Source organism: uncultured Anaerofustis sp. (assembly GCF_938029165.1).
In the GTDB taxonomy this organism is placed as follows: Bacteria; Bacillota; Clostridia; order Eubacteriales; family Anaerofustaceae; genus Anaerofustis.
Genome location: NZ_CALHFB010000050.1, coordinates 1 through 57,671, shown reverse-complemented (window position 1 = coordinate 57,671; position 57,671 = coordinate 1). Strand labels below are relative to the sequence as shown.

Sequence of the window (57,671 nt, the reverse complement as noted above, 5' to 3'; positions counted from 1 at the left end):
GGGGGATTTGCATCCGGGAGATATCGTAACCACCGCATGTGCCATGTCTGATAAAGAACCTATAATCGTTACGGATGTAGGTCAGCACCAGATGTGGGCGGCGCAGTATTTAAAAAATGTGAAGCCTATTAAATTCTTAACCAGCGGAGGGCTTGGAACTATGGGATACAGCTACGGAGCTGCTATTGGTGCTGCAGTCGGTTCTCCCGATAAAAGAGTCATTCAATTTGTTGGAGACGGCTCATTCCATATGTGTTTAAATGAAGCATGTACCGCAGTTAGTCAAAATCTACCAATTATAACTATTATAATGAATAATGGTGTCCTCGGTATGGTTTATCAGTGGCAGACTGTCTTTTATGAAAAAAGATATTCTCAAACTGTTTTAAATAGAAAAACAGATTTTGTTAAATTAGCCGAAGCCTTTGGATTAACAGGATTTAGAGCTGAGACTTTGGAAGAATTCGAAGATATATATGAAAAGGCACTTAAAGTAAACGGTCCGGTTTGGATCGATTGCAGGATTGAAGAACTTGAAAGAGTTCTGCCTATGATACCTAACGGCGGAACTGTAGATGATATGATAATTAATTAAATAAAGGAGAATTAAAATGGCTTATAGAAAAGAAGTTATAAGCATTTTGGTTGATAATCAATCAAATGTCTTAACAAGGATTGTCAGTTTGTTTGGAAGACGCGGTTTTAATATCGATTCTCTTACAGTATCTACCACAAATGATAAAGACATATCAAGGATAACTATTGTCTTTAACGGTACAGACCAATCACTATATCAGATTATGACTCAGACAAAAAAACTGGAAGTCGTAAAAGATATATTTACTCTTGATTCAAGCAATTCTTTATACAGAGAATTACTGCTTGTTAAAATCAAAACGGATAAGACAGAAAGGACTTCTCTTAAAGAAATAGTCGATATTTACAGAGGTAAGATTATAGATTTATGTAAAGACAGCATGATCATAGAACTTACCGGAGCACCTGAAAAGCTGGACGGCTTTATGAATATGATAGACTGCTACGACGTCGTAGAGGTCTGCAGGACGGGTATTACAGGTATTGCAAGAGGACTAGAACCTGTAAGATAAAATAGCTAATTAATAAAATTAATTATAAATTATACATACAAAAGGAGATATATTTAAAATGATTAAAAAGTATTATGATCAAGATTGTAATTTAGGTTTATTAGACGGAAAGACAGTAGCTATCATCGGATATGGTAGCCAAGGACATGCTCACGCTCAAAACTTACATGAAAGCGGTGTTAATGTAGTAGTAGGTTTAAGACCGGGTTCAGCAAGTGTAAAAAAAGCTGAAGAAGCAGGACTTAAAGTTATGGATATCGAAGCTGCCGCTGAAGCTGGGGATTTGGTAATGATGCTTGTTCCTGACGAATTAGCTGCTGATATTTATAAAACTCAAGTTGCAAAACATATGAAAGAGGGCAACGTATTGATGTTTGCTCATGGTTTTAATATCCATTATAACCAAATCGTACCGGCAAAAGACATCGATGTTATCATGGTTGCGCCTAAAGGACCTGGACATACGGTTAGAAGTCAGTATGTTGAAGGCAGAGGCGTTCCAAGTTTGATAGCTGTATATCAAGATGCTTCAGGTAAAGCTAAAGATTATGCACTTGCTTATGCCGCTGGTATCGGAGCAGGCAGAGCTGGTATCTTGGAAACATCATTTAAAGAAGAAACAGAAACCGACTTATTCGGTGAACAAGCAGTACTTTGCGGCGGTGTAACAGAACTTATGAAAGCAGGTTTTGATACTCTTGTTGAAGCGGGTTATGAACCTGAAATGGCATATTTTGAATGTATCCATGAAATGAAACTTATCGTTGACCTTATAAACAGCGGCGGATTTGAAATGATGAGATATTCTATTTCAAATACAGCTGAATACGGTGATTACAGAACAGGCACAAGACTAATCACTGAAGATACAAGAAAAGAAATGAAGAAAGTTCTTCATGAAATCCAAGACGGTACATTCGCAAGTGAATTCATTCAAGAATTCAAATCAGGCGGAAAAGCTAAATTCTTAGCAACAAGAAGAAAAGAAACAGAACATTTATTATGTAAAGTTGGTGCTGAACTTAGAAAAATGATGAGCTGGTTAAAAAAATAGGAGATACATATAATGGGCTTAAGAAGTGAAAATGTTACTAAAGGTGTAGAAAAGGCTCCCGCAAGAAGTCTTTTCTATGCTATGGGATATACGAAAGAAGAGCTAAACAGACCTCTCATAGGTGTTGTTAATGCTAAAAGTGAAATTGTCCCAGGTCATATGCACTTGGATAAAGTTGCCGAAGCCGTAAAAGCGGGAATAAGAATGGCGGGAGGAACTCCTATAGAAGTTCCTTCAATCGGAGTTTGTGACGGTATAGCCATGGGACATGACGGTATGAAATATTCTCTTCCTAGCCGTGAACTTATTGCAGACAGCGTTGAAACGATGGCTATTGCTCATTGTTTCGACGGATTGGTATTGGTTCCCAACTGTGATAAAATCGTTCCCGGAATGATTATGGCTGCTGTCAGACTTAATATTCCTACGGTGGTTTGTTCAGGCGGACCTATGATGTCCGGCCTTGTAAAAGGAGAGGAAACTTCTCTTTCAAAGATGTTTGAAGCCGTTGGGGCTAGGAAAGCCGATATCATCGGTGACGCGGAACTTCTTGAATATGAAGAAAACACATGTCCCGGATGCGGTTCTTGCTCCGGTATGTATACCGCAAATTCAATGAATTGTCTTTCGGAAGCTGTCGGTATAGCTCTTCCCGGTAACGGTACTATTCCTGCCGTAGAAAGCGGAAGGATAAGACTTGCCAAAGAAGCCGGAATGTCAATAATGAATTTGGTTGAAAAAGATATCAAAGCAAGAGATATAATCAATGAAAAGTCTATCAGGAATGCACTTGCATGCGATATGGCTCTCGGATGTTCATCAAACAGTGTCCTTCATTTATTAGCTATTGCAAATGAAGCCGGTGTTGAACTCAACCTTGAAATATTCAACGAATTCAGTTCAAAGGTTCCAAACCTATGTCATTTAGCTCCCGCAGGCGGCACTCATATGCATGACTTGAACAGAGCCGGCGGGCTTAGAGCAGTTTTAAATGAGCTTGATAAAAAGGGACTTATCGATACTTCTCTCATTACCGCAAACGGTAAGACGGTAGGGGAAAATATCAAGGGGCATGAGATAAAAGATGACAATCTGATAAAACCTGTAAGCTGTCCTTACAGTGAGACCGGCGGTATTGCGATCCTTTGGGGTAACATAGCTAAAGACGGATGTGTTGTAAAAAGAAGTGCGGTCGATGAAAGTATGCTTAAACATACAGGACCTGCAAGAGTGTTCAACAGCGAAGAAGATGCGATAGACGCTATTTACAACGGTAAAATAGTTGACGGAGATGTAGTCGTTATCCGCTACGAAGGACCGAAAGGCGGTCCGGGTATGAGAGAAATGCTAAATCCTACTTCCGCACTTGCGGGAATGGGGCTTGATAAAACAGTCGCTCTTATTACCGACGGAAGATTTTCCGGTGCATCAAGAGGTGCTTCAATAGGTCACGTTGCTCCCGAAGCATATGACGGAGGGAATATCGGACTAATCGAAGAAGGCGATATCATCGAAATAGATATCCCTGATTCAAAAATCAATGCAAAAATTACCGATGAAGAATTTGAAAACAGAAGAAAATCTTATGTCTGTCCTAAAGAGCCTGTTAAAGACGGCTGGTTAGCCAGATATCAAAGAAATGTTTCATCTGCAGCCAAAGGTGCGGTAATGAAATAAAACAGTTTAAAAGACCACTCAGGTGGTCTTTTTTGTTATTTAAAGAAATAATAAATAAAAATAATAATTATTATGGAAAATATGGACTTTCGAATTTTGTAATGCTATATTATATTAAAAGACAACTTTAGAGGGAAACAATGAAATTTTTAGACAAAATATTCAGCAGAATAGTTATTTTCGGACTTTTATTATTATTTCAGGCATTTATGTTGTTTTACATAGTATTTGCTCTCGGTGAAAGTGTAAATGAAGTTTACGGAATACTTTTATTTGCAAGTATACTAACGGTGGCTTATGTAAATACAAGGAACATGAACCCTGCATATAAACTCGGCTGGGCGATAGTTATAATGGGTTTTCCGTTCTTTGGCATACTCTTCTATTTAGCCGTTGGAAATAAAAAACCCACAAGAAAACTGAAGAAAAAATTGAGCAGAGCCAGCGAATTTGCTCATAGAATGCTTCCTCAGGATGCGGATACGATAGAAGAAATCATAAAAGAAGATCCTCTCGTTGCGGGAAGTGCGATGTATATCTCCAATTACGGTCCTTATCCTATGTGTAAGAATACAAAAACAAAGTTTTATCCTGTAGGAGAAGACGCCTTTGTCGACATGATAGAGGAGCTTAAAAAAGCTGAAAAATATATATTTATCGAGTATTTCATAGTTCACGAAGGAAAAATGTGGGATACTATTTTAGATATTTTGGAAGAAAAAGTAAAAGAAGGTGTGGATGTAAGGTTTATCTACGATGATGTAGGTTCTCTTACCGTACTTCCAAGCAAGTATCATAGAGTACTTGAGAAGAAAGGCATTAAGACTATCGTATTCAATCCTTTCGTACCTTTTTTATCTTTAGTAATGAATAATCGTGACCATAGAAAAATAACCGTCATAGACGGTAAAGTAGGTTTCACCGGAGGCATCAATTTATCCGATGAATATATCAATGAAGTGGAAAGATTTGGTCATTGGAAAGATAATGCTATTAAGCTGGAAGGTGAAGGGGTCTGGAACCTTACGATTATGTTCCTTGAAATGTGGAACGGGTTAAGACCTACGGATAATGAGCTTGCATATGAAAAGTTCAAACCGGATTACAGCTTTGCGGCGGATTATAAAGATGAAGGTTATGTTCAGCCCTTTAGTGATTCTCCTTTGGATAATGAAGTACTATCAGAGAATGTATACATGAATATATTAAATTCCGCAAGGGATTATGTGTATATTTATACTCCTTACTTGATTATAGATAATGAAATGACTACAGCTCTTACTTTAGCCGCAAAAAGAGGAGTGGATGTAAGAATAGTTATTCCGGGGATACCGGACAAGAAGACAGCATTCGAGCTTACCAAGTCATTCTGCCCCGAACTTATAAATAACGGCGTAAAGATATATCATTATACACCGGGATTTCTTCACGGAAAATGTTTTGTCTCCGATGATAAAGTTGGTACCGTAGGAACCGCAAATATGGATTACAGGAGTTTATATCTTCATTTCGAGTGCGGAGTTTATCTTTATAAGACGAAGAGCATTATGGAAATAAAAAAAGATATGCTTGAAACATTTGAGAAGAGTGAAAGAAGATACAATAAAAAGAACAGACTTCCTATATTGTTCAAAATTTACAGAAGTCTGCTTAGACTATTTGCTCCGTTGATGTAGTACTATCAATGTTAACATCATATAGAAATTTATAGCAGATGGATAAAACTATCCATCTGTTTTTATTATAAATACAATTAGTATAAATCGTTCAATAATTAATGTTATTTGTTGAATTAAGTTATCAAATACAGTAAGTTTACAGAAAATTCTTGACACTTTTTGATATTTTGGTTACAATTAATTCAATATAGAAAATTATGGGGAGATATAAAATGACAAAGAAAATAATATCTATGATGCTTTGTTTGGGACTTATTTTAGGTCTTACCGCTTGCGGTTCAGGCGGAAGTTCAGACAAAGTATACAAAATCGGTGTACTTCAACTCGTTCAGCACGATGCTTTGGATAAGGCTAACGAAGGTTTTATGAAAGCATTGGAAGAAAAAGGCTACAAAGACGGTGAAAAAATCAAATTGGATTATCAAAATGCCGCAGGGGATCAATCAAACTGCCAAACTATTTCCGATAGTTTTATAAATGACAATAAAGATTTGATTTTAGCTATAGGTACTCCTGCCGCTCAGGCTGTAGCGAATAAAACAAAGGATATTCCTATTTTGGTTACTGCGGTTACAGACCCTGCGGATGCGGGACTTGTTAAATCAAATGAAAAACCTGAAACAAACGTATCGGGAACAAGCGATTTAACTCCTGTTAAAGAACAGATCAAGCTTTTGAAAGAAATATTACCAAAAGCTAAAAAAGTTGGTATTTTATATTCAACAAATGAATCTAACTCAATCCTACAGGCTAAACTTGCAAAAGAAGCTATAAAAGCGGAAGGCATGACTGCTGTTGATGCTACCGTATCAAGTTCAAATGAAATCCAACAGGTTACAGATGCTGTAGTAGATAAGGTGGATGCTCTTTATGTTCCTACAGATAACATGATTTCTGCGGGTATCGCAACTGTTTCTATGGTCGCAAATGAAAAGAAAGTTCCTATCATATGCGGTGAATCAGGTATGTTAAAGGGCGGAGCTCTCGCAACATATGGGATAGATTACTACAATCTTGGATACAAAACAGGTCTTCAGGCTGTAGATATCTTGGAAGGAAAGACAAAAGTAAGCGATATGCCAATAGGTTACCTTGCCCAAGAAGATTTGGAAATGGCTGTAAACGAAGATGCTGCTAAAACTTTAGGTATTACTATTCCTGACAGTGTAATGAGTAAAGTAAAGAAATAATAAAAGTAAATAATTAAGTATTCGTATTTCTGCTCTTTAAAAGGGTAGAAATACATGTTTTTATAATATTATAGGATTTAAAACGTAAATATTAAGTAACTATACTAGGGGGAGAAATAATATGTTAAAGAAAATATTATCTGTTATGCTTTGTTTTGGCATGATGATAGGACTTGCAAGCTGCGGAAGTTCTTCGTCGGGCTCTGATAAAGCGTATAAAATAGGTGTCATTCAATTGATTCAGCATGATTCATTGGATGCATCTTATAAAGGCTTTGTTGCCGCGTTAAAAGAAAATGGATATGAAGACGGAGATAAAATAAAAATTGATTTTCAAAATGCTGCCGGAGATCAATCTAACTGTCAAACTATTTCCGACGGATTTGTTAATGACGGCAAAGATTTGATTTTGGCTATCGGTACACCTGCCGCTCAGGCTGCAGCAAGCAAAACAAAAGATATTCCTATCTTGATAACTGCCGTTACAGACCCTGCAGACGCGGGACTTGTTAAGTCAAATGAAAAACCTGAAACGAATGTATCGGGTACGAGTGATTTGACTCCTGTAAAGGATCAGTTGGAAGTATTAAAAGAGTTTTCACCAAAGGCTAAAAAAGTAGGTCTTTTATATTCATCGAATGAAGCAAACTCTGTTTTGCAGGCTAAAATAGCTAAAAAAGAAGCTAAGAAATTGGGTCTTACACTCGTTGAGGGTACAGTATCAAGTTCAAATGAAATCCAGCAGGTAACTTCTTCAATCGTAGATAAAGTAGATGCGATATATATTCCTACAGACAATACATTCGCAGCTGGTATGGCTACCGTTGCACTCGTTACGAATGAAGCAAAGGTTCCGGTTTACTGCGGAGCACAGGCTATGGCTACTGACGGCGGACTTGCTTGTTATGGTATAGACTATTATGACCTTGGTTATAAAACAGGTCTTCAGGCTATTAAAGTTTTGGAAGGCAAAGCTAAAGTCAACGATATGCCTATCGAATATTTAAGCGGAGATGATTTAAAACTTGTTGTTAATGATGATACTCTTAAGACTTTGGATATGAAAGTTCCTGATAAGCTAAAAGATAAACTCGTTAAATAAAAAAACACCCATATGGGTGTTTTTTATTTAATATTTAATTATAATTTAGATGTCAAAGCATTTCATATTTGAGCCTATTTCAAAATGGTACTTTACTATACCCAGGTCAAGTTTTGAGTAAAATCCCTTTAGAGCCCGAACGGATACTTTGCCTTCATTGATATCGAATATAAATTTTTGCTGATTGGTTGCTGTAGGCGCTAAAAGAGCGGCTTCTACACCTTCTTTAAACCATTTTGGCATATCATTATCATTCTTGACAACTTCTTTTATTGATTTTGATTTACGGCTTACTCCATTTGTTTTACCGTAACCTAACGCGATAGTGCAGTATATTTTTTCATCTTTTTTAATCTTATAAGGTATCTTGCTTTTTTTGTAAGTAAGTGCTACCCAACATGTATTCAGTCCCAGAGTTTGAGCTTTTAAAACTATTTCTTCTCCGTAATAACCGCACTTTTCTTCTATGCCTTTTTCTTTTTTACCTATAAGTACTATATAATTATTTGCATTTTCAAATTTCCCGTAGTGTGCCATAAAAGTATCAAAAGCCTTTGGTTCATCTAAGAATAATTTTATATTAAGTCCCGATTTTTTATTGCACTCCTCAATTATATCAATGAGTTTTTCTTTTATTTCTCCCTCGATTTTTTTATTTTCATAACTTCTTACAGAATGTCTTTGTTTTATAGCCTCCTGTAAATCCATAATAAATTCCTCCTTTATAATATTTGTTTACTCTTCATTTTCATTTGGATATCCATATTTTGAAGCACTTTGTATGACTTCATAAACTTCATCCGTCAGATTTTTTATTTCATTCCATATTGTTTTGTTTGTACTTATATAATAAAAATTCATTGTTCCTTTTTTATACATGGAAATAATATTTGCTTCTTTTAAAATTTTTAAATGATGTGATACTGCGGGACGTGAAAGATAAGTTTTCTTTGTTATTTCCCCGACCCTCATACCTATATTATCACTTTCCAAAAGTGCTACTATGATACTTTGTCTCGTCTCATCTCCTAAAGATACAAAGGCATTTTTACAATTCTTAAATTTATTTGATAAGCTTAATCTTTGTTTTTTACAGTCATTCATTTTTAACTCCTTTGTTTAACAGTTTAAACTATTATACTATATATTATTTACAAAAATACATCGGTAAAGAATTTCAATACCATTGTTTTTATATTTTTCATTTTTTTATTATAACTAAAATATTTCACAAACACTTTAATACGTTTTATAACCTTATAAAAAAGTATTTTTTTATTGAAAAGTTTTATATTTAATAGTAGAATAGAACTAATAGTGAAAATAATAAATTATTGTTTCTTTCTATAAAAAATAAATATATTTATAAGTAATAATATAATCAGGGGGTAGAGAATGGAACTTTTCATGGGTATACTGAGGAACCTTCCCGATGCCATCAGTTTAGGTATTTTATGGGGAATAATGTGTCTTGGAGTATACATAACATTTAAAATATTAGATATAGCGGATTTGACCGTTGACGGAACATTTGCACTGGGAGGATGTATAACCGCTACATTGGTCGTATCGGGAGTAAACCCTATTCTGAGTTTGATTGCTGCAACTTTGGCAGGTATGATAGCAGGTTATGTCACGGGTTTCTTACATACAAAACTTAAGATACCCGCAATCTTGGCAGGTATCCTTACAATGCTTTCGCTTTATTCCATAAACTTAAAAGTTTTAGCAGGAAAATCAAATTTGGCTATGCCTCAAATCGGAGGAGGAAATGTACAGACTGTTATCGATATGATAACTAATCTAACAGGACTTTCAAACCGAAGTGCCACATTAGTTTTTGGTATTATAATCGCAGTTATATGTATGGTAGTTCTTTATTGGTTCTTTGGAACGGAAATAGGTTCTGCAATCAGGGCTACTGGTAATAACGAGGATATGGTCAGGGCTCTCGGCGTCAATACCGATACCATGAAAATTATAGGACTTGTGATTTCAAACGGGCTAGTTTCTCTTTCAGGAGCAATGGTAGCACAGTCTCAGCGATACGGAGACGTCGGTATGGGGACAGGTACTATAGTAATAGGTCTTGCTTCTATTATCATCGGAGAAGTTATTTTAACTCACGCACATTCTTTTAAGACAAAACTATTCAGTGTAGTTTTGGGAAGTATCATATACAGAGTCATCATTGCCGTAGTACTAAGACTTGGTATGAACCCTAACGATTTAAAACTGTTAACGGCTATTATTGTTGCACTCGCTCTTTCTCTTCCTATTATTAAATCAAAACTAAATATGAGAAAGAAAATAAAAATAAATAAAGAAATAAACGGCGGGGAGGTGTAGAAAATGCTTAAATTACAGAATATAAATAAGACATTCAACGAAGGTACCATAAATGAAAAGAAAGCATTGATAGATATAAATCTACACTTGAACCCTCAGGATTTTGTAACTGTTATCGGCGGTAACGGTGCAGGGAAATCTACAATGCTCAATATGGTAGCGGGCGTATATCCCGTTGACAGCGGTAAAATAACTCTTGCTGATCATTTAATTACAAACCTCGATGAACATAAAAGAGCAAGATGGATAGGAAGAGTATTTCAGGATCCTATGAGAGGGACTGCTTCCGATATGATGATAGAAGAAAATCTCGCCATGGCGAACAGAAGAGGGGATAAGAGAGGTTTTGCCTGGGGAATCAAGAATGAAGAGAGAGAAGAGTATAAAGAGCTTCTTAAAACTCTCGATCTCGGTCTGGAGGACAGATTAAGCGATAAAGTAGGGCTTTTGTCGGGCGGACAAAGACAGGCGTTAACACTTCTTATGGCTACTTTAAAGAAACCGGAGTTACTACTTTTGGATGAACATACTGCTGCTCTTGACCCTAAGACCGCAGCTAAAGTCCTTAAGATAACAGATAAGATAATTGAAAAAGATAATCTTACAGCACTTATGGTTACTCACAACATGAGAGACGCCATCAAATACGGAAACAGACTTATAATGATGTATGAAGGTCATATAATATACGATGTCAGCGGAGATGAAAAGAAAAATCTTGAAGTAAAAGATTTACTTGAAAAATTTGAAATGTGTTCGGGCGGAGAATTCGCCAACGACAGGATGTTATTATCTTAAACTTTGGAGTGCAGATTTACTGCACTCTTTTTTATTTATATGGTATAGTTGCTTGAATTGATTTTATATTATAATGTGTTTATATACCTAAATTTAGATGATTATTTTTTAATAAAAGAAAAAAATAAATAAAAAAAGAAAATAGGAAAAAACAGTCAAAGTTTCTGAAAGCGTTTATATGAAGCATAATGAAAGATAAGGAAAGTTTTTGATATTATGGAAAAGAAAATTTGTATCCTAAATGCACTTCACATTTTATATAAATTGTGGTAGAATAATTGTAAATAAAAAAAGCGTACGAGGTGATTAAAATGGTTAAAATTATCGGTGGTGCAGAAGGCACAGGAAAAACAAAAAAACTTATAGACTTAGCTAACAATGAAAACAAAGAAACGAAAGGGCTTCAAGTCTATATTGATTCAACTTTAAACCACTCAAGAGAAGTTATGACTCAAATCAGATTTATCAATACTTCTGAATTTCACATTGCTTCTTCTGAAATGTTCTTCGGATTTTTATGCGGACTTATCGCAGGAAACTACGATATAACAAAAATATACATAGACGATATACTATCTATTATAAATGCAAAACATTTGGAAACTGCAATAGCTTTTCTGGATCAGCTTGAAGCATTTACTAAAGAATATGAATGTGATATTACACTAACTCTTGGCGCAAGAGATGAAGATGAACTTAATCTTCTTAAAAAATACGAATATCAAGAAGCGTAAAATTGTATACTAAATTTTCTACTAAATTAAAGGAGAAGTATTCTTCCAAGGTTTATAAAATACCAATTAGTATCGATACCACCTGTCCCGTAAGAGACGGGAGCATATCTAAAGGCGGATGTATATTTTGTGGTGAAAAAGGTGCAGGCTATGAAAACGGCGACTGCAAAGAATCAATAACCAAACAAATAAACGATAATTTAGATATTTTTGTTAATAAATATAAGGCTGAAAAGTTTATATTATATTTTCAAAATTTTACTAATACATATATAAAGCTTTCTACTTTTAAAAATAACATAATAGAAGCTGTAAATGCAGTTGATAATGCTGTAGCCATTTCGATTTCTACCAGACCTGACTGCATCGACAGCGATTATCTTGACTTTTTAAAAGAAGTAGAAAATAAGTATCATCTTGATATAATCATCGAACTCGGATTACAGTCAGTAAATAATGAAACACTGAAAAAATTAAATAGAGGTCATACTCTGGCAGATTATTTAAAAGCTGCTCTTCTTATAAAAAGTTATGATTTTGAAATTTGTACGCATATAATTGCTTCCATTCCATACGACCGTGATGAGGATTTGGTGGAAGCGGCAAAAATACTCAGTATTTTAAATACGAACAGCGTAAAAATTCATTCTTTATATATTGAAAAAAATACAATTTTGGGTAAAATGTATGAAGAAGGAAAAATCGAAATGTTAAAACTTGATGATTTTGTAAGGAGAGTAGTTTTATTCTTGGAGAATTTAAGTGAAGAAGTTGCAGTCGAAAGACTGGTTTCGAGAGTTCCGAAGGAAGAAGATGTTTTATTTCTAAATTGGGATAGATCCCACTGGGTAATTCAGGATATGATAATCGATGAAATGAAAAAACAAAATACTTATCAGGGTAAGAAGTATAATGAGTACCAAAAAGGACTTCTTGATAAGTTTAAATAAAAGGAGCATGATAAGGTGCTTGATAACAGCGTAAATTGGGAAGATTTTTTATACCCATACAAGCAGGCAGTAGATGAGCTTACTTTAAAGTTTAAGACAATACGAGACCAAAAATTAAAAACCGGACAGTACTCGGAGATAGAAGAAGTACACGGAAGAGTAAAAAAAGTAAGCAGTATACTGGAAAAATTAGATAAAAATGATTATAATATTGAAGATATCGAAACCAAGATAACAGACCTTGCCGGAATTAGGATAGTATGTCAGTTTGAAGAAGATATAAATAAAGTTGCCAGCCATATTGCAGGCAGGAATGATATGAATATCATAATCAAAAAGGACTACCTTTCCAATCCGAAGGAAAGCGGATACCGTTCGGTTCATCTTGTAATAGAATATCAAGTCCATACTGCATTTGGTGTCAAGGATATCTTATGTGAAATTCAAATCAGGACACTGGCAATCAATTTTTGGGCTACTATAGAACATTCCCTAAATTATAAATATGAGGGGGATATACCAAAGGAAATTTCCGAAAGGCTTAAAGCAGCCGCTTTAAAGGTCAAAGATTTAGATCAGGAAATGAGTGCAATACGAGATGAAGTAATGCATGCACAAAAATTATTCAGGGCAAAGAAAAATGCCACACTTATGACAAGTCAATATATATCTCTTCTAAATAAGATGGGATATTTGGAATTAGGGAATAAATATGTTAAAATATTTACAAAGTTATCGGAAAAAGATGACACCCTACAGCTTATGCTTTTGGAAAAAGAACTGGAAGCAAAAGTTAAAAATTTAGTAAAAAAAGAAAACAAAGGAGAACAATAATGGCTTTAATCTCAAGTAAAGAAATTTTACAAAAAGCAAAAGAAGGAAAATATGCAGTAGGTGCTTTTAATGTCAACAATATGGAAATTATCCAAGGTATCGTTGAAGCAGCTGAACAAGAAAATGCGCCTGTAATCTTACAAGTATCAGCAGGAGCAAGAAAATACGCTAAATCAGTTTATTTAACATCTTTAGTAGATGCTGCTATCAAAGATACGGGAGTAGATGTTGTACTTCATCTTGACCATGGTGACAGTTTTGAACTTTGTAAATCTTGTATTGATGACGGATTTACATCAGTTATGATCGATGCTAGTAAATATGACCTTGAAAAAAATATCGAAATCACAAAACAAGTAGTGGAATATGCTCACGACCACGGTGTTACAGTAGAAGCTGAACTCGGTAAATTAGCGGGTGTTGAAGATGCGGTTAAAGTTGCTGCTAAAGATGCTACTTACACAGATCCCGAAGAAGCTGCCGAATTCGTAGAAAAAACAGGTGTTGACTCACTTGCTATAGCTATCGGTACTTCTCATGGTGCTTATAAATTCTCAGGTGAACCTAGTCTTGACTATGCAAGACTTGAAAAAGTTTGCGAACTTATTCCAAACTTCCCAATAGTACTTCACGGTGCTTCATCTGTACCTCAGGAATTTGTTGAACTTAACAATAAATATGGTGCAAAAATACCTGGAGCTCAAGGTGTACCTGAAGAAATGTTAGCAAAGGCTGCTAAATTAGGTGTTGCTAAAATCAACGTAGATACAGATATACGTTTAGCAATGACAGCTGCTATCAGAAAAGTATTCGTAGAAGAACCTGAAGTATTTGACCCAAGAGGATATTTAAAACCTGCAAGAACTGCTGTTAAGGATATGGTTGCTCATAAAATGCAAGTATTTGGATGTGCAGGTAAAGGCGGACTTAAATAGTTTTATATAATAAAAAATAAAAGACCACATTTAAGTGGTCTTTTTTATTTGTTTTAAAATTAATATTATATTCTTTGATCAATATAATATTTATTTACTCAACATATATAATCAATAATCTTTTATAAGAGATTGTTTAAAATATTTCGGATAGATTTATCTTATTATTATTAACTTTATTGTTTTTATTATTTACTTATATTTATTTTATTCTATTTTATCGTGTTTTTTTGTTAAAAAAGGTTTACTTTTTGTCACAAATTTGATAATATTAAATATATACAAATTTACTAGATTTTCGCTAAACACTAATGATAATTTTTACGCAAATCAACAAAATACATTACATATTATTATTTCTAGTGCACGTTACATAAAGTAAACTTTAAGTAACTATTGTCGAAAATCACAATTAAAGGAAGGAAATTAAATTATGAAAAAAACATTGGGTAAAATATCCGGTATTGCAATGATATGTATAATGATTTTGACATCTTTTGCTCCGGTATCTTTTGCGGCTGATAAAGTAGAACCTGAACTTAAAACCTTTGGCGGAACGGAGTATTTCTTTGCTAACGGTGTAGCTATTACTATCGAAGCGAGAGAAGACGGAAGTGAAGGTGCTCTCATAAAATGGGACGGAGGAGAGAAGAATGTAGGTAAGAATGCCAATGTCCTTGGCGGTATGCATGATGATGCTACATCCGTTTCGACATCAATAACTATGAACGGCGGAACTGTAAGAAACGTTATCGGCGGTGGATTACATAAAAGTAATTGTTCAAGTACAAATGTAATTATTAACGACGGTGATATTGTATCGGTTCAAGGCGGCGGAGCAAGCTCTTTAACTAAGGACTGTGGATGTTCAAATTCTTCATGGTATAATGGTAATGCAAAGGACTCTCCTTGCCAAGTTGAAAATGCCAATGTTACAATTAACGGAGGAAGTGTATCCTCTTTAGTATTCGGAGGCGGTGAAGGCATAAGTTGCACAAAAAATTCTTCACTTACGATTAATGACGGTTCTCTTGGAAGTGCATGGGTAACAGCAGGCGGTTCTAACGGTTATACCGGTTCTGCTAAACTTTCTATTAAAGGCGGAGACTTAAATGTTGTTCAAAGTGTTAATAGAGGAAGTATGGACAGTGCAGAAATAGAAGTTACAGGGGGAACTATAAAAGACCTTTATCTAGGCGGTGAAACCGGAGACTCAAATGTAACGGGTTCTATTTCTAATATCAAGACTACTATTGACGGCGGTAAAATAGGCACATTATCTCCGGGTAAAAGCAATAATACCGAAATAGTTATGACAAATAATGAAAATGTAAATCTTGATTTTAAACAAGGTGAAATCACAAATGTCGATGAAAATATCAAAGTAGATGTTTGTACTCATGAAGGTAATATTGAATTTAAAGTAGAAAAAGCTGCTACTTGTACCGAAGATGGATTAAAAGTCGGAATATGTAAGATTTGCGGTGAAAGAGTAACTGAAAAAGTCATTCCCAAACTAGGGCATAAATGGAATAAGGGAGAAGTTATAAAAGAAGCTACATATACTGAACAGGGCGAAATAAAATATACTTGTCTTAATGACCCAACTCACACAAAGATCGAATATATTCCAATGCTTGTAAAACCTGATGATAAACCTGTAGTTGCTCCTGATAAAAATACAGGAAATGATAATAAAAATTCAGCTACAGATAACACAAAAGTTACATCAAATCCTAAGACAGGTGATAGCGGTATGCTTCCTTACATATTGATTTCTCTTGTAAGCCTTGGCGGTTTTGGATTTGTTTTAAAGAAAAAATTTATTTAATTTAATTAAAAGGCTGCTTAAATAGCAGTCTTTTTTTTATATTAATTTGTCAAAAAAAGTACACTTTTTGTAACATTATAATACAATTTGTAATTTGTCACATGGTGTAAGAAAAAACGCAAAAAAACATATTATTGTGTATAAATATGTAACATTTTCCTTGTATTTTATAATATCATAATTGTTACAAAAAGTGTAATTATTGTAACTAATATATGTATATGCATTTTAACTTGATATTAATGAAAGAGGTTGATCTATGGATAATAAAACAGTTGGATTTGGTTTATCATATGATGGATGGGATAAAAATTTAATGTATATAGATATTGGTGAAAATACCTGTAAAGGTAAAATTTTTAATTGTTATATGAAAAGTTATATTGAGTTTAATGGAGTAGAAGATTTAATACTTAAATTAAAAAAACTATATCAGGAATTAAGCTATAATATAAAAAGTAAGTATTATAATATGTCAGAAATCATAAATATGACAACACATTTGTCATATTTAATAAGGATCATGGTTTTTAATGATAACAATGAAATCAAGGGAATAATAAAGGACTATTCAGTAGGAATGGAATATGAATTTAAAAACGAAGAAGAATTAAAAAAATATATAAAATAAAAAACGCCTTATGGCGTTTTTTTTAAACTCTTTCGCTTACGATGCTAAATCCGCTTTCAATTAGAGTTTTTTCTATATCTTTGGCTTGACTGCTGTCTTTTGTTTCCATGGTTATTTTTATGAAGCAACTGTTGATAGGCATTTCAGGGTCTCCGTTATCGTATTGTACCTCTACAACATTTGCTCCGCATTTGCTTATTACGGAACTTACCGCTACGAGCTGTCCCGGCTTATCTGTAAGAGCTATTGTAAGAGATGTTTTTCTTCCGCTCATTACAAGACCTCTGTCTATTACTCTGTTTAAAATGTTAACATCTATATTTCCGCCGCTTACAATACATACGACGTTTTTATTTTTAAGAGGTATCTTATCAAACATTGCCGCCGCAACAGAAACTGCTCCTGCGCCCTCTGCTACGAGTTTTTGTTTCTCCATCAGCATAAGTATAGCCGCAGCTATTTCGTCTTCCGTAACGGTAATCACCTCGTCTACGTATTCTTTTACAAGTTCATATGTCAAATCTCCAGGTTCTTTGACTGCGATACCGTCTGCAAATGTATTTACCGTTTCGGTGGCAACCCTGTTATGTTCCTTCATTGATTTATACATGCTCGGTGCACCCGCTGCCTGAACTCCGTAAACTTTACATGTTGGTTTTAAGTGTTTGATTGCATATGCAACTCCGCTTATGAGTCCGCCGCCGCCTATCGGTACTACAACAGCATCTACATCGGATAGTTGATCCAATATTTCAAGACCTATCGTTCCTTGTCCCGCTATCACATCTTCGTCGTTAAAAGGATGAATGAAAGTGTATCCTTCTTCCTTTTGAAGTTCGATTGCTTTATCATATGCATCATCATAAGTATCACTTACCAGGCATACTTCCGCACCGTAGCTTTTTGTTGCTTCTACTTTACTTATAGGAGCGCCGTCGGGCATGCAGATAATGCATGGTATCTTATTTTTTTCGCTGGCTAATGCCACACCTTGTGCATGATTTCCCGCACTGCAGGCAATGATACCTTTCTTCTTTTCTTCGTCATTCAATTGACTTATTTTATAATACGCACCTCTGATTTTGAAACTACCGGTGGTTTGTAAATTTTCTGTTTTTAAATATATCTTATTTTTATTACTAAGAGGCGGAGCCGCAATCAAATCCGTCTTCCTTATTGCGTCTTTAAGTGTAAACGCTGCGTGATATACTTTGTCTAATGTTAACATATTGCCCTCCTTATGGTTGAAACTTATTAAATTTTATTATATTCCTATTTTCTGAATATTGCAAATAATTATTGTTAATTTTATTTGGGATAATTGAAAATAGGCTTTAGTAGTGATATACTTTTTATTAAATCCAAATATAAGGAGAAATAAAATGCAACATACATTAAAAGGTTTGAATGAAAAATTAGATTCACTTGCGGTATTTAGAAATATCCTAAATACCGATATCATAAAAAGCTTACGACGCCTACTCGATTTACTTTTAAAGGATGAGCTATCCGACGATAAGGCAGTATTCACTTATGGCGAATTCGTTTCATGTTTATATAAACATGATTTTGATTTTTCAAGATACATATATAATTTTATACTTAATGATGAAAACTTTTATGTTAAGGCAAAAGCCGCCGGAAGGGAAATTCCCGATTTAATCGAAAAATGTGTAGATGAGGAATTAAATATACTTGATGATCTAAGTAAGCTTACACCTCTTGAAATAAAGGAATATATGGATTATGACGGATTTCTTCCCGCGTGGGAAAATACTATGCTCAATCTAAAAGAAGAATATCAAAAGAAGATAAATTCTCTTTCCGTTACCGGTTATGGAATATATGCGAAGTATAATGCATTTGTTCTTAAAAATGATAAAATCGTTCCCGTTAAGTATCCGGACAGACAAAGTATTGATGATTTATATGGATATGAAAGAGAAAGAAATCTTATAATAAAGAACACGAAGGCTTTGCTTGACGGAAGCGGTGCAAGCAATATGCTTCTTTACGGAGATGCGGGGACAGGGAAGAGTTCAAGCGTAAAAGCTGTTTGCAACCATTATAAAAATGACGGTTTAAGACTTTTGGAGATAAAGAAAAATCAGCTTTATAAGATACCTAACATCGTAGATGAACTTTCCGCAAATCCTCTTAAGTTTGTAATCTTTATAGATGATTTGAGTTTTACCGGGAATGATGATAATTTTTCCGCATTAAAGGCAATCTTGGAGGGCGGTGTAGCTGCTCTGGGAAGTAATGTAGTTATATACGCAACAAGCAATAGGCGACATTTGGTCAAGGAAACCATGTCGGAAAGGACCGGGGATGAGCTTCATTTGAATGATACTCTTCAGGAAACCATGAGTCTGGCTGCAAGGTTTGGGCTTACGATAACGTTCCAAAAACCAAGCAAAGATGAATATTTAAATATAGTTAAAAATCTTGCAAAACAATACGAAGTGGAAATCGACGAAAAAGACTTATTTACAAAGGCAGAAGCATTTGCAATAAGAAACAACGGAAGAAGTGCAAGGACTGCGAAGCAATTTGTGGAACTTTTAAAAATAGGGATTTAAATTTAAATATAAAATATTTTTAATTTGCGATTAGTAGTATATAGTAGTATAATAAAAGTGAGATAATTATATAAATTTTGTATATTTTTGTATATATTTCGTAACATGAAATTATATTACATTTATAGCAAAGGTTTGTTGTGATTTAAATAATAATATATTATATTATGCCAAATTAATGATATTATTAATTATATCATACTTGTTACAAAATATATGCTTTTGGGTTAATCATAATGGATTTTTAAAATAAATTTAGAATAGTTATTTGTTGATTTATATAATATTATATTAATTGAAAAAGTGTCAAAATGTTACAATAATTGGGGAGGATATAATATGAAGAGAAAAATGTTATCCATTCTTATAAGTGCATTTATGTTTATGACAATATTTCCTGCTACTGCTTTTGCTAGTGGAGATACAGTAACAGATGCTAATAGCCTATGGATTACAAGTGAAACTACCAATGATGATATTATATCAGCATGGGGGGAAGATGCAGCAACGATTAAAGCAAATGAAGACGGTTCTTATACTGTAAAATTACTAAAGAATATTTCTTTGGCTAATAGTAAAACAGTAAGTTTCGGTAAGCAGTTCGGAGGGGATGCGGATCCGCTCATTGTTTTGGATTTAAACGGTAAAACAATTGAGGGAACGTCTATTCCTGTTGCAAATTATGCGAATTTGACGATAAAAGACAGTTCTGCTGATAAAACCGGAGGTATTTCTTATACCGGAAACGGATATTTTGTTGCCATAAATAATGTAGGTAATAAAATGACAATCGAAGGCGGCAATTTTTCATGTGCGGGTGCGGGAAGTGCCAGTTATAATGCTGCTAGTAAGTACAGCAGGCGGAGTAAAAACTGTCATTAACGGTGGTAATTTTACTTGCGATAGTGCAGGAGCGGTAAAAACATATGGTGAAACGGTAATTAACGGCGGTAATTTTGAAGGTAAGTATGGCGTTGTTGCCCAGGTAAATAGTGAGGGTAAGGTTGGAAGTATAACTTTCTCTGAAGATTCAACGGCTATCATCAATGCTGATCAGATAGCATTTGTATCAAGCGGAAATGCAGATTCCGCAGGTATCATCGATGTTAAAGGAGGTACATTTATATCATCTAAAGTTCTTGGAACTATTGGGGATGGTGTTGATAAATCTTCTGTCCTTAATGTAACAGGTGGTATTCATTCTGCTGATCCAGGTGAATTCGTACCTGATAGTGCATCTTTTGCTAAATTTACTTCATCCGATGGGACGGAAGTATGGGTATTAGGAAAAGACAAGATTAAAGAAACAGCTAAAAATGCTGATGAAGGTGATACAATAGTAATTTTATCCGGTGATATTGATTTATCCGAATTGGATAACGGTATTACAGTAAAGAATGAGGGCTTAGGAGATGTAGTTGTAAATGGTTCAAAAGTTGATTCTGGCAGTGAGATTTTAACACATGCTCATAAACTTGTAACAAAAGGTGCAAAGAAAGCAACTTGTACATCTGAAGGTTATACCGGAGATAAGGTTTGTAAAATATGCAATCAAACAATAAAAAAAGGAAAAGTGATCGCTAAAAAAGCACATGATTATAAAAATGGTAAATGTATTGTCTGCGGTACTGCAGATCCAAATTATAATTCAACCGGAAATTCAAGTAATGAAAATAATTTAACATCAAATGGTACGAATATAACTAAACCTAATTCTCCTGATACATCAGATAACAATAATGTAATTATTTGGAGTCTGTTAGCTGTTTGTAGCATAGTGGCAATGGGGATAACAATAATTTATTGCAAAAAAACAAGATACATAAAATAAACTTATGATAAAAAACTCTGAAGTATATATACTTCAGAGTTTTTTATTTACTGGTTAATCATGAATTATATAATCTACAGGGATATCAAAATCTTCTCTTGGCATTTTGGGGGTTATTTGCTCCTTATAACAAAGTCCGATTTTTTTGGCATCAAGATTTTTATTTGAGAAAAATTTATCATAATATCCTCCTCCGTAACCGACTCTGTAATTATCTTTATCAAATACAACTCCGGGAGTGATAATCACATCCAATAATTCGGGATTACAGATCCTTACATATTCTTTTTTAGGTTCTAAGATATTATAAAAACCGGTTTCAAGCTCATCGAAAGAATTAAGTTTAGAAATATGCATTGCTTTATTTTTATTGTCTATTATCGGAATATAGACATTTTTATTGTTTTTTATTAAATATTTTATAAATTTATGAGTGTCGACCTCATCTTTGAAACTCACAAAGCACATTATATTTTCTGCATTTATGATATCTTCGTTGGAAATTAATTTATTATAAATTTCGATATTTTTGTTATTTTTTGCGTCTGTATCGATATTATTAAGTATTTTTAAAATCTTATTTCTGAGTGTTACTTTATCCATTTGGTCCTCTAATATTTATAATTTTCTCTAAGAAGTTCTATTTCTTTTTTATAACCTTCCAGTTCGTTGGGTGTCTCGAGGAAAATAGGTAAATCTTTTATTGCAGGGTGATTAATAAAGTTTATAAGAGGTTCTGTCTTTAAAAATCCTTCTCCTATTTTTGCATGTCTGTCTTTATTTGTGTTAAAATCATTCATAGTATCATTTAGATGTACAGCTTTTAATTTATCAAGACCTATTACTTTATCAAATTTTGTAAGAACTCCGTCCAAATCATTTACTATATCATATCCTGCACAGTAAACATGGCATGTATCAAGACATACGCCCATTTTATCTTTTAAATTTACTCTGTTTAAAATTTCTCTTAACTCCTCAAATGTTTTTCCAATCTCGCTTCCTTTACCTGACATTGTTTCTAACAGTATGAAGGTGTCATCATCTTCCTTTATGCATTCATTTAATGTTTCCTGTATCCTTGATATACCTTCTTCCAAACTATCTGTGGTATGACTTCCGGGGTGAAAGTTATATAAATGTGAAGGTATTTTGTTCATTATATCAAGGTCTTTTCTGAATAGTTCTTTGGCAAATTCTCTTGTGTCTTTTTTTGCCGACGCCATATTAAGAGTATATGGTGCATGAGCAAGTATATCAGAAAAATTATTTTCTTCCATTATTTTTCTCAGCCCGTCAATATCTTTTTCACTTAGTTCTTTTGCTTTTCCGCCTCTTGGATTACGTGTAAAAAACTGAAATGTATTTGCTCCGATGCTTAGTGCGTCTTTTCCCGCTGCCTCATAACCTTTTGCTATGGACATGTGTGCTCCGATATTTAACATATATATTTCTCCTAACTGTTTTATATATTAAGTATAAGTAAAATTAATTAAAAATCAATGTTATATTAAGTATTTTGCTTTTTTAAACATATTTTATAAGTAAAAAATAATTTATTACCAAAATGTATTAATTGAATATTTGACGCTTTTTTGATATAATACTTAAACTATATACTAGGAGGTATACTATTTTGAAGTTACCAGAAGAAATTAAAAAGGTATGTAAAAATATCATTGAATATTATGACAATAATCCATCTGATTTACTGCAGATAGTTTTGAAAATACAAAGACAGATCCCCGGGAAATTTATAAATTTCGATATTGCAAAATACATAGCAGATGAAATGAAAATCCCACTAAGTAATGTCTCTGAAGTCGTTACTTATTTTGACGCATTGAGTACTAAAAAAAGAGGGAAATATATTCTTGGTCTTTGTAATGCGACATCTTGCAGTTTAAACGGCAAAGATGAGATAAAAGAAATTTTTGAAAGAGAACTTGGGATAAAAGAAGGTGAAACCACAGAGGACGGATTATTTACTCTCGAACTTGTGCCTTGTTTCGGTGCATGTGATATAGCTCCTGCGGTAAGAGTGAATGATAATGTGGTCGGAAGATTGAATGAAGAAAAAATAAAAGCTTTGTTATCTAAGCTGAGGGGGGCTAAATAATGGGAACGGTAAAATATATCACAAAAGACTATGGGACTTATGACGGTTTTAATATAGATGAATACATAAAAAGAGGCGGTTTTAAGGGACTTAAAAAAGCTATACTTCAAGGATATGTGAAAACCGTTCAAAATGTTTCAGACAGCGGACTTCAGGGCAGAGGCGGTGCAAATTATCCAACCGGAGTAAAACTTGCTCAGGCAAGAGAAGCTAAAGGGACAGGGGACAGATATATCTTATGTAATGCCGACGAAGGTGAGCCGGGAACATTTAAAGATAAATATCTTCTTCAAAACGGGATATATAAAGTCATAGAAGGTATAATAATCTCTGCATTTTGTGCGGGAGCAAGTAAGGGATATATATATGTAAGAGAAGAATATACTTTCATGCATAAAGACATCGAATTTGCAATCAAGCAGGTTTATGACAAAGGCTTTTTAGGTGAGGATATTTTATCAAGCGGGTTTGATTTTGACTTGTCTTTATTTTCAGGAGGCGGGTCTTATGTTTGCGGTGAAGGTTTTGCCATGTGCGAAAGTATTGAAGGAAAGAGCGGCAGACCAAGAAGTAAACCGCCTTACGTAAAGGAATGCGGTCTTCATAATAAACCTACTCTTGTTATAAATGTGGAAACCGTAAGTGTCATAGCAACTATGATGCAAAATGGTTTTAAAAGTGTGCTTAAATACGGAGTGGAAGACTGTCCGGGAACAAAAATGGTATGTGTAAGCGGAAAAGTCAAACATCCGGGAGTTTATGAAGTTGAGTTCGGAACCACCGTACAAAATATAATAAAAATCGCAGGCGGTATAAAAGGCGGTAAAAAAGCTAAATTTGTACAAATCGGAGGGGCAAGCGGAGTAATAGTACCATATGAAAAATTAAATATCCCTTATACTTATAACGGTATGAAGAAAGTAAAAGGAAATATCGGTTCGGGAGCAATCGTAGTAGCGGATGAAGATGACGGTGTAATAGATTATTTATCTGTCGTTGAAGATTTCTTCTTTCATGAATGCTGCGGTAAATGCGTTCCATGCAGGGAAGGTAACAGACAACTAAAGAAAATAATGGATAGATTTAAGATAAAACAAGGAACGTTAGCGGATCTTAAAAATTATGTAAGAATAGTAAATGCCCTTGACGCTTCTTTATGCGGCAGCGGCAAAACTCAAATAATTCCGTTTATCAGTGCGTATACGAATTTTTCTCAAGAATTCAAAAATGCACTTAAGAGGGAGGAATAAAAGTGATTAATTTAACTGTTGATAATATAAAAGTAGAAGTAAAGGAAGGGGCGACGATTTTAGACGCCGCAAAAAAAGCCAAAATTGAAATCCCTACACTTTGCTATTTAAAAGATCTTAACAGACCCGCATCATGCAGGATGTGCATGGTAGATGTGGGAGGTAAATTATTCTCCGCATGTGTAACTCATGCTGCGGAAGGTATGAATGTAAAGACGCATACAAAAAGGATTAGAAATATAAGAAAAACTATACTTGAACTTACTCTTGCCAATCATAACTGTGAATGTACGACTTGTGAAAAAAGCGGGAACTGCAAGCTTCAGACTATGGCAAATAAATATCTTACAGGTCCAAGTGAGTTTGAAACAGAGTTCGAAAAGGGGATAGATAACAGTTCAAGTGCTGTTACTAGGGATTTAAGTAAGTGTATAAAATGTAACAGATGTGTCAGCATGTGTAGAGATAAGGTCGGTGCGTCAGCAATTTCACTTATTAACAGAAGTGAAGAAACCACTGTTGCAACTCCTTTCAATATGCCTATCATTCACAGTGATTGTATCGGCTGCGGACAGTGCATAACGGTTTGCCCTACGGGTGCTTTGATTGAGAGAGGTACTACGGAAGAATTGTACGATTTACTTGGTGAAGATACATATTATAATATCTGCTTATTGTCTCACGGTGCATATGAAACGTTAGCTAAAGGTGTTGGTGCAGATAATGCGCTTATGAAGGCAAAGGTCGTAGATGTTTTAAATAAGCTGGGATTTTCTGAAGTAATAGACTATGAAGAGTATTTGATAAAGGAAATGAATGCCGTTGCATATTTGCTTAAAGAAAATATGCTTGAAGGAAAACCGTTGATTTATTCCTGCTCATCCGGCATACGTAGAGAAATCGAAGATGTTTATCCTGAGGCTGATAATCTTTTTGTTAATCTTTCTAAAATAAGAAAGGATATAAATACTAGGTTTAAAGAAGGCTATCTGGACAGGAATATCGACAAGGACGTTCATTTAACGAGAGTTGAAAACTGTACAGCTTTTCTCCCCGAAACCAATGAGACATCGGGTATTGATATTTCTATCACTACAAGACAGCTTGCAAAACTTATTAAAACAAGCGGTATTGATTTGAACAAGGCTGATAATAAACCACTTGATAACCTTGATTATACGGGGGTATTCAATCCATATTTCTTGAGCGTAAATACCGCATATGCTATTATAAGGCTTGGTGAAAGAGCGTCAATAAAAAATGATAAAGGAAATATTAAAGAATTTTCATTTGATTTATCCGACGGTAAGAAAATCAAATGTGCCGTTGTAAACGGACTTAAGGCTTCCAAAGAGGAAGTTAAAAGAATATTGGACGGTGAAAGTGAATACAATTTCCTTTGCGTCATTCCTTGCGAAGGAGGGTGTGAATTCGGAGGAGGAAGACCTGTTATAACAAAATAAGTTAAATAAAATATTAGGACTATTCATAAGTATTTATGAGTAGTCTTTTTTATTTAGGAGGAAAAATGTTAGTTCATATACTTAGAGAAAATGAAAATATAGAAGATTTATGTAAATTGTATTCAATAAGCAAGGAAAGAATTTTGAAAATAAATCGAATGAATGAAAATAGTAAAATCCAAGTGGGGCAGAAAATAATAATCCCCATCGATGATTTTTATTATTTTAAAAGAAAGGAAGAAAATTTGGAAGACATAGGGAAAAAATTCAATATTTCAAAGGAAGAAATTTATAAAAATAATATAAATCCTTTGTGTTTTAATGACGGGAGTATAAGGCTAAGGATAGATACGCATAAGAAGGATATTGAAGTGTATTCTCTTGTAGATTTAAATTTAAAGAGCAATGCTTTTATAGAACTGGATTTGGAAAGCCGATATGTAAATTCCGTGCTCGGGTATAACGGAATAGGGAATAAAGATGATCCTTTGTATGTAGAGGACTATTATTTAAGGAAGATTCATGATGTGGATAAAGTCTCTACCAGTCTGATTATTAATAGCATAAAATGTGATACTTATGAATTTTTGGCTGATTATATATGTAAGAATATAACTGAAAATATTTATTATGACGACGTTACTTTATATTATGATTTAGCGGGAATAGATTTAAATTTACTTTTTGACATATTGAACAGCAAAAATATAAAAACAAATATATTGCTGGATGAATATTTATTTTCCGGTATTTCAAATAATGAAGAAATAATAGAAATTATAAATAAAAATGCAAATAAAGTATTTGTTTTGCCAAATTTTATAAGTGATGTTTTATATACTTCAAAGGAAGAATATCTTTCATTTTTAAATAAAATCTCTGTTTTTGATAAAAATAAAGTCGTAGCGGGATTTAATTTGAATAATGCGAGAAATGAAGATATTTTGGAAATTATAGAAACGGTGAGGTATTTATATGATATGGACTTTAGACATTTATTACTTTATAGTTCTGGTAATAGATTTTTTGAAATGGAATATATTTTAAAACATTTTTTTGCAATAAATAAGTAGTTTAGTTAATTTATTTGATATTTTCCCGAAATGTATTATAATAGTATGGAATATGCAATATAATTTAAATAAAAGAATAATAATTTTGAAAATGATCTATGTTTAATGATCGATATTAATAATAAAAATAATAATCAATAAATGAACATAATACTGTAAGGAGATAAAATGGAAGGGTTAATATATAAAATAGAGAAATATACCACTCAGTGCGGTCCCGGATTTAGGACTGTAGTATATATGAAAGGTACACCTCTTGAGTATCCATGGTGCGAATTTCCCGAAGCACAGGAAAATGATATAGAGGTGCTTTTTGATAAAGAAAAATGTAAAATGTGCTATAAATGTACACAGGCATGTAATCAAAGGATAGTAGCAGAAGCTGAACATCAGGTATTTGAATGCACAAAGTGCGGTAAATGTGTAGAAGCATGTCCAAACGGAGCAAGAGAGCTGATAGGTGAATACATTACTCCGAAGGAGCTTGTTGACAGAATAATGCCTGAAATGGAGTATTATAAAACAAGCGGGGGAGGCGTTACATTCTCAGGCGGAGAGCCTTTGATGCAGGCTGATTTTTTACTTGAGGTGATTAAACTTTTAAAAGAAAATGATGTCAATGTTGCAATCGAAACAGATGGGTTTGTCGATTATAAAGTATTTGAAAAATTGATACCTTATACTGATTATTTCTTATATAATTTAGACTTGGTAAATGATGATGTACATAAGAGATTTACCGGTGTCAGTAATGAGCTTATCATAGAAAATTTAAAAAAGGTATCCTTCAGTATGTCGAAGGTGATTGTAAATGTAACATTCGTAAGTGAAGTAAACTGCAATATGGATGAACTTAAACTTATTGTATCCCTTCTTTCAAAACTTGAACTTGAGGGCATAATCATTAAGGGTTATAATAACACTAATGAACATATGTACAGTCTGCTTGGAAAAAACAGGGAATATAATTTTAAGGCTCCGAATAAAAAAACATTAGTGAATATATCAAATTTATTTAAAAGAATATGTGATGACGTGAAAATCCTTTCTTAAGGATTTTCTTTTATTAATAAAACATAAAATGATATAGTTTTCAAATTAGCATATGTTATATATCATATTTATGATATAATGTCGTATTAAATAGTATGAAAATTTTGAAAATATACTCTTGTATTTTTCTTTTTATCCTATATAATATTAGTTACAGGATTATGGAGAAAAAAAATATTTTTTTAACTATTGTGACTATATTAATTGTTTTTTGTTTTCTGATGAATAAGTCACCTTAACTATAAAAATATCCTTTTTTGCATAGTAGGGATATTAAAGGGTATATGACTGGATGTGGGACCTGATTTAAAAGTATTATTTTTATTTGATACATAAAGAATTTGAAAGTATTGATCTTTAATATTCTTACTTAATCTTTTTAATTTTTAAGGGGAGATTTAGACTTATGGCAAAAAGCGAAAATTATAAGATTTTTGAACGAAAATTAAAAGATGTAAATTCTAAAAAGAAAAGATTATCTCTTCTTGAACAATTGGATTCTTTAGATGAGGAAATTTTAAACGAAAGAGATAGGATTTCCAAAGAACTTTCATTTTTTGAAAGTGCATTAGATTCACTTGAAGATATGGATAAGAATATTATTGAATCTAATTATATAGAAAAAATCAGTATGGTTAAGATAGCCGAAGAAACTAATTATGCTACCAGTGTTTGTTCAAGAAAAAAAGTAAAAGCCGTTAAAAATCTTATGTACTTGATGACAGGTATTAAGGAAGACTAAAAAGAAGGGGATCCCCTTCTTTTTTTCGTACATTTAAATTCCTTTATCATTTTCTATATTCATCATTTCAAGTGCGACGCTGTCAAATACTTTAAGGGCAGGTCCCGAACCGTATCCTCCGTTTTCTATGAAAACAGTCATAGCATATTTGGGATTGTTATATGGGAAATATCCCGAGAACCATGCATGTGGAGATTCTTTTTCATGATTTTCTGCTGTTCCCGTTTTACCGGCAAGTCCTCCGTAACTGTCCAGTGAATTACTTTTTGCAGTACCGTCTACGCAAACCATTCTAAGTGCCTTTTGAAGATTTTTTATTGTACTTTCTTTTAGTTTTAAATCAAATATTTGATTTTGTTTTATATCGACTATATCATCACTCGTGTTTTTTACACTTTCGACGATATATGGCTGATAACCTATCCCTCCGTTTGCTACGGCACTCATTATAGTGTTTAACATTAAAGGTGTCGCCTGGACTTTTCCCTGTCCCAGAGCCAAGTTAAATGTATCTAAATTATTATAGATGTTATCGGGAACAAAGGAATAATAATCGTCATATTCTAAAATAAATTTTTTGTTTTTATTGGTTTTATCATTAATGCTTCCAAATCCGAGTTCTTTGGCATAATCGATTACTTTGTTTGAAATTATATTTCCTTTATCATCTTTGATGTTAAGTCTTTTTGCAAGTCTGTAAAAAACTTCATTACATGATTTACTTAAGCCTTCCAATGCGGTTATTTTCCCGTGACCTTCTCCTTCATGACAATATCTTGTAACTCCGTCGATTTTGATTTTTCCTGTACAGTTGAATTCTTCTTTTAAATCTACTGCGTTATTTTCAAGTGCCTGTGCCAAAGTAAGTATTTTAAACACGCTTCCCGGCTGATAAGATAGAACATTTTTATTTAGCGTTTCGTCACTTGATACCATGGTTAGTATCTCTCCGGTTTTAACATCGGTTACTACCACGCTTCCGCCTTTAAAGTTATTTTCCTTTAGGAACTTCTTTAAATATTCTTCTGTATATTTTTGAAGATGATAATCCACGGTTGTATTTACAGTATTCCCTTCATTTAAATGGTCATTAACCGCAGTATAATTTTCTTCGTTGATTATACTTCCCGTGGCGTCTATGCTTGAAATTATATTTATCGGCGTCCCTCCGTTTAGAAGTTCATTATAATATAACTCAAGACCGCTTAGTCCTTCTACCGCATCTTTTGTAGTCGTGTCTTCATTTATTCTTATGTTTCCTATAAAGGTTTTTCCAACATTAAAAGAAGTATTGTTTTGAAGACTTACATTCAGCTTTTTATTTGCGGAATTATCCGCAAAATTGATGCCGTTCCTGTCCAGTATCGCTCCTCTCGGATAATAAGTCTGTATTGTCTTTTCGTATTGCGATGCAAGTTTTTTTATGTTATCCTCGTCTTGAAACATGAATGCTTTTATCACAAAAGCTGTAAGTAATATAAATAGAAATATTATAAAAATAGATAACATTTTAATTCTTTTTTCTAAAGTATCTCTAAACATATTATAAGTATTGGTATAATGAGGAAAAATATACTATTTTTAGTGATTTTTCTGTAAAAAGTGTTATAATAATAAATTGAATATAACATTTAAAAGTAATGATTGGGAGTAACAAATGGAAGAGCAAAGGAAACTTCAATTAGCTACTGATTTTTATCAGTTGAGCGTAAGCAATGTATATTTCGAAAAAGGATTTAAAGACAGAAAAGCCGTATTTGATGTCTTTATCAGAAGAAATCCTTTTGAAGGAGGATATTCTGTTTTTGCGGGACTTGAGCAGGTAATAGAATATATCAATAATCTAAGATTTGAAGAAGATGATATAGCTTTACTTAGAGAAAATCATCCCGAACTTACAAACGGATTTTTAGATTATTTAAGAGAATTTAAATTCAGCGGTGAAATATATGCAATGGAAGAAGGCGAAATATTTTTTCCATCGGAACCTGTACTTAGAGTAAAGACAAACTTGATTGAAGCGCAGATAATCGAAACTGCGATACTCGCAATAATCAATCATCAAAGTCTTATAGCTACAAAAGCTTCTAGAATAGTTTCCGCCGCAGGTACTTATGCACCGGTGCTTGACTTCGGGCTTAGAAGAGCTCACGGAACGGAAGCCGGACTGTACGGTTCCAGAGCATGTATAATAGGCGGATGTGTAGGTACGAGTAACGTTGAGGCTGAATATAAGTGGGATACCGTATCAAAAGGTACTATTTCTCATGCTTTTATTATGGCCTTCGACAGTGAACTTGAAGCTTTCAGAGCATATGCAAAATATAATCCCGATAATTTGATACTCCTTGCTGATACCTATGATACTTTAGGCAGCGGGATAAAAAATGCTATAAAAGTATTTAATGAAGAAAGAGAAGCGGGGAGACTGAAAGGCAGTTACGGTATCCGTCTTGACAGCGGAGACCTTACCTATTTATCCGTAAAAGCTAGAGAGATGTTTGATGAGGCGGGATTTGAAAGTGCCGTTATAAGTGCTTCAAACGATCTTGACGAATTCATTATTTCCGACCTTAGAAATCAGGGGGCAAAAATAGGTATGTACGGAGTAGGTACCAAAATGATAACCGCTGACGGTACCAGTGCTTTAGGCGGAGTATATAAGCTTGCAGCAATAGAGAGAGACGGCAAATTATCTCCTAAAATAAAAGTTTCCAATGATCCAATAAAAATTACTAACCCGGGATATAAAAAAGTTTTAAGATTTTATGACAATCTTACGAATGTTGCCATAGCGGATTTAATAACATTAAATGATGAAGTAATCGACGATACAAAACCGCTTACAATATATCATCCTGTTCACACCTGGAAAAAGAGAACGATAGAAAATTTCCATGTAAAAGAATTGTTAAAACCTATATTTGTAGATGGAAAACAAGTATATTATTCACCTAAGCTTTCTGAAATCAGAGAAAACCACATGGTTGCCAGAAGTACATTTTGGCCTGAATTCTTAAGACTTATAAATCCAAGTGAATATCATGTAGATGTTTCTGATAAATTATTTGATATAAAGAAAGATTTACTTGCATCGGTACAAAAATAATTTAAGAGGAGAACGTTTTATGAGTGAGAAAAAAAATGTAGGCGTCGTATTCGGAGGTAAATCCGGAGAATATGATGTTTCCCTTTTATCTGCCTATAATGTAATAAAGGGCATAAACAAGGAAAAGTTCGATATTACTATGATAGGTATCACATTGGAAGGGAAATTTTATATTTATAAAGGTGATGTTGAGAAAATAAAGACTAACGAATGGATAAACGACAGTGAAAATTTAATAAGCGATTTTTCATTGTTTGACGGAGATATAATAAATAAAGTTGATATTATTTTCCCTGTTTTGCATGGACAAAACGGAGAAGACGGAAGGATACAAGGGCTTTTTGAAATGATGGATAAGCCTTATGTAGGCTGTGAAGTCCTCGCTTCTAGCGTATGTATGGATAAAGATATAGCAAAAAGGATATTCAGAAGCGTTGGTATTCCCGTCGTAGACGATGTTCTTGTTTTTAACACGGATATAGAAACAGATAAACTGCTTACGGATACTCTTGACAGATGTGAAGAAACCCTTCCTTATCCGATGTTTGTAAAGCCGGTTAACATGGGTTCAAGTGTTGGTATATCAAAGGCTAAAGATAGAGCCAGCCTTAAAGAAGCACTTCTAAAAGCAGTTAAATTTGATACTAAAATATTAGTTGAAAAAGGTATAAACGCAAGGGAAATCGAAGTTGCGGTACTGGGTAATTCTCATCCCGAAGCTTCTTATCCGGGAGAAATCGTATCGTGTAAAGAATTCTATGATTATGAAGCTAAATATCTTTCAGGGGACGGAAGCAGGATAGATATCCCCGCAAAAATAGATGATAAGATAATCGAAAAGATAAGGAATTATGCGGTAAAAGCATTTAAAGCAGTAGGTGCCGGCGGTTTATCAAGGGTTGATTTTTTCCTTGACAGAGATAGCGGAGATATTTATTTAAACGAGGCTAACACTCTTCCCGGTTTTACAAATATAAGTATGTATGCTAAAATGTGGGATTATATGGGCATTGGTTATTCGGATTTGATTGAAAGACTGATTGACTTAGGTTTTGAAAGATATGAAATAAAACATAGATTAACTATAAAAGAATAATATGGGAGAAAATAATGTTCGGGAAAATAACAAGAGAAAAAGAAATTATTAAATTAGTCGATGATGCGATAGATAAATGTATTGAACAAGGGCTGCTTGAAATAAAAAAAGAAGATGTGCCTGAAATCAGGGTCGAAGTACCAAGGGAAGAAAAGTTTGGGGATTTTAGTGTAAATACTGCTATGCAGCTTGCAAAAGCTGCCAGATGCAACCCAAGAATTATTGCCGAAAATATAATTAAAAATATTGATACGAAAAATTCTTATGTAAAAGATATTTCTATTGCAGGTGCCGGATTTATTAATTTTACTTTGGATAATAAATGGCTTTATGACGAGTTAAAGAAAGTTATTACTTTAAAAGATAAATATGGAAAAATCATAGAAGAAATTCCTAAACGAGTAAATGTTGAATATGTAAGTGCTAATCCTACCGGACCTCTTCATATAGGGAATGCCAGAGGCGGAGCTATAGGTGATGTAATAAGCAATATCCTTACGTGGGCAGGATGTGAAGTTACTAAGGAATTTTATTTGAATGATGCGGGAAATCAAATAATCAAATTCGGTCAGTCTTTGGAAGCCAGATATTTACAGGAGCTTGGTAAAGATGTCACATTCCCCGAAGACGGCTATAAAGGTGAAGATATCACAGAACTTGCAAAGGGTTATATCGAAGAAAACGGAGATAAGCTTTTAACTATAAGCGAAAAAGAAAGACAGTCCGAACTCGTGGAATATTCTCTTGATAAAAATGTTACGAACATGGTTAGTGATTTAAAGGATTACGGAATTGATTACGATGTATTCTTCAGCGAAAGAACTCTTCATAATTCGGGAGCGATAGATGACGTGATCTCTAATATGAAAAAAGACGGCAGTGTATACGAAAAAGAGGGAGCGTTATGGTTCAAAGGTACTGATTACGGACTTGAAAAAGACGAAGTACTTATAAGACAAAACGGAGTGCCTACTTACTATGCTGCGGATATAGCTTATCATTATGATAAATTAGTCAAGAGGAATTTTGATTATGCAATAAATGTTTGGGGAGCAGACCATCACGGTCACGTTGCAAGACTTAAAAAGGCAATGGTTGCACTGGGCGTAAGCGAAGACAGACTGGATGTGATTTTAATGCAGCTTGTACATTTGGTTAAGAACAATGAAGCTTTCAGAATGTCAAAGAGAAAGGGAAATATTTATACTCTTTCCGATTTGGTAGGCGAAGTTGGCAAAGATGCCGCAAGATTTGTATTTAATTATAATAAGCCTAATACTCATATGGATTTTGACCTCGACCTTGCAATAAAGAAATCCAGCGACAATCCTGTTTTCTATGTGCAGTATGCTCATGCAAGGATTTGCAGTATCATAAGAAATATTGGTAAGGAAGTTAAAACAGAAAACTTTGAACTTCTCGATAAAAAAGAAGAAATAAACTTGCTTAAACTAATTTCTAATTTCAGCGATGAAATCTTAAAAGCAAGCAAGGATCTAGATCCAAGTAAAATTACCAAATATGCAATGGATCTAGCGGGTTCGTTCCATTCTTTCTATAACGCACACAGAGTCATAGTAGATGATGAAAAATTAATGAATGCAAGACTTGCTCTCATTACCGGAGCAAGGGATGTCCTTAAAAATACTCTTGATATATTAGGTGTAAGTGCTCCCGAAAAAATGTAGGAGTAAAATATGATAGATAAAAGTATGGTCGATGTCATTGCTGACATCAAAAAAGAGGAAAATTTAAAATCGGATAGTGAAAAAGCTTTATATCATAAAAACTGCGGTGAGACTTTGATTGAGGCTTTAAAAATAAAGTATGAACTGGATATTGACGATAAGGTATTTAAAATGCTTGCTCCTTACGGATTTGGTATTCAGACCGGAAATACCTGCGGTGCTTTTGCCGGAGGAGTAGCCGCAATAGGACTTATGTTTACCGAAGATAAACCTTCCACAAATGAAAAGATGAAAGAAATAGTAAAAAAGTGGGTTGAAGTTTACACTGAAAAATTCGGTTCCATAAACTGTTCATACATAAGACCGAGATATATGGATCCGGTAAGAGGATGTCTTAAAGTTATGGAAGAAGCGGGAACGTTATTTGAAGGATTTATAAAAGATTATATATAAAAAAGACGCTTTTAGCGTCTTTTTATTTTACCAAATACCCAGTATATGCTGCATAATAAGACTTACTGCAGCTATTCCTACCCAGCAGCAGGCACCCATAAATATAGGCTTCGTTTCTGATTTTATTAGGTGTACTATATTTGTATTTATCCCTATAGCAGCCATAGCCATTATTATAAAGAATTTGCTTAGTTCTTTCAGAGGAGTTGTTATTACCGGAGATAGATTGAACACAGTGGTAACAACAGCTGCTAAAACGAAGTAAAGAATAAAAAATGGGAATATTTTTTTTAGACTTACATTTCCGCCTTCTGCTTTTTCTTCTTTTCTCGTTCTTATAAAAGCAAGTACTAAAGTGATAGGAATTATTGCAAGCGTTCTTGTTAGTTTCACTATCGTTGCCGCTTCCAAAGTATTGCTCATGTGTATCCCGTCCCATGCTGCGGCAGCCGCGGTTACCGATGATGTATCGTTTATTGCGGTACCTGCGAATAATCCGAACCCTTCGTTGGATAAGCCTAAAAATGACCCCAGTGCTGGGAATATCAAGGCAGCTATCACATTAAATAAAAATATTACTGATATAGCCTGGGCTATCTCTTCGTCGTTTGCATCTATTACAGGTGCCGTTGCAGCAATTGCAGAACCTCCGCATATGGAAGAACCCACACCTACCAAAGTAGATATTTTTGAAGGTATTTTCAGTAGTTTGCATATTACATATGAAATGACAAGTGAAGTTGTGATAGTTGCTATAATGATTGGAAGGGATTGTTTTCCTTTCATTAATATATCCGTTAAGTTCATGCCGAATCCAAGCAGTATAACCGCGTACTGAAGTATCTTCTTTGATGTGAAAGTTATTCCCGACTTATATGAAGATTTGTCTTTTATAACATAATTTATCACCATTCCCATAAGTATTGCAAATACAGGACCTCCCACTACGGGAACAAGTTTTCCCAAAAACCAGGCGGGAACAGCAATGATCAGACATAAAATTATTCCTTTGATGTTTTGTTTTATAAATGCCATATTTTCTCCTTTGATTATTTTTATATGATTTTTGATTTACTTTGATATTTTACCATTATTTATAAATAATTTAAAATTATAAATATTTATTTATATATAAAAATATGTTATGATATTTTAAAGGAGAATTATATAAAATGTTAGATTTTAGGATTGATACTTTTTTGGAAGTTTGCAAACAAATGAACATAACCAAGGCGGCTAAAAGTTTGAATATCACTCAGCCTGCGGCTACTCAGCATATTAAATTTTTGGAAAGCAGTTATAATATTAAACTATTTAACTATAAATCTAAAAAGCTTTCTTTAACGAAAGAAGGGGAAGTATTCCTAAATTATATAACAACTCTTAAGCATGATGATTTGAAATTAAGAAGTGAAATAGGTTTGATTGGTAATAAAAATTTACAATTAAACTTTGGTACAACTTTGACAATCGGCGAATATCTTATGCCGGATAAGATAAGGAAGTATTTAAAGGATAATGATAATGTAAATATGAAGGTCCTCGTTGCTAATACGAATGAACTTTTAAATTATATCAATAATGGAAATATTGATTTTGCGATTATCGAAGGTAATTTTCCGAAAAATGAGTTTGACTATATAAAAGTATCTGCTGAAAACTATATAGGAGTTTGCAGTAAAAAGAATAAAATATATAGTAAAAACTTATCTTTGGAGGATTTATTAAATCAAAGACTTATAATAAGAGAAACAGGTTCGGGGAGCAGAGAACTGATTGAAAAATATTTGGAAAACAGAAGTATAAGCATAAATGATTTTAGTAATACGATTGAAATAAATAATATCAAAGTAATAAAGGAATTAGTAAAAAGCGATTTAGGTATTACATTTTTGTATGAAGCCGCTGTTAAAAAGGAACTCAAGAATAATGAACTTGTTAAATTACATATCAAAGACTTTAAGATAGAACATGATTTTAATTTGATTTGGAGAAAAAACAGTAAATACAAAAATTATTATTATAAAATATTTGAAGATTTTATTAAATAGGTATAGAATATTAAAAAGGGCAATTGAAAAGGAGTAAAAAGTTTATGGAAAAATCAAGAGTTGATATTGCGGTAGATAAGTTTAAAAGCGGTTATAACTGTGCGCAGGCGGTAGTATGTACATATTGTGATTTGCTTGGGCTTGATGAAGAAACAGCCTTTGCTATGTCTGAAGCTTTCGGAACGGGTATTGCAAGGATGCAGGAAACATGTGGAAGTGTGTGCGGTATGATCATGCTTGCCGGACTTTTAAACAGCGATAAGAATTTAAAAGAACCTAAAACAAAAATCAAATCACTTACATTAGGTAAGGAATTGGCTGACAAGTTTAAAGAAATGAATACTACAGTTAGATGTAAGGAATTAAAAAGCGTAGGTATGGACAGACCTCCAATCAGAAGCTGTGACGGATGTGTTCATGACAGTGCCGAAATAATAGAAAAATATTTATTAAAGAAATATTTCGAATAGAATAAGGTAAAAAAGTCCATATAAAGGACTTTTTTTAATGAGATAAATAAGTAATAAAGGAAGTAAAAATCAGTATATAAGGTAATGCTGAATAAAAGTAGTATAGAATAATAAGTTAGTAATAAGGAGAAGTAATAATAAAGTAAGGAGGAACGATGAATGAGAGTAAAAGAGAAAGGAAAGTAATGTAAAAAATAATGAGGTAAAAGAAAGAATAATTAGGAGGTAGATAAAAAGAAAGTAAAGAGAAGATTAAAAATAAGACAAAAAGGAGTCAAAAAAGGATAAAAAATCAATCAAAACATAAATAACCCTATTTTTCGTACAAGAAGCATTTAGTAGGATAGTAGAATATTAAAGTAGTATAAAATAGGGGGAAGTATGAGATGAAGAAATCCGTAAGACTATTTGGTATTATAATATTTGTGTTAGTAATATTATCTTTTCGAGGAGGCGTTGTAAAGGCGTCGAACGAAGAGTATACATATAAAGAACTTTCTGAGGGAAATATTGAAATAGAAAGTTATATGGGAAATGATAAAGAAGTAGTTATTCCCGATGAAATATGTGGTAAGAAAGTTGTAAGCCTCGGGGAATATTCTTTTTGTTGGTCTGATATAGAAAAAGTAACGTTGAATAAAAGTCTAGTAAAAATATCAAGAAATACATTTTCGTCTCTTTCAAATTTAAAGGAAGTAATATTTAATAAAAATTTAAAAGAAATAGACGAAAATTCTTTTGCGGATTGTAAAAGTCTGACTTCTGTAAATATACCTCAGGGAGTAAAAAAGATAGGCGAAAGTGCATTTAATAAATGTACTTCTCTTGAAAATGTAAATCTGTCCTGCTCGATAAAAACTATAGAAAAAAATACTTTTTTCGGGTGTATATCCTTAAGGAATATAACGATGACGGATGATATAACAGATATAGGAGAAAGTGTTTTTTATGGTTGTAAGAAACTTGAAAGTATTTGTCTTCCTGAAAATCTGAAAACTATAGGTGAAAGCTGTTTTAGCGGCTGCAGTTCTTTGAAGAGTATTACAATACCGAGAGGTGTTACCGGTATAGGTAAGAATGCGCTAAAGGGTGTGGCTGATGATTTTAAGATACATAATAATTCTATTGTGGAAATAACCGATGATATATATCCAAGTGAGGATATAACGAATAAGTATGTTTCCTTGAGTTTAAAGTATAATTCCGGCGGAAGTGCAGAATTAAGGTGCGGAGATGATATAATAAAAGAAGCAGTATCTGTAAAAGTCGGAAGCAAGATAAAAATAAATATAAGCAGTGATATCGGTAATATATATAAAGTCAAAGTAAACGGATACTATATTTCAAAACCTTATGAGTTTACTGTCGGTAACTTAGATTATAACGTGGAAGTGGAATTTAAGAAATGTAGAGCTCATGATTATTGTGATGATAATATCGTTTACAAGAAAGCAACTTGTACATCAATAGGGACTGTTACTAAGAAGTGTATATATTGTTCCTTACCTGTTACACAGAAGAATAGCGAGGCATTGGGACATAGTTACGGAGGATATGTAACGGATAAGAAGTCTACATATAAGTCTTACGGAGAGAAATCCAGACATTGCAGCAGGTGTAAGAGCAGGATAAATATAACAAAGATACCGAAGTTAATATATGTGAGTAAAGTAAAACCAAAAGCGGGAAGTAAGAGGCTTGAGGTTGGGAATAGATATAAAATGTCGATAAGTGTATCGCCTTCAAGTGCTTATAATAAGACGTTTAGATATGTTTCAAGCAGTAAAGTATGCAGTGTAAGTTCAAAGGGAGTTGTTAGCGGGAAGAGAGCGGGAAGCTGCAGTGTGAGTGTGATAGCGAAAGACGGGAGCGGGAAGAAGGGGACGGTAAAGATAAAAGTATACCCGAAGAAGATAGCAAAAGTAAAGTTAAAGAGCACAAAGAAGAAGGCGAAAATAAGTTACGGTAAGAGTTTGGGAGCGAGTAAGTACGAGATATACAGATCGACTAAGAAGAGGAGCGGGTATAAGAGGATAAAGGTGACGAGAAATAGGAGTTATGTGGATAAGGGAGTAAAGGGGAGAAGGGTTTATTATTATAAGGTAAGGGGAGTTAGCGGAAAGTATAAGTCTAGTTTTTCTAGGGTTGTTAGGGTTAGGGTGAGGTGATTTCCTTTTATTAATATTTTATGTATCTTCATATGAATAAATTTCCTAATTTAGGAAAAAAATTAAATGGAGGTATTTTAACATGAAAATTTATGGTTATGTGAGGGTGTCAACAAAAGAGCAGAATATAGCTAGGCAGATTGAAGCTATGAGGAATTTTCCCATCGAAGAAAAGAACATCATAGTAGATAAAATAAGCGGTAAAAACTTCAATAGACCTAACTATAAAAAGTTACTTAAAAAAATGAAGAAAGGTGATGTTCTGGTAGTTAAGAGTATTGATAGGCTTGGCAGAAATTATGATGAGATTTTAGACCAGTGGAGAATACTTACTAAAGAGAGAGATATTGATATTGTCGTTATGGATATGCCTCTTTTGGATACCAGAGAAGGAAGGGATTTGACCGGAACGTTGATTGCCGATATTGTTCTTCAGCTTCTAAGTTACGTTGCACAGTCGGAAAGAGAAAACATAAAACAAAGACAAAAAGAAGGAATAAAAATAGCTAAGGAAAAAGGTGTGAAATTTGGCAGACCAAGGCTTGATGTTCCCGATGAGTTTTTCTCTTTATATGATTTATGGAAAAACGGGCAGGTTTCTTCAAGAGATGCAGCTGAGAAACTTAATGTTTCTTACCAGACCTTTTTAAGATGGACCAAAAGGATAGTAAGAGGAGATTTATTTGCATAAAAAAAGACGCTTAGGCGTCTTTTTTAGTCTACTGTTTTATTTTGTGTCATATTAGAGACTATTGATTGTCTGTTGATTTTGGCATTAATCCCGTCAGGTTCCAATGCTATTACGGCAGTATCTTCTTCTACACTTACTACTTTTCCTATAAAGCCTCCGGCAGTCATTACTTCATCGCCGTTTTTTAATTCGTTAAGTAAATTTTGATGTTCTTTAAACCTTTTTTGTTGTGGTCTGATTGTCATAAAATATGTTATTCCAAATAGAACGACAATAATGCCAATCATCACTATAAAATCTTGTCCCATAAGTTTCTATCCTCGCTTTTTATTTTTATATTATACCATATTCTTTCTCAAACTCATGCTTAAATTCCAAAAATCTATCATTCATTATAGCATTTCTCATATTTTCCATAAGTTTCAAAGTAAAATATAGATTATGATAGCTTACCAACATACTGGAGAGTATCTCTTTGCATATTACCAAATGTCTTAAGTATGCTTTTGTATAATTCCTGCATACATAACAGTCGCATTTACTGTCCAAAGGAGTAAAGTCTTCTTTATATTTTGCATTTTTAAGAGTTACTTTCCCATTACTTGTAAGTGCTGTCCCGTTTCTTGCCATTCTTGTTTGCAGTACGCAGTCAAACATATCTATACCGCTTTTAACTCCTTCTAAAAGCGCATCAGGGCTTCCTACACCCATCAAATATCTAGGCTTACCTTTGGGAAGCAGGGGAGTTGTATAATCCAGTAAATCAAACATCATATCCATGGGTTCTCCGACACTTAGTCCTCCCAGTGCATATCCCGGAAAATCCAAATCGATCAACTGCTCTGCCGATTGTTTTCTTAAATCTTTGAACATTCCTCCTTGTACGATGCCAAAGAGTCCTTGGTTCTCAGTGTTTTTATGTGCTTCTTTACATCTTTTTGCCCATCTTGTAGTCATTTCAAGGGAGTCTTTTGTATATTTTTTATCTGCTCCGTAAGGAACACATTCATCGAATGCCATCATAATGTCTGAACCTAAATTATTTTGTATCTCCATTGATTTTTCAGGGCTTATAAAATGACGGCTTCCGTCTATATGACTTCTGAATGTAACCCCCTCTTCTGTAATATCATTCGTTTTACTTAGTGAAAATACTTGAAACCCTCCGCTGTCGGTAAGAATAGGTCTGTCCCAATTCATAAATTTATGAAGTCCGCCTGCTTTTTTTATTATATCATCTCCTGGTCTTAAATATAGATGATATGTATTTCCGAGGATTATTTTTGCATTTATCTCTTTTAAACTTTCGGGGAGCATTGCTTTGACTGTAGCTCTGGTCCCTACCGGCATAAAAATAGGAGTCGGTATCTCCCCGTGAGGAGTTATTATTTTTCCGACTCTGGCTCCGCTTCGTTTATCTTCTTTAATAAGTTCATATTTTATTGCACTCATATTTTACAGCTCATCCTTTTTGTTATATCCGAGAGAATTTAAAATATTAGGTTTATCTCTCCATTCATCTTTAACCTTAACCCAAAGCTTAAGATTTACCTTTGTACCGAGCATTTCTTCGATTTCTCTTCTCGATGAAGAGCCGATTTTCTTAAGCATTGAACCGTTTTTACCTATGATGATCCTTTTATGATTTTCTCTTTCCGTATAGATATTAGCTTCTATATCGTAGAGATCTTTGTTATCTCTTTTTTTCATTAACATTATCTCTACGGCTGTCCCGTGAGGTATTTCTTCTTTTAAAGAACGCAGGATCTTTTCTCTGATAAGTTCGCTTATTACAAATCTTTCGCTTCTGTCCGTTACCATATCTTCGGGGAAATACATAGGTCCTATAGGTAGATATTTTTCTATTACTTCTACTAGTTCGTTGATGTTTTCGCCTTTTATAGCACTTATCGGTACTATTTCTTTAATAAAATCATACTTTTCATATAATTTTATTTTTCCCAGTATTTCATCTTTTGTTATCTTATCTATCTTGTTTATTACGAGGATCACCGGAGTTTTTTCTTTTTTTAATTTTTCAATTAAAAATTCATCTCCTTTTCCTATTGTTGTGTCTTCTTCCACTAAAAATAGAATGACATCTACTTCTTTATAGGATTCTCCCGCTACTTCTACCATGTAATCGGATAATTTGCTTTTGGGTTTATGAAATCCGGGGGTATCGATAAATACCATTTGTGAAGTATCAGTTGTTCTTATACATCTTATATTGTTTCTTGTGGTTTGAGGTCTGTTTGAGACTATTGATATTTTTTGTCCCAGTAGTAAATTAAGAAGTGTAGATTTTCCTACGTTCGTTCTGCCCACTATTGATATAAATCCGCTTTTAAAATTATTGTTCATTGATTATCCTCGTATTAAATTTATTATTTTTGGTATATAAAGTACCGCGCCCATTAAAACCGCCATAAAAGCACCTATCAAGACTGCGCATGCGGCTGAGTCTTTTGCTCTCTTTGCATTTTCATTCATTTCTTTTGTTGCACAGTTTACAGCTTCTTCTATTGCAGTATTTACCGCTTCCAGTATTATTACTAAAAATATAGTAAATCCAAGTGCGATCCATTCAAAATATGAGAACTTTAGAATAATCGCTCCGATTATTGCAAGTACCGCACATGTGCAGTGGATCTTAAAGTTTTGCTGTGTCCTGAAATTATATTGAACGCCATGCCAGGCATATCTAAAGCTTTTAAATAGTCTTTTTATATGTCTTATCATATCTACTCCTTATTCTCTAGGTAAGTCTAAAATATTCATCACTTTTTCTTCATGCACACGCATTTCTTTTTTTTCTTCTTCTTTCATATGGTCAAAGCCTAAAAGATGAAGTGTCGAATGAACGGTCAAATAACATATTTCCCTGTCTAAACTGTGTTTGAATTCTATGGATTGTTCCTTTGCTTTGTCTAAGCATAAAACAACATCTCCGAGAATAATTACTTCGTCTTCGAATTCATCATCATCCATAGGAAAAGATAAAACATCGGTTGTTTTATCTATATTCCTATAGTAATTGTTTAGTGTTTTTATCTCTTCGCCGTTTACAAGTGAAACGCTTACCTGTGAGGGTTTTGTAAAGTTTTCATATTCCAATGTTTTGTTTATCGCAAGTTCAATTTTATTATAAGTTTCTTCGCTTACATCTTTGCCGCTTCTGTTGTCAAATAGTACTTCGGTTTCTATCATGTTTATTGTTACCTCTTTTGTTACTTTGTTGTGTTGATACTTTTTTCCTGTTCGGGGTACTGCACTCTTTCATGATATACCCCTGTTAATACTCTGAAAAATGTCTTCTTTATTACATCTATGTCCTGCATTTTAAGCGGTGAATTGTCAAGCTGGTGATCAGCTATTTTACTGCTTACTATTTTATCTATCATAGCTCTAATTGCTTCTTTGTTGCCGGTATCGAGGCTCTTGACTGCTGCTTCGACTCCGTCTGCCAGCAAGACAACGGATGTTTCTATTGTCGTTGGTCTTGGTCCGTCATATGAATAAGTTTTTATATCAGGCTCAACACCTCTGCTTTTTTCTTTGTAATAGAAAAATTGAATTAGTGCATCTCCGTGGTGGGTCTTTATAAAATCTATTATTTCTCTTGGTAATCTGTATTTGTTTGCAAGGTATACTCCGTCGCTTACATGATTTTTTATTATCCTGACGGATACGTTAGGGTCCAAATGGTCATGTGGATTATTCCCGTGCTGCTGATTTTCACTGAAGAATAAAGGTTTTTCACATTTACCGATATCATGGTAATATGCTCCGACTCTTGCCAATAGTCCGTTTGCACCTATTTCACTGCATGCCTCTTGTGCAAGGTTACCTACGAGCAGACAGTGATGATAAGTCCCCGGTGCTCCCGTTATAAGTTTTCTCATAAGTTCATTTGTAGGGCTTGACAATTCAAGGAGTTTGAATGGGGTAAGTATATTGAATATATATTCCCAAAATAACATCATGCCCATTGAAACTACGCCTGAAAGTACTCCGTTTATACCCGCATACATTATGTTATATACCATGCTCACTCCAAGAGTATTTCTTAGTATACTATATATAAGTACTATTATCATATTAGCCGCACTTACTATTATGGCAGCTTTGTATATTTTGCTTCTTTCCTGGACTCTTTGCATATATAATATCCCTACAAATCCCGATAATAGTAAGAACACTATTGCTTCGGTGTTGATATCCAGTGCGACGGATAAGAATAAAACTATAAATACGTTTGTATTGATTGCTATTCTCGGACTTAAAAGTATACATAAAGTCATACTCATAATTGACACGGGTATCAAATATATATTAAATAAGCTTGCCAGCTGAGCTAGTACTATCATAAGCAGGAACTGACATGCTATCAATGCCAGCATTTTATTATTGTAGAATATATCTTTATGAAAAGTCCTTAAATATAAAATGTATACCAACATTAGGAACAGAAGCATTGCCGCGATCCCTATTATGCTGTTATAATCATCAAAAATGCCGCTTCTTATCAGTGAGCCTTCTTTTAGTACATTTATCTGATTTTGGGTTATGATGTCTCCTTTTTTAATTATAACCTCGCCGGGTTCGTAAGTAATATCTTCAACCGCATTCTTTGCATTTAATTTAGCTTGGTTAGTAGCATCTTCGTTTAAAACCATATTGGCCTTTAAACTGTTTTTAACCACTTCCTTTAAGGCTTCGCTTACTTCGTGATTAAATGATGATGAAGTATAATGCTTATTTATTTTCTTATAATAAGTATTCATACTGTCGGATATGACTTCATCTTTATAAAGGTTATCCAGTAAGGATAATATATCTTTTTTTATTTGCTTTAATGAAGCTGCATCTTGCTTTATAAGTGCTTGATAAGTTTCCTTTGTTAAATCTATCCCTGATTTTGAATTGTATATCTTAATGTTCTCATCTGTCAAATCTTTATCTTTTATATTTGTTATTTCTTTAAATAACTTATTTATATTAGTTTCAACAGATTCTTTTGTCCCCGGGATATAGTCATAAACGTTTGGTGTCTGACTTACTGCCTGATCTTTTAAACTGTTTGTAAGAGAAGTATTTACTATTTTTCTGGGTGCAATGATGTCTTCCGAAGCAACTTGTCCAACTTCCAAATCGTATCTTTGAGGGATAGAACTTATGAAAGTTAAAATAAATGCCAAAATAAAGAATATTACGGCAATGGATAATTTAACTTTCCTGTTGGTTTTCATGTTTTCGAAGAAAATAGAAATATTAGTCTCTTTGTTTTTTTGTTTCGTATGTTTCATAAGCTTCTATGATCCTTTGTACTAAAGGGTTTCTTACAACGTCTTTTTTTGTTAGATGTACAAAGTCCACTCCTTCAACTTTATTTAGTATCCTTTCCGAATATATAAGTCCCGATTTTTTACCGCTCGGTAAATCGACTTGGGTCACATCGCCTGTTACAACTGCTTTTGAGCCTTCTCCAAGTCTGGTTAAAAACATCTTCATTTGTTCTTTCGTCGTGTTTTGTGCTTCATCCAATATAATGAAGGAATCATTAAGTGTCCTTCCCCTCATATAAGCAAGAGGAGCTATTTCTATATGTCCTCTCGCTGTATTTCGTTCATAAGACTCACTTCCCATTATCTCAAACAGTGCGTCATATAAAGGTTTTAAATAAGGGTCTATTTTTTCTTTTAAATCTCCCGGTAAAAATCCGAGGCTTTCTCCCGCCTCTACTGCCGGTCTTGTAAGTATTATTCTGGAAACATCACCGTTTTTTAATGCTTTTACCGCAAGTGCGACTGCAAGATAAGTCTTACCTGTTCCTGCAGGTCCTATCGAAAATACTATGTCGTTTCTTTTTGTTGCATTAATAAACGCACTTTGTCCTATAGTCTTTGTCTTTATTGGTTTACCTTTGAATGTATAACATATTACCTGATCAAAATTTGATATGTTTTTTTTGTTTTCTTCTATTAAGCTTAGAAGATAATTGAATGTTTGATCCGTAATGGCTGTATTTTCGTTTACTCTGTTTATCATACATCCGATAAGTTCCTTTGCCTTGGATACATTCGTTTCTTCTTCACCTTGGATTTTTATGACATTATCTCTAAGTGTGATTTTGACATTAAAATGCTCCTCTGTAGACTTTATATATTTGTCATTACTGCCGAAAACCAAGACGATATCCTCGATTTCTTTCGGCATTTCAAGATTTATAGTGAAATTTTCCAATTAAATCTCCTTATTTTTTGTTTATTTGTCTTTCTTCTACTATATTTTCTTTTATTTTCACTTTCGCAGTGATACTGTAATAATTGTTATCTAATGTATCAATACTTAAATATATATCAACTATGTTGTCTTTGTCAATATTTTGGGTTTTATTTAACACATCTATGACTTCTTTTTTTATCTGATTTTTGTCTTTTTTCTCTAAATTGTTTATATTATACCATTTTGTCGTACTTTGCTCTATAGGTATGGGGATAAAAAGTATTTTTACTTTCTTTTTTTCTTCTTTTACTCCGATATAGCTCTTGTTTGCTACAGTTTTTTTATAGTTAATGGTCCTGTTTTTAAATGAATAAGCAGTTTCTTTTGTGAACTCGTCACTGTCCTTTATAACATATGGATTAATTATTATATCTTTATAAGTGTAAGTGGTGTTTATAAAAACATCTCCCATGGCGTGGATGTAATAATGTTTTATATCGCCTTCTTTTCCTTCGTATTTGATTTTACCGCTTATAAGTAAACTGCCTTTTTTTACTTTATCACCTTTTTTTACTTTTTTTATACCATTATAGGCAATTATGCTTTCTATTTTTCCGCCTTTGCCTGCAACCAAATCTACTGCTTTTGATTTGTTAAATTTTTTTATAGGTGTATTTTTTTCAACGAGTTTGATGTTAGCCTGTGTTCCTTTATAATCTATTGTCACATCGGATAAATCATGGTATGTGTTTAATAACACTTTTGATATCTCTTTTTTATCTACTCCGTATTTATAGCATCCTTCTTTAAATCCCGCATCTTCCAGTGTGCTTAATATATCGTTTCTGTCTATCCTGTCCGTTCCTATTATTTTAATATCCCAAATGAAAAAAGAGAAAGCAAAAATAATAGCAGAAATTAAAAAGGCACTAAAAATAAAAACTCTTCTTTTTTTTAGTGACCCCAAAACAGACTTTTTACCATATTCATTTTTAATTTCTATTATGTATTGAGCTCTTTTTGCAATCCGTTCGGCTTTTTCAAAATCTGTCAGCATGATTTTAAATACTAATGTTGTTTTATCAAGTTTCTTTATATCCCAAATGGATATGTTATTGTGATTAATTAAATTGATATATTTTTCGGGATGGAGTCCTTTTATCTCTACTAGGTAATATCCCATAATATAATGATAGAATTTTAAAATAAGCATAGTTTACTCCTATATGATGTATTCGATTGATGTTATCTGACCTTCTATAATCAGTTCTTCACTTATTAGAGTGGATAATAGTAAATCTTTTCCGTTGATTGATAATAGCCCGGAAGACGTATTTATCCTTATGTTTTCGGGGCTGTAGTATATAATTCCTTTATGGTTTATGATATTCATTTTCTCATTGCCCATGATTTCTATATTAAGTTTTTCTAAAAGTATTTCTTCGGGAAGCTGAAGAGACTTTGTTAATTTTTCTTTGGTGTCGTTAATAAAATTTTTCATGTTAAATGTATATGATAATCCTTTGTATTTATGTAAATATGGAATAAGAATAATTAACTATTTTTTTTATTATTAAAAATAAAAATATATTTATGGGGATATTTTAGAGTTAATAAAAAATAAAAGTATTTCATTACATATTATTTTCCTTTTATTTCCTTTATGCTATAATAATAATTAGTTCTAACTAACATTTTAATAAGAAAGGACGTAATAATAATGAGTGATTATATAATTACATGCTGCTCAACTGCTGATATGAGTGAGGAATTTTTTAAAGAAAATGAAATACCTCTTGCATATTTTCATTATATATTGGACGGTAAAACCTATGCAGACGATTTAGGTAAAAGTATTCCATTTGATAAATTTTATAAAATGATTTCTGACGGAGCTGTGCCTACGACTTCACAAATAAGTCCCGAGGAATATGTGGAACTGTTTGAACCCATACTAAAAAATGGCAAAGATGTCCTCCATATCACATTATCCAGCGGTATAAGCGGAACGATAAATTCAGCAAACATAGCTAAAGATATGATGAATAAAAAGTATCCCGAAAGGAAAGTCATAGTTGTAGATTCTCTGGGAGCCTCTTCGGGATATGGGTTGCTTGTGACACTGGCAAGGGAAAAACAAAAAGAAGGATTAAATATAGACGAATTGACAAAATGGGTAGAGGAAAATAGATTAAATATCCATCATTGGTTTTTCTCAACGGATTTAACAAGTTATTTCAGAGGAGGAAGGATATCCCGTACATCTGCTATATTTGGTACGGCTTTAAAGATTTGTCCTCTTTTAAATATGAGCTTTGACGGTAAATTGATACCAAGAAGTAAGTATAGAGGCAAAAAAAGAGTAATCGAAGAAATTGTTAAAAGAATGGAAGAGCATGCTGAGGGCGGACTTAAATACAGCGGTAAATGCTATATATCCCATTCGAACTGTATCGAAGATGCAAAAATCGTAGCCGAAAAGATAGAAGGTAAATTTCCTGAGTTAGACGGCAGGGTAATCATTAACAGTGTAGGTACAACAATAGGTTCTCACACGGGACCTGGTACAGTTGCTTTGTTCTTTATCGGTGATAAAAGAGTGGATTAGTAAGATAAAACAGCATAAAGAAGGAGTCCTTAAGGGACTCTTTTTGTTTGGATTTGTCGGAATATGTGATAAAATAATAATACAAATATTATTTAAAAAGGGAGAAATTATGAAAACTGTAAAGAAATTTGTATGTGTTTTAGTCATGTGTATGTTTGCATTTTCTTTCGTTCCTGTTATAAATGCAGGTAGTGAAGGATACATAAATACAAAGAATGTATATGTGGCTGTCAAGGAACAGAAACCTGCAAAGCCTGCAAAACTTAAAGCAAAAGCCGGCGTTAAGAAAGTAAAAATATCTTTTAAAAAGTCAAAGAATGCTAAAAAATATGAGATTTATCGTTCCACGAAGAAATCCAGCAAATATAAAAAAATAAAGACGGTAAAATCCAATAGGTACACAGATAAAAAGGTAAAGACAGGGAAGAAATATTATTATAAAGTAAGAGCTGTAAATTCATCAGGCAAGAGTCCTTTTACGAAACCTGTAAAATCCGGGAAAGTCAAGAAACCTTCTGGCAGTCATAATGTCGGCAGCGTTGTATATATAACAAGGACAGGAAAAAAATATCATGCGAAAAGTTCTTGTGTCAGACATCCTATAAAAACCACTTTATCAAAGGCAAAAAACATGGGGTATACTCCATGTAAGAAATGCTGTAGATAATATAGGTATTTAATTAGTTTTGGTAATAAAAGTAATTATTATAAATTTAATTATTATTCATAACATAAAAAAGTCATTTATATAATAAATGACTTTTTATTTTATTTATATATAATCATCATTAATATTTAATAAAAAGTGTGATTGTAGTATAATATGACATAAAAATTATATCTGTGGAGGAAAGTATGTTATATACAGTTCCGGATTATTATGATAAATTCTATTGTTTGGCTGATAAATGTCCCTTAAGCTGCTGCGAGGGCTGGAAAATCGTGATTGATAAAAATTCTCTTAAAGAATATAGAAGTATAGAAGGTCCTTTCGGTAACAGACTTAAAAATTCTGTCAACTGGAAAGAGGGGATATTTAAACAGCATAATAAAAGATGTGCATTTTTAAATGAAAAAAATCTTTGTGATATACATATTCAAATAGGTGCGGATATGATGTGTGAAACCTGCAGGACTTATCCTTCTCATATTGAAGAATATGATAATGAGAGGGAAATTTCTCTTGCGCTTTCTTGCCCTTCTGCCGCTAAAATTATTTTAGAGAATGAGAATATCGTTAAATTCATAACGACCGAAGATGATATTGAAGGTACCGAAGATGAAGACTTTGATATATTTTTATATTCCGCACTTATAGAGAGCAGAAAGGTAATCATAGAAATACTGCAAAACAGGAATGAAGATATTTACGTTTGTATGGCGAAAGTTTTAAATCTGTCAAATCATATTCAAGAAAAAATAGACAATGATAATATATTTGGTATCGAAGATATTTTAGATGTTTATAAATCTCGTAAAATATCCTATAATGACAACCTCAAAGTAGGATTAAATAAAGATGGGATACTAAATATATTAAATTTATTGGATGAGCTGGAAAAGTTAGATGAAGAATGGGGAAGAGATTTAAATAAATGGAAAAATGCTATTAGAGATTTCTCAGATAAAGATTTTAAATCTCCTGTTGTTTCTGATATAGAATTAGAACAAATGATGATATATTTTGTGTTTATATATTTTTGCTTGGCGGTGTACGATTACGATGTGTTATCCAAAGTAAAAATGGCTGTAGTAAGTACATTGATTTGGGAAAATATATGTAAGGCGGAAAGTTTTATACAAAATTTTGATGATAACAATTGTATACAAAAGGAAACAAAATTAGAACTCGCTTATAGGTATTCAAGAGAACTTGAACATTCTGATTTAAATCTTGATAAAATGGAAGACCTTATGTCAAAAATAGATATAAATGATTTGTTAACAGGTAACAAAAAATAAAACAGCTTATAAAAACAAACTGTTTATTTTTATTCATTGAGTAAATAAGTGTTTTAAAAGTGTTGTTTTACTTTAAAACCTTAAAAGGTGTTAATTATAATTAATGATAGGATATTAAATGTTTTTTATTTTCTTTCATGTAATTAGTTTTTTTATTTTAATATAAAATGATTTTTATTATATTCGATCAATCCTTCTTTTTGAATATTTGAAAGTTCTCTCGATAATGCACTTCTGTCTGTTGCTAAAAAGTCAGCCATTTGCTGTCTGTCAAATGGGATATAAAATGATTTATTTCCATTTAACTGTGCTTGGTCGGATAAAAATGAAAGTATTTTATCTCTTAAATTTCTTTTTGATAAGTATTCTATTTTCTTGTTTAATATTAAAGTCTTTTTAGATATTATTCTTAAAATATTTTTTGTAAATATATTTATAGCTTCAGAGCTTTTATTAGAATTTAGTATATTACTGATATTGATAAAAAGTATTCTTGAATTTTCTGTTGAGACTACGCTTACATTCAGCGGTTCTTCATATAATATGGAGAATATCTCAGCAAATAAATCTCCTTTATTTATATTTGCAACTATATTTTTATTTCCCCAGTAGTCTTCTTTTATTATCGAAGCTTTCCCCGATAAAAGTATACCAAATTTTTTCACTGTGTCTTCTTTATGATATATATACTCATTTTTATCGTATTCTTTTATATTGAAATCTCCCAATTTTAAAATTTCATTAATTTGTTCTTCTTTTATATTTTTAAATAAAATTGAGCCAGTTAAAACATTTATATATTTTTTCATATTTTATTCCTTTTGGTTGCAAATGCAACGTATTATTAATTATTAGTATAGTAAACTTACATTACAAAATCAATAAGAATAATTTTAAGGAGATTATTATGAAAAGAAGAATAATAAAAATAGATGAAGATAAATGTAACGGATGTGAGTTATGTGTCAATGCATGTCATGAAGGAGCTATAGGTATGGTTGACGGTAAGGCGAGATTATTAAGGGATGATTACTGCGACGGACTTGGAGACTGTCTTCCAACTTGTCCTACTGGAGCGATATCTTTTGAAGAAAGAGAAGCATTGGAATATGATGAAGAGGCTGTAAAGAAAAATATGATGAAAAAACAACAAGGTGAAAAACTTCCATGCGGATGTGTGGGAAGTAATTCAAAAAAAATAGTAAGAAATATTAATAATATATCCAACACTTCTAATAATGCTGAGAGTATGCTTACTCAGTGGCCTGTTCAAATAAAGCTGGCTCCCGTCAATGCACCTTACTTTGATAATGCAAAACTTCTGATTGCAGCAGACTGCAGTGCTTATGCTTACGGAAATTTTCACAGCGATTTTATAAAGGATCATATAACTTTAATAGGCTGTCCAAAATTAGACAGTGTGGATTATAGTGAGAAATTATATGAAATAATAAATCAAAATAAAATCAGGAGTATAACTCTTACAAGAATGGAAGTCCCATGCTGCGGAGGTATCGAACATGCCTTAAAGGAAGCTTTAAAGAAAAGCGGAAAGTTTATTCCTTGGAATATCGTTACGATTTCTACCGACGGAAGGATCATTGACCGTTTATAAATTTACATATTATGATCATGTTAATAAAAGTTTGTTGTAGATAATGGATTTTTATGTTAGAATTTGTTTACTTAATTTATTATAGAGATATTATGGGAGTAAATTAATGAAAAACAATTCAGTTAAAAATCTGATTATTGTAGTTATAACATTTTTAGTACTTATTGCATTATTGGTCGGTGGAATCGTATTCTTCTTTTCTAATTATTCCGAAGAAGTTAAAGATGCAGGTAATAATATTACAAATAGTTTGGAAAATAAGACACAGGACAAAAAAGACAGTTCCGGTATCGGTGAATTCTTTTCCGGTTTATTCGGTGATGACGAAGATGATTTTAGTGAAGGCAATATTTTCATAGACAATGTAGAGGAAGGTGACAGCTTCGACAAGGGTGATACTTTAAAGTTAACTCTTAAAGCAAAAGATATATTCGAAGACGGAAATACACAAATTTTTATCGGAATATATTCCAAAAAGGATAAAAAATATGTCTTTGATAAAACCATAGAGAATGTCAGCGGAGAAATAAGTGAAGACATCAACGTAGAGACAGGTAACTTTACTTCCGGAGAATATTATATTGATGCAATAATCAATGATACTGATAAGAAAGATTATGATCTTGTTGAAAACGGATGTGTTTATACCACTACAATAAATATAAAATAAAGCTATAAAATATAGCTTTATTTTTTTATAATATAATATTTTACAAATTATACCATTTGTTTTATATAAACTCTATATTAAGGTGATGATATGAAAAAGATAAATGGTTTTTTTGTAATTTTATTTTGTTTACTAAATTTAATACTTGGATTTTTCAGCGTATATTTTTGCTTATTTAAAATAAACTTATCAGTAATCAATTATACATTTCTGGGAATGTTTATTTTAAGTATAATTTTTACGCTGATAAGTGTAAAAAATTATGTAAAATATTAGAAAAATATGGTTTTTTTGATTAAAAAGGTATAAAATATATTTTATAAGTGTTTTTTATTATATAGTATTTATAGCGGATTTTTATAAGTGTAAAAAAAATGCTTGAAATGCCGATTTTTATTGACATTGAAAGGTTTTTTTGTTACACTTTTTAGGCTGACTGTGCGAAGGAGTTGAAAAAATGCTTGATGAAATATCTAAATCACAACATGTGGTTGGCACAAAACAGACTTTAAAAGCAGTTGAACAGAATAATGCTTTAAAGGTGTTTTTAGCTAAAGACACAGACGAGGCAATAAGAGAAAAAATCGTAAAAATTTGTAATAAAAATCATGTAGCTATAGAAGAAGTGGACAGAAAAGAAGAATTAGGCAAAGCATGCAATATCAGCTTAGATGCTGCCGTTGCTTGTATATTAAAAAACGAGGAAGGAGGAATAAGGTTTAATGCCAACAGTTAATCAATTAGTAAGAAAAGGTAGAAAAGAATTAGTTTACAAAACTAAATCTCCTGCTCTTAAATCTAACCCTCAAAAAAGAGGAGTGTGCACAGTTGTAAGAACTGCTACACCTAAAAAACCAAACTCAGCTATGAGAAAAATTGCCAGAGTCAGACTAGTTAACGGAATGGAAGTTACAGCTTACATCCCAGGAATCGGTCATAACTTACAAGAACATAGTGTTGTTATGGTTAAAGGCGGTAGAGTAAAAGACTTACCAGGTGTACGTTATAAGATTATTAGAGGAGCACTTGATACTCAAGGAGTTGCTGACAGAAAACAATCTAGAAGTAAATACGGTGCTAAGAAATAATTTATAATGTGTTGAACTATAAGGCAAGCCTTATACCTATATACGTGATATATAGAGCACAACGATAAATTTTACTTATCGAGTACCAATGAAAAAATTCAAATTATTAGGAGGGAAGTACAGTGCCAAGAAAAGGTCCAGTACCAAAGAGAGAGGTGCTACCTGATCCGATGTATAAATCTGTTTTAGTAACAAAGTTACTGAACAATGTTATGCTTGACGGAAAAAAAGGAGTAGCGCAAAAAATTGTTTACGGTGCGTTTGACATCGTAGCTGAAAAAACAGGAAAAGATCCATTAGAAGCTTTTGAAGAAGCTTTAAATAATATTATGCCTTCATTAGAAGTAAAAGCCAGAAGAGTCGGTGGTGCAACATACCAAGTACCAATGGACATCAGACCGGAAAGAAGACAAACTTTAGGTCTTAGATGGCTTATAACTTATACAAGAGCAAGAGGCGAAAAGACAATGAAAGAAAGACTGGCTGCTGAAATCATTGATGCACTCAATAATACAGGTTCGTCAGTTAAGAAGAAAGAAGATACTCATAAAATGGCAGATGCTAATAAAGCTTTCGCTCATTTTAAATGGTAAGGTGATTAAAAGATGGGTAGAGAGTTTAGTTTAGATAAAGTAAGAAATATCGGAATTATGGCTCATATCGATGCTGGTAAAACCACTACTACTGAAAGAATCTTATTCTATACAGGAAAGATCCACAAGATTGGGGAAACTCATGAAGGCGGAGCACAAATGGACTGGATGGAACAAGAACAGGAAAGAGGTATTACAATTACTTCTGCCGCTACAACATGTCACTGGAAAGGTCATGAAATAAACATCATTGATACACCGGGACACGTTGACTTTACAGTAGAAGTTCAGCGTTCACTTAGAGTACTAGACAGCTCTGTTGCTGTTTTCTGTGCTAAGGGTGGGGTTGAACCTCAAAGTGAAACAGTATGGAGACAAGCTGATAAATACAATGTTCCAAGAATTGCTTTTATTAATAAAATGGATATTATGGGAGCTGACTTCTATAATGTTGTTAACATGATTAGTGAAAGACTTGGTGCAAATCCGGTGCCTATTCAATTACCGATCGGTGCAGAGGAAGATTTCGTAGGTATCATCGACTTAGTTAAGATGAAAGCTTTCATCTATCATGATGATGAAGGTATAGATATCGAAGAAACAGAAATCCCTGCAGATATGGTAGATAAAGCTGAAGAGTATAGAGAAAAACTTTTAGAAGAAATTTCTGTAAACAGCGAAGAAATCATGGAAAAATATCTTGAAGGTGAAGAAATTTCTGAAAAAGAAATTATTGCAGCTTTAAGAGCAGGCGTTATAGGTCTTGATTTTATCCCTGTTCTTTGCGGTACAGCATTTAAGAATAAAGGTGTTCAAATGTTGATTGACGCTGTAGTTAATTTAATGCCTTCACCACTTGATGTGCCTGCTATGGTAGGTCATAATCCGAAGACAGGTGAAGAAATGGAAAGACATCCAAGCGATGACGAACCATTCTCAGCATTGGCATTTAAAATCATGGCGGATCCGTTTGTTGGTAAATTAGCATTTACAAGAGTTTATTCCGGAACACTTAAGAGTGGTTCTTATGTATATAACTCAACAAAAGGAAGAAAAGAAAGAGTTGGCCGTATCTTAAGGATGCATGCCAACGACAGAAAACAAATAGATGAAATCAGAACTGGTGATATCGTAGCTATCGTAGGTCTTAAAGATACTACGACAGGTGATACTTTATGTGCTGAAAATTCACAAGTATTGCTTGAATCTATCGAGTTCCCTGATCCTGTTATCTCTGTAGCTATTGAGCCTAAGACTAAAGCGGGACAGGAAAAAATGATTACAGCTTTGGTTAAATTAGCGGAAGAAGACCCAACATTCAGATTTAAGACTGATGATGAAACCGGTCAGACAATTATCGAAGGTATGGGTGAACTTCATCTTGAAATCATCGTAGACAGACTTCTTAGAGAATTCAAGGTAGAAGCTAATGTAGGTAAGCCACAGGTAGCATTCAAAGAGGCAATTACAAAACCTGCAAGATCTGATTACAAATATGCTAAGCAATCAGGTGGTAGAGGACAATACGGTCATGTTGTTATTGAAATCGAACCAAACGAAGAAGGCAAAGGATATGAATTTGTCAGCGAAATCGTTGGTGGTGCTATTCCTAAGGAATACATCGAACCTGTTAGCAAAGGTATTCAAGGAGCAATGGAATCCGGTATAGTTGCCGGATACGAAGTTCTTGATGTTAAAGTTAGATTAGTTGATGGTTCATATCATGATGTCGATTCATCTGAAATGGCCTTCAAATTGGCGGGTTCTATGGCATTCAAAGATGCTATGGCTAAAGCAGGTCCAGTTCTTGTTGAACCTATCTTCAAAATCGAAGTTGTTGTTCCTGAAGAATACCTTGGAGATGTTATGGGTGACTTGACATCAAGAAGAGGTAAAATAGAAGGTATGGAACTTAATAATGGTGTTCAAACACTTAGAGGATTTGTTCCGTTATCGGAAATGTTCCAATACACAACTGATTTAAGAAGCAAGACTCAAGGTAGAGGTACACATACTTTGACATTCTCGCATTATGAACCAGCGCCACAAAGTATGTTAGATAAACTTAAAAACGAATAATTATATATTTAGATTAAGGAGAAAGAAAATGGCAAGAGAAAAATACGAAAGAACGAAACCACATGTAAATATCGGAACGATCGGACACGTAGACCACGGAAAGACAACATTGACAG

59 protein-coding genes (1 of these 59 running past the window's edge) are annotated in these 57,671 nt (G+C 33.2%); 42 read left to right on the top strand and 17 right to left on the bottom strand.

The features are described 5' to 3' along the window. The 7 genes from ilvB to Q0516_RS09275 all read left to right on the top strand — a co-directional run. On the top strand, nt 1–595 hold the end of the coding sequence (gene ilvB, locus Q0516_RS09305) for a biosynthetic-type acetolactate synthase large subunit (RefSeq protein ID WP_294465108.1). 1,067 nt of this gene lie to the left of the window's left edge; only the last 595 of its 1,662 coding nucleotides appear in the window; its start codon lies beyond the left edge, outside the window; the stop codon is at nt 593–595. Between the two features lie 16 nt (nt 596–611). Beyond that, nucleotides 612–1,109, top strand: a complete 498-nt coding sequence (gene ilvN / locus Q0516_RS09300; protein WP_007049822.1) for an acetolactate synthase small subunit — start codon at nt 612–614, stop codon at nt 1,107–1,109. Nucleotides 1,110–1,167: 58 nt separating this feature from the next. Continuing rightward, nucleotides 1,168–2,163, top strand: a complete 996-nt coding sequence (gene ilvC / locus Q0516_RS09295) for a ketol-acid reductoisomerase (protein WP_257480832.1) — start codon at nt 1,168–1,170, stop codon at nt 2,161–2,163. A gap of 12 nt (nt 2,164–2,175) precedes the next feature. Further along, nucleotides 2,176–3,840, top strand: coding sequence for a dihydroxy-acid dehydratase (gene ilvD / locus Q0516_RS09290; protein WP_294465101.1), 1,665 nt, complete (start codon nt 2,176–2,178; stop codon nt 3,838–3,840). A gap of 140 nt (nt 3,841–3,980) precedes the next feature. Next, nucleotides 3,981–5,516 carry a cardiolipin synthase gene (gene cls / locus Q0516_RS09285; RefSeq protein WP_294465098.1) on the top strand — a complete coding sequence of 512 codons (1,536 nt, stop codon included), beginning with the start codon at nt 3,981–3,983 and terminating at the stop codon, nt 5,514–5,516. A 215-nt stretch (nt 5,517–5,731) separates the two neighbouring features. Then, nucleotides 5,732–6,709 carry an ABC transporter substrate-binding protein gene (locus Q0516_RS09280; RefSeq protein WP_294465096.1) on the top strand — a complete coding sequence of 326 codons (978 nt, stop codon included), beginning with the start codon at nt 5,732–5,734 and terminating at the stop codon, nt 6,707–6,709. Nucleotides 6,710–6,830: 121 nt separating this feature from the next. Beyond that, nucleotides 6,831–7,811, top strand: coding sequence for an ABC transporter substrate-binding protein (locus Q0516_RS09275; RefSeq protein WP_257480826.1), 981 nt, complete (start codon nt 6,831–6,833; stop codon nt 7,809–7,811). 45 nt (nt 7,812–7,856) lie between these two features. On the opposite strand, the gene Q0516_RS09270 is transcribed toward Q0516_RS09275, so the two are convergent. Together Q0516_RS09270 and Q0516_RS09265 are read right to left on the bottom strand one after the other, a co-directional pair. After that, a complete protein-coding gene (locus Q0516_RS09270; RefSeq protein ID WP_294465093.1) occupies nt 7,857–8,519 on the bottom strand; it encodes a nitroreductase family protein in 663 nt (220 codons plus the stop codon). 27 nt (nt 8,520–8,546) lie between these two features. Beyond that, nucleotides 8,547–8,915, bottom strand: coding sequence for a winged helix-turn-helix domain-containing protein (locus tag Q0516_RS09265; protein WP_294465090.1), 369 nt, complete (start codon nt 8,913–8,915; stop codon nt 8,547–8,549). Nucleotides 8,916–9,206: 291 nt separating this feature from the next. Here Q0516_RS09265 and Q0516_RS09260 point away from each other — a divergent pair, with 291 nt between their 5' ends. From Q0516_RS09260 to Q0516_RS09225, 8 genes are all read left to right on the top strand, one after another. Next, nucleotides 9,207–10,160 carry an ABC transporter permease gene (locus Q0516_RS09260; protein ID WP_257480823.1) on the top strand — a complete coding sequence of 318 codons (954 nt, stop codon included), beginning with the start codon at nt 9,207–9,209 and terminating at the stop codon, nt 10,158–10,160. Between the two features lie 3 nt (nt 10,161–10,163). Then, on the top strand, nt 10,164–10,958 hold the full coding sequence (locus Q0516_RS09255) for an ABC transporter ATP-binding protein (RefSeq protein WP_007049814.1): 795 nt from the start codon (nt 10,164–10,166) through the stop codon (nt 10,956–10,958). 311 nt (nt 10,959–11,269) lie between these two features. After that, the gene (locus Q0516_RS09250) at nt 11,270–11,692 is read left to right on the top strand and encodes a hypothetical protein (RefSeq protein WP_257480822.1); all 423 of its coding nucleotides are present in this window, start codon (nt 11,270–11,272) and stop codon (nt 11,690–11,692) included. A gap of 2 nt (nt 11,693–11,694) precedes the next feature. Next, nucleotides 11,695–12,642: a TIGR01212 family radical SAM protein gene (locus tag Q0516_RS09245; RefSeq protein WP_294465086.1), complete on the top strand. Its 948-nt coding sequence runs from the start codon at nt 11,695–11,697 to the stop codon at nt 12,640–12,642. Nucleotides 12,643–12,657: 15 nt separating this feature from the next. Next, the gene (locus Q0516_RS09240; RefSeq protein WP_257480820.1) at nt 12,658–13,476 is read left to right on the top strand and encodes a GTP pyrophosphokinase family protein; all 819 of its coding nucleotides are present in this window, start codon (nt 12,658–12,660) and stop codon (nt 13,474–13,476) included. Then, on the top strand, nt 13,476–14,411 hold the full coding sequence (fba, locus tag Q0516_RS09235) for a class II fructose-1,6-bisphosphate aldolase (protein WP_007049810.1): 936 nt from the start codon (nt 13,476–13,478) through the stop codon (nt 14,409–14,411). Before Q0516_RS09240 ends, fba begins: the two co-directional genes overlap by 1 nt. A 433-nt stretch (nt 14,412–14,844) precedes the next feature. After that, nucleotides 14,845–16,242 carry an LPXTG cell wall anchor domain-containing protein gene (locus tag Q0516_RS09230; protein WP_294465076.1) on the top strand — a complete coding sequence of 466 codons (1,398 nt, stop codon included), beginning with the start codon at nt 14,845–14,847 and terminating at the stop codon, nt 16,240–16,242. Nucleotides 16,243–16,501: 259 nt separating this feature from the next. After that, on the top strand, nt 16,502–16,873 hold the full coding sequence (locus Q0516_RS09225) for a hypothetical protein (RefSeq protein WP_294465074.1): 372 nt from the start codon (nt 16,502–16,504) through the stop codon (nt 16,871–16,873). A 22-nt stretch (nt 16,874–16,895) separates the two neighbouring features. Here the strand turns inward: Q0516_RS09225 and ilvA are convergent, their stop codons facing one another. Continuing rightward, nucleotides 16,896–18,101, bottom strand: a complete 1,206-nt coding sequence (gene ilvA / locus Q0516_RS09220; protein ID WP_257480791.1) for a threonine ammonia-lyase — start codon at nt 18,099–18,101, stop codon at nt 16,896–16,898. A gap of 154 nt (nt 18,102–18,255) precedes the next feature. On the opposite strand from ilvA, the gene Q0516_RS09215 reads away from it, so the two are divergent. From Q0516_RS09215 to Q0516_RS09205, 3 genes are all read left to right on the top strand, one after another. Continuing rightward, nucleotides 18,256–19,455: an ATP-binding protein gene (locus Q0516_RS09215; protein ID WP_294465068.1), complete on the top strand. Its 1,200-nt coding sequence runs from the start codon at nt 18,256–18,258 to the stop codon at nt 19,453–19,455. A gap of 339 nt (nt 19,456–19,794) precedes the next feature. Then, nucleotides 19,795–20,337, top strand: a complete 543-nt coding sequence (locus tag Q0516_RS09210; protein ID WP_294465065.1) for a hypothetical protein — start codon at nt 19,795–19,797, stop codon at nt 20,335–20,337. Then, nucleotides 20,267–21,286: a hypothetical protein gene (locus Q0516_RS09205; protein ID WP_299237676.1), complete on the top strand. Its 1,020-nt coding sequence runs from the start codon at nt 20,267–20,269 to the stop codon at nt 21,284–21,286. Before Q0516_RS09210 ends, Q0516_RS09205 begins: the two co-directional genes overlap by 71 nt. A gap of 54 nt (nt 21,287–21,340) precedes the next feature. On the opposite strand, the gene Q0516_RS09200 is transcribed toward Q0516_RS09205, so the two are convergent. Both Q0516_RS09200 and Q0516_RS09195 read right to left on the bottom strand, forming a co-directional pair. After that, complete coding sequence (locus Q0516_RS09200) at nt 21,341–21,889, bottom strand: 5-formyltetrahydrofolate cyclo-ligase (protein ID WP_294465059.1); 549 nt, start codon at nt 21,887–21,889, stop codon at nt 21,341–21,343. 8 nt (nt 21,890–21,897) lie between these two features. Beyond that, nucleotides 21,898–22,731 (bottom strand): deoxyribonuclease IV, encoded by an 834-nt coding sequence (locus Q0516_RS09195; protein WP_294465057.1) that lies wholly within the window; start codon nt 22,729–22,731, stop codon nt 21,898–21,900. A 191-nt stretch (nt 22,732–22,922) separates the two neighbouring features. On the opposite strand from Q0516_RS09195, the gene Q0516_RS09190 reads away from it, so the two are divergent. The 6 genes from Q0516_RS09190 to Q0516_RS09165 all read left to right on the top strand — a co-directional run bounded on the left by Q0516_RS09190 (nt 22,923) and on the right by Q0516_RS09165 (nt 28,986). Continuing rightward, on the top strand, nt 22,923–23,405 hold the full coding sequence (locus Q0516_RS09190; RefSeq protein ID WP_257480785.1) for an NAD(P)H-dependent oxidoreductase subunit E: 483 nt from the start codon (nt 22,923–22,925) through the stop codon (nt 23,403–23,405). After that, on the top strand, nt 23,405–24,655 hold the full coding sequence (locus Q0516_RS09185; protein ID WP_294465054.1) for an NADH-ubiquinone oxidoreductase-F iron-sulfur binding region domain-containing protein: 1,251 nt from the start codon (nt 23,405–23,407) through the stop codon (nt 24,653–24,655). The genes Q0516_RS09190 and Q0516_RS09185 overlap by 1 nt, the downstream gene beginning before the upstream one ends. Nucleotides 24,656–24,657: 2 nt before the next feature. After that, on the top strand, nt 24,658–26,118 hold the full coding sequence (locus Q0516_RS09180; protein WP_294465050.1) for a [Fe-Fe] hydrogenase large subunit C-terminal domain-containing protein: 1,461 nt from the start codon (nt 24,658–24,660) through the stop codon (nt 26,116–26,118). Nucleotides 26,119–26,183: 65 nt separating this feature from the next. Beyond that, a complete protein-coding gene (locus Q0516_RS09175) occupies nt 26,184–27,191 on the top strand; it encodes a LysM peptidoglycan-binding domain-containing protein (protein WP_294465048.1) in 1,008 nt (335 codons plus the stop codon). A gap of 168 nt (nt 27,192–27,359) precedes the next feature. Further along, nucleotides 27,360–28,244: a glycyl-radical enzyme activating protein gene (locus Q0516_RS09170; protein ID WP_294465045.1), complete on the top strand. Its 885-nt coding sequence runs from the start codon at nt 27,360–27,362 to the stop codon at nt 28,242–28,244. Between the two features lie 406 nt (nt 28,245–28,650). Continuing rightward, nucleotides 28,651–28,986, top strand: coding sequence for a hypothetical protein (locus tag Q0516_RS09165; protein WP_294465042.1), 336 nt, complete (start codon nt 28,651–28,653; stop codon nt 28,984–28,986). A gap of 33 nt (nt 28,987–29,019) precedes the next feature. On the opposite strand, the gene Q0516_RS09160 is transcribed toward Q0516_RS09165, so the two are convergent. Continuing rightward, on the bottom strand, nt 29,020–30,495 hold the full coding sequence (locus tag Q0516_RS09160) for a penicillin-binding protein 2 (RefSeq protein WP_294465039.1): 1,476 nt from the start codon (nt 30,493–30,495) through the stop codon (nt 29,020–29,022). A 148-nt stretch (nt 30,496–30,643) separates the two neighbouring features. Here Q0516_RS09160 and Q0516_RS09155 point away from each other — a divergent pair, with 148 nt between their 5' ends. Genes Q0516_RS09155 through Q0516_RS09140 form a run of 4 tightly spaced genes read left to right on the top strand, consistent with a single transcriptional unit; the run spans nt 30,644 to nt 35,332 of the window. Beyond that, the gene (locus tag Q0516_RS09155; RefSeq protein ID WP_257480778.1) at nt 30,644–32,095 is read left to right on the top strand and encodes a nicotinate phosphoribosyltransferase; all 1,452 of its coding nucleotides are present in this window, start codon (nt 30,644–30,646) and stop codon (nt 32,093–32,095) included. 19 nt (nt 32,096–32,114) lie between these two features. Continuing rightward, entirely contained in the window at nt 32,115–33,191 is a 1,077-nt protein-coding gene (locus tag Q0516_RS09150) for a D-alanine--D-alanine ligase family protein (protein ID WP_257480777.1), read from the top strand. A gap of 14 nt (nt 33,192–33,205) precedes the next feature. Beyond that, the gene (gene argS, locus Q0516_RS09145) at nt 33,206–34,879 is read left to right on the top strand and encodes an arginine--tRNA ligase (protein WP_294465031.1); all 1,674 of its coding nucleotides are present in this window, start codon (nt 33,206–33,208) and stop codon (nt 34,877–34,879) included. A 9-nt stretch (nt 34,880–34,888) separates the two neighbouring features. Then, nucleotides 34,889–35,332, top strand: a complete 444-nt coding sequence (locus Q0516_RS09140; RefSeq protein ID WP_257480775.1) for a C-GCAxxG-C-C family protein — start codon at nt 34,889–34,891, stop codon at nt 35,330–35,332. A gap of 27 nt (nt 35,333–35,359) precedes the next feature. Here Q0516_RS09140 and Q0516_RS09135 read toward each other — a convergent pair whose 3' ends face one another. Further along, on the bottom strand, nt 35,360–36,367 hold the full coding sequence (locus tag Q0516_RS09135) for a YeiH family protein (protein ID WP_257480774.1): 1,008 nt from the start codon (nt 36,365–36,367) through the stop codon (nt 35,360–35,362). A gap of 137 nt (nt 36,368–36,504) precedes the next feature. On the opposite strand from Q0516_RS09135, the gene Q0516_RS09130 reads away from it, so the two are divergent. From Q0516_RS09130 to Q0516_RS09115, 4 genes are all read left to right on the top strand, one after another. Further along, complete coding sequence (locus Q0516_RS09130) at nt 36,505–37,383, top strand: LysR family transcriptional regulator (protein ID WP_294465027.1); 879 nt, start codon at nt 36,505–36,507, stop codon at nt 37,381–37,383. A 44-nt stretch (nt 37,384–37,427) separates the two neighbouring features. Beyond that, nucleotides 37,428–37,853 (top strand): C-GCAxxG-C-C family protein, encoded by a 426-nt coding sequence (locus tag Q0516_RS09125; RefSeq protein WP_257480772.1) that lies wholly within the window; start codon nt 37,428–37,430, stop codon nt 37,851–37,853. Between the two features lie 386 nt (nt 37,854–38,239). Next, on the top strand, nt 38,240–40,021 hold the full coding sequence (locus Q0516_RS09120) for a leucine-rich repeat protein (protein ID WP_294465022.1): 1,782 nt from the start codon (nt 38,240–38,242) through the stop codon (nt 40,019–40,021). A gap of 82 nt (nt 40,022–40,103) precedes the next feature. Further along, the gene (locus Q0516_RS09115; protein ID WP_294465018.1) at nt 40,104–40,712 is read left to right on the top strand and encodes a recombinase family protein; all 609 of its coding nucleotides are present in this window, start codon (nt 40,104–40,106) and stop codon (nt 40,710–40,712) included. Between the two features lie 23 nt (nt 40,713–40,735). Here the strand turns inward: Q0516_RS09115 and yajC are convergent, their stop codons facing one another. Genes yajC through yqfC form a run of 9 tightly spaced genes read right to left on the bottom strand, consistent with a single transcriptional unit; the run spans nt 40,736 to nt 48,441 of the window. Continuing rightward, entirely contained in the window at nt 40,736–41,020 is a 285-nt protein-coding gene (gene yajC / locus Q0516_RS09110) for a preprotein translocase subunit YajC (RefSeq protein ID WP_257481125.1), read from the bottom strand. 25 nt (nt 41,021–41,045) lie between these two features. Further along, the gene (tgt, locus tag Q0516_RS09105) at nt 41,046–42,164 is read right to left on the bottom strand and encodes a tRNA guanosine(34) transglycosylase Tgt (RefSeq protein WP_294465013.1); all 1,119 of its coding nucleotides are present in this window, start codon (nt 42,162–42,164) and stop codon (nt 41,046–41,048) included. Between the two features lie 3 nt (nt 42,165–42,167). Continuing rightward, nucleotides 42,168–43,076, bottom strand: coding sequence for a GTPase Era (gene era / locus Q0516_RS09100; protein ID WP_294465012.1), 909 nt, complete (start codon nt 43,074–43,076; stop codon nt 42,168–42,170). A gap of 3 nt (nt 43,077–43,079) precedes the next feature. Beyond that, complete coding sequence (locus Q0516_RS09095; protein ID WP_294465009.1) at nt 43,080–43,454, bottom strand: diacylglycerol kinase family protein; 375 nt, start codon at nt 43,452–43,454, stop codon at nt 43,080–43,082. A 9-nt stretch (nt 43,455–43,463) separates the two neighbouring features. Further along, nucleotides 43,464–43,922 carry an rRNA maturation RNase YbeY gene (gene ybeY, locus Q0516_RS09090; RefSeq protein WP_294465004.1) on the bottom strand — a complete coding sequence of 153 codons (459 nt, stop codon included), beginning with the start codon at nt 43,920–43,922 and terminating at the stop codon, nt 43,464–43,466. A 20-nt stretch (nt 43,923–43,942) separates the two neighbouring features. Next, nucleotides 43,943–46,021 carry an HDIG domain-containing metalloprotein gene (locus tag Q0516_RS09085; RefSeq protein WP_294465002.1) on the bottom strand — a complete coding sequence of 693 codons (2,079 nt, stop codon included), beginning with the start codon at nt 46,019–46,021 and terminating at the stop codon, nt 43,943–43,945. Further along, nucleotides 45,987–46,931, bottom strand: a complete 945-nt coding sequence (locus Q0516_RS09080; protein ID WP_257481127.1) for a PhoH family protein — start codon at nt 46,929–46,931, stop codon at nt 45,987–45,989. The genes Q0516_RS09085 and Q0516_RS09080 overlap by 35 nt, the downstream gene beginning before the upstream one ends. Nucleotides 46,932–46,968: 37 nt before the next feature. Next, the gene (locus tag Q0516_RS09075) at nt 46,969–48,153 is read right to left on the bottom strand and encodes a sporulation protein YqfD (protein ID WP_257481119.1); all 1,185 of its coding nucleotides are present in this window, start codon (nt 48,151–48,153) and stop codon (nt 46,969–46,971) included. 9 nt (nt 48,154–48,162) lie between these two features. Further along, nucleotides 48,163–48,441, bottom strand: a complete 279-nt coding sequence (gene yqfC, locus Q0516_RS09070; protein WP_257481118.1) for a sporulation protein YqfC — start codon at nt 48,439–48,441, stop codon at nt 48,163–48,165. Nucleotides 48,442–48,660: 219 nt separating this feature from the next. Here yqfC and Q0516_RS09065 point away from each other — a divergent pair, with 219 nt between their 5' ends. From Q0516_RS09065 to fliB, 3 genes are all read left to right on the top strand, one after another. Continuing rightward, entirely contained in the window at nt 48,661–49,548 is an 888-nt protein-coding gene (locus tag Q0516_RS09065; protein ID WP_294464996.1) for a DegV family protein, read from the top strand. Nucleotides 49,549–49,657: 109 nt separating this feature from the next. Beyond that, nucleotides 49,658–50,215 carry a hypothetical protein gene (locus tag Q0516_RS09060; RefSeq protein ID WP_294464993.1) on the top strand — a complete coding sequence of 186 codons (558 nt, stop codon included), beginning with the start codon at nt 49,658–49,660 and terminating at the stop codon, nt 50,213–50,215. A 188-nt stretch (nt 50,216–50,403) separates the two neighbouring features. Continuing rightward, the gene (gene fliB, locus Q0516_RS09055) at nt 50,404–51,510 is read left to right on the top strand and encodes a flagellin lysine-N-methylase (RefSeq protein WP_294464990.1); all 1,107 of its coding nucleotides are present in this window, start codon (nt 50,404–50,406) and stop codon (nt 51,508–51,510) included. A gap of 152 nt (nt 51,511–51,662) precedes the next feature. Here fliB and Q0516_RS09050 read toward each other — a convergent pair whose 3' ends face one another. Further along, entirely contained in the window at nt 51,663–52,319 is a 657-nt protein-coding gene (locus Q0516_RS09050; protein ID WP_294464987.1) for a Crp/Fnr family transcriptional regulator, read from the bottom strand. 98 nt (nt 52,320–52,417) lie between these two features. Here Q0516_RS09050 and Q0516_RS09045 point away from each other — a divergent pair, with 98 nt between their 5' ends. The 7 genes from Q0516_RS09045 to Q0516_RS09015 all read left to right on the top strand — a co-directional run. After that, complete coding sequence (locus Q0516_RS09045) at nt 52,418–53,125, top strand: 4Fe-4S dicluster domain-containing protein (RefSeq protein ID WP_294464984.1); 708 nt, start codon at nt 52,418–52,420, stop codon at nt 53,123–53,125. Nucleotides 53,126–53,231: 106 nt separating this feature from the next. After that, complete coding sequence (locus Q0516_RS09040) at nt 53,232–53,795, top strand: hypothetical protein (RefSeq protein ID WP_294464981.1); 564 nt, start codon at nt 53,232–53,234, stop codon at nt 53,793–53,795. 457 nt (nt 53,796–54,252) lie between these two features. Then, the gene (locus Q0516_RS09035) at nt 54,253–54,531 is read left to right on the top strand and encodes a ribosomal L7Ae/L30e/S12e/Gadd45 family protein (RefSeq protein WP_007048809.1); all 279 of its coding nucleotides are present in this window, start codon (nt 54,253–54,255) and stop codon (nt 54,529–54,531) included. Further along, entirely contained in the window at nt 54,518–54,883 is a 366-nt protein-coding gene (gene rpsL, locus Q0516_RS09030; protein WP_007048810.1) for a 30S ribosomal protein S12, read from the top strand. Before Q0516_RS09035 ends, rpsL begins: the two co-directional genes overlap by 14 nt. A gap of 122 nt (nt 54,884–55,005) precedes the next feature. Next, nucleotides 55,006–55,476 carry a 30S ribosomal protein S7 gene (gene rpsG / locus Q0516_RS09025; RefSeq protein ID WP_257481111.1) on the top strand — a complete coding sequence of 157 codons (471 nt, stop codon included), beginning with the start codon at nt 55,006–55,008 and terminating at the stop codon, nt 55,474–55,476. A 12-nt stretch (nt 55,477–55,488) separates the two neighbouring features. After that, the gene (gene fusA / locus Q0516_RS09020; protein ID WP_294464962.1) at nt 55,489–57,555 is read left to right on the top strand and encodes an elongation factor G; all 2,067 of its coding nucleotides are present in this window, start codon (nt 55,489–55,491) and stop codon (nt 57,553–57,555) included. A gap of 28 nt (nt 57,556–57,583) precedes the next feature. Continuing rightward, a partial coding sequence (locus tag Q0516_RS09015) for a GTP-binding protein (protein WP_294465629.1) occupies nt 57,584–57,671 on the top strand: 88 nt, incomplete at its 3' end.

Bases quoted from the DNA above. Each gene is read 5' to 3' on its own strand.
- cls (WP_294465098.1), top strand. From the start codon at position 3,981: ATGAAATTTTTAGACAAAATATTCAGCAGAATAGTTATTTTCGGACTT.
- Q0516_RS09175 (WP_294465048.1), top strand. From the start codon at position 26,184: ATGTTAGTTCATATACTTAGAGAAAATGAAAATATAGAAGATTTATGT.
- yqfC (WP_257481118.1), bottom strand. From the start codon at position 48,441: ATGAAAAATTTTATTAACGACACCAAAGAAAAATTAACAAAGTCTCTT.
- Q0516_RS09135 (WP_257480774.1), bottom strand. From the start codon at position 36,367: ATGGCATTTATAAAACAAAACATCAAAGGAATAATTTTATGTCTGATC.
- Q0516_RS09185 (WP_294465054.1), top strand. From the start codon at position 23,405: ATGGGAACGGTAAAATATATCACAAAAGACTATGGGACTTATGACGGT.
- ilvC (WP_257480832.1), top strand. From the start codon at position 1,168: ATGATTAAAAAGTATTATGATCAAGATTGTAATTTAGGTTTATTAGAC.
- argS (WP_294465031.1), top strand. From the start codon at position 33,206: ATGTTCGGGAAAATAACAAGAGAAAAAGAAATTATTAAATTAGTCGAT.
- Q0516_RS09165 (WP_294465042.1), top strand. From the start codon at position 28,651: ATGGCAAAAAGCGAAAATTATAAGATTTTTGAACGAAAATTAAAAGAT.
- Q0516_RS09225 (WP_294465074.1), top strand. From the start codon at position 16,502: ATGGATAATAAAACAGTTGGATTTGGTTTATCATATGATGGATGGGAT.
- rpsL (WP_007048810.1), top strand. From the start codon at position 54,518: ATGCCAACAGTTAATCAATTAGTAAGAAAAGGTAGAAAAGAATTAGTT.
- Q0516_RS09125 (WP_257480772.1), top strand. From the start codon at position 37,428: ATGGAAAAATCAAGAGTTGATATTGCGGTAGATAAGTTTAAAAGCGGT.
- fusA (WP_294464962.1), top strand. From the start codon at position 55,489: ATGGGTAGAGAGTTTAGTTTAGATAAAGTAAGAAATATCGGAATTATG.
- fba (WP_007049810.1), top strand. From the start codon at position 13,476: ATGGCTTTAATCTCAAGTAAAGAAATTTTACAAAAAGCAAAAGAAGGA.
- Q0516_RS09170 (WP_294465045.1), top strand. From the start codon at position 27,360: ATGGAAGGGTTAATATATAAAATAGAGAAATATACCACTCAGTGCGGT.
- fliB (WP_294464990.1), top strand. From the start codon at position 50,404: ATGTTATATACAGTTCCGGATTATTATGATAAATTCTATTGTTTGGCT.
- ilvN (WP_007049822.1), top strand. From the start codon at position 612: ATGGCTTATAGAAAAGAAGTTATAAGCATTTTGGTTGATAATCAATCA.
- Q0516_RS09215 (WP_294465068.1), top strand. From the start codon at position 18,256: ATGCAACATACATTAAAAGGTTTGAATGAAAAATTAGATTCACTTGCG.
- Q0516_RS09080 (WP_257481127.1), bottom strand. From the start codon at position 46,931: ATGCCGAAAGAAATCGAGGATATCGTCTTGGTTTTCGGCAGTAATGAC.
- Q0516_RS09210 (WP_294465065.1), top strand. From the start codon at position 19,795: ATGAAGAGAAAAATGTTATCCATTCTTATAAGTGCATTTATGTTTATG.
- Q0516_RS09270 (WP_294465093.1), bottom strand. From the start codon at position 8,519: ATGGATTTACAGGAGGCTATAAAACAAAGACATTCTGTAAGAAGTTAT.
- Q0516_RS09195 (WP_294465057.1), bottom strand. From the start codon at position 22,731: ATGTTAAATATCGGAGCACACATGTCCATAGCAAAAGGTTATGAGGCA.
- ilvA (WP_257480791.1), bottom strand. From the start codon at position 18,101: ATGTTAACATTAGACAAAGTATATCACGCAGCGTTTACACTTAAAGAC.
- Q0516_RS09115 (WP_294465018.1), top strand. From the start codon at position 40,104: ATGAAAATTTATGGTTATGTGAGGGTGTCAACAAAAGAGCAGAATATA.
- Q0516_RS09230 (WP_294465076.1), top strand. From the start codon at position 14,845: ATGAAAAAAACATTGGGTAAAATATCCGGTATTGCAATGATATGTATA.
- tgt (WP_294465013.1), bottom strand. From the start codon at position 42,164: ATGAGTGCAATAAAATATGAACTTATTAAAGAAGATAAACGAAGCGGA.
- ybeY (WP_294465004.1), bottom strand. From the start codon at position 43,922: ATGATAGAAACCGAAGTACTATTTGACAACAGAAGCGGCAAAGATGTA.
- Q0516_RS09150 (WP_257480777.1), top strand. From the start codon at position 32,115: ATGAGTGAGAAAAAAAATGTAGGCGTCGTATTCGGAGGTAAATCCGGA.
- Q0516_RS09250 (WP_257480822.1), top strand. From the start codon at position 11,270: ATGGTTAAAATTATCGGTGGTGCAGAAGGCACAGGAAAAACAAAAAAA.
- Q0516_RS09130 (WP_294465027.1), top strand. From the start codon at position 36,505: ATGTTAGATTTTAGGATTGATACTTTTTTGGAAGTTTGCAAACAAATG.
- Q0516_RS09280 (WP_294465096.1), top strand. From the start codon at position 5,732: ATGACAAAGAAAATAATATCTATGATGCTTTGTTTGGGACTTATTTTA.
- Q0516_RS09095 (WP_294465009.1), bottom strand. From the start codon at position 43,454: ATGATAAGACATATAAAAAGACTATTTAAAAGCTTTAGATATGCCTGG.
- Q0516_RS09265 (WP_294465090.1), bottom strand. From the start codon at position 8,915: ATGAATGACTGTAAAAAACAAAGATTAAGCTTATCAAATAAATTTAAG.
- Q0516_RS09060 (WP_294464993.1), top strand. From the start codon at position 49,658: ATGAAAACTGTAAAGAAATTTGTATGTGTTTTAGTCATGTGTATGTTT.
- Q0516_RS09035 (WP_007048809.1), top strand. From the start codon at position 54,253: ATGCTTGATGAAATATCTAAATCACAACATGTGGTTGGCACAAAACAG.
- Q0516_RS09260 (WP_257480823.1), top strand. From the start codon at position 9,207: ATGGAACTTTTCATGGGTATACTGAGGAACCTTCCCGATGCCATCAGT.
- Q0516_RS09050 (WP_294464987.1), bottom strand. From the start codon at position 52,319: ATGAAAAAATATATAAATGTTTTAACTGGCTCAATTTTATTTAAAAAT.
- Q0516_RS09045 (WP_294464984.1), top strand. From the start codon at position 52,418: ATGAAAAGAAGAATAATAAAAATAGATGAAGATAAATGTAACGGATGT.
- Q0516_RS09140 (WP_257480775.1), top strand. From the start codon at position 34,889: ATGATAGATAAAAGTATGGTCGATGTCATTGCTGACATCAAAAAAGAG.
- Q0516_RS09040 (WP_294464981.1), top strand. From the start codon at position 53,232: ATGAAAAACAATTCAGTTAAAAATCTGATTATTGTAGTTATAACATTT.
- Q0516_RS09275 (WP_257480826.1), top strand. From the start codon at position 6,831: ATGTTAAAGAAAATATTATCTGTTATGCTTTGTTTTGGCATGATGATA.
- yajC (WP_257481125.1), bottom strand. From the start codon at position 41,020: ATGGGACAAGATTTTATAGTGATGATTGGCATTATTGTCGTTCTATTT.
- Q0516_RS09160 (WP_294465039.1), bottom strand. From the start codon at position 30,495: ATGTTATCTATTTTTATAATATTTCTATTTATATTACTTACAGCTTTT.
- Q0516_RS09085 (WP_294465002.1), bottom strand. From the start codon at position 46,021: ATGAAACATACGAAACAAAAAAACAAAGAGACTAATATTTCTATTTTC.
- Q0516_RS09255 (WP_007049814.1), top strand. From the start codon at position 10,164: ATGCTTAAATTACAGAATATAAATAAGACATTCAACGAAGGTACCATA.
- Q0516_RS09065 (WP_294464996.1), top strand. From the start codon at position 48,661: ATGAGTGATTATATAATTACATGCTGCTCAACTGCTGATATGAGTGAG.
- Q0516_RS09200 (WP_294465059.1), bottom strand. From the start codon at position 21,889: ATGGATAAAGTAACACTCAGAAATAAGATTTTAAAAATACTTAATAAT.
- ilvD (WP_294465101.1), top strand. From the start codon at position 2,176: ATGGGCTTAAGAAGTGAAAATGTTACTAAAGGTGTAGAAAAGGCTCCC.
- Q0516_RS09120 (WP_294465022.1), top strand. From the start codon at position 38,240: ATGAAGAAATCCGTAAGACTATTTGGTATTATAATATTTGTGTTAGTA.
- Q0516_RS09075 (WP_257481119.1), bottom strand. From the start codon at position 48,153: ATGCTTATTTTAAAATTCTATCATTATATTATGGGATATTACCTAGTA.
- era (WP_294465012.1), bottom strand. From the start codon at position 43,076: ATGAACAATAATTTTAAAAGCGGATTTATATCAATAGTGGGCAGAACG.
- Q0516_RS09155 (WP_257480778.1), top strand. From the start codon at position 30,644: ATGGAAGAGCAAAGGAAACTTCAATTAGCTACTGATTTTTATCAGTTG.